Source organism: Photobacterium piscicola (genome assembly GCF_900166965.1).
GTDB lineage: Bacteria > Pseudomonadota > Gammaproteobacteria > Enterobacterales > Vibrionaceae > Photobacterium > Photobacterium piscicola.
The window spans coordinates 346,027-403,697 of sequence record NZ_FUZI01000002.1; the positions used below are offsets into that span (position 1 = coordinate 346,027).

Consider the following 57,671-nt stretch of genomic DNA (forward strand, 5'->3'; position numbering starts at 1 on the left):
TGCAAATATTCAACGCTCAGCACGTGGCTGGGGAGAACAAGATGCGCAATGGAGCCAAACAAACTTAGGAACGGGGGGTAATACAAATCCTGAAGATCGTTTTGTTCATGCCACATACTTTTCAAAGCACTTAAAACAACCAACCAGCATTATAAATGGCATTCTTAAGCTAGATTCTACTGTATTCCGTATTCCTCACGATGCACCAAACCGCCCAGTTAATGGCAAAATGGCAGGCTATGCCACGGAATATACAATCAATACCCATTTACAATCAGGCCAAACATTTATTCGTTATCAATGGGGAAATATTTACGCCCAATTTAACTACGACGTTAAAGCGATTCAGCAATCACAAAAGCTGATAAAATTTAATATTGTTAATAATGAATTAGCCGGCGACATTACTCAAAATATCATTGCCTCAAGTAAATAATTGACACCCTAACGACATAAAAAAAGCGCCTATTCCATTACTGAAATAGGCGCTTTTTAGCAAACATTAACGACTAATTAGTCACCAATTTTTGCCCAAGTATCACGTAGACCTACAGTACGGTTAAATACTAGGTGATCTGCACTTGAATCTTTGTTATCAGCACAGAAATAGCCCATACGCTCAAACTGGTATGCTTTTTCAGCTTCTGCTGCAACCAATACTGGCTCAACAAAACCATGCAATACCGTTAGCGATTCAGGGTTAATCACTGATACGAAATCTTCTGCAGCACCTGGATTTGGCACAGTAAATAGACGATCGTATAAACGAATTTCTGCTGGAATACCTGCTTGTGCAGATACCCAGTGAATAACACCTTTCACTTTACGACCGTCAGCTGGGTTTTTACCTAGCGTGTCTTTATCGTAAGTACAGTAAATAGTCGTGATATTACCTTCAGCGTCTTTTTCAATACGCTCAGCTTGAATCACGTATGCACCACGTAGACGTACTTCTTTACCTAATACTAAACGCTTATACTTCTTGTTCGCTTCTTCGCGGAAGTCTTCACGCTCAATGTAAAGTTCACGGCTAAATGGCACTTCACGCGTACCCATTTCTGGTTTATTCGGGTGATTAGCAACCATTAATGTTTCAGACTCACCATCAAAGTTTTCAATCACAACTTTAACGGGATCTAGAACCGCCATTGCACGAGGTGCATTTTCATTTAGATCATCACGAATACAAGATTCTAGTGAGCTAATTTCAATGGTATTGTCTTGCTTAGTCACACCAATACGCTTACAGAATTCACGCATAGAGCCCGGTGTAAAGCCGCGACGACGTAAACCAGAAATTGTTGGCATACGTGGATCATCCCAACCGTTAACAAGTTTATCGGTCACAAGTTGGTTTAGTTTACGCTTAGACATCACAGTATATTCAAGGTTTAGACGACTAAACTCATACTGATGTGGTGTGCAATCAATAGTGATATTTTCAAGAACCCAATCGTATAAACGACGGTTATCCATGAACTCAAGCGTACAAATAGAATGCGTAATGCCTTCTAACGCATCAGAAATACAATGCGTAAAGTCGTACATTGGGTAAATGCACCACTTATCACCCGTCTGGTGGTGATTTGCAAAACGAACGCGGTAAATAACCGGATCACGCATAACCATAAACGGTGATGCCATGTCGATTTTCGCACGTAGACACATTTTGCCTTCTTCAACTTCGCCGTTCTTCATTTTTTCAAATAAGGCTAAGTTTTCTTCGACACTACGATCGCGGTAAGGACTATGTTTACCCGCTTGCGTTAACGTACCGCGATATTCGCGCATTTGCTCAGGACTTAGCTCATCAACATATGCTAAGCCTTTATTAATTAATTCAATGGCAAACCCGTGAAGCTGATCAAAGTAGTTTGATGAATAACAAATCTCACCACTCCACTCAAAGCCTAACCAGTTAACATCGTTTTTAATAGACTCAACATATTCGATGTCTTCTTTCTCAGGGTTGGTGTCATCGAAACGTAAGTTACATTGACCCTGATAGTCCTGAGCAATACCGAAGTTCAAACAAATAGATTTCGCATGACCGATATGCAGATAACCATTTGGTTCTGGCGGGAATCGGGTATGTATGCTTGTATGTTTGCCACTTGCTAAATCCGTATCAATGATTTGACGGATAAAGTTAGTTGGACGAGCTTCAGATTCACTCATCTATTACACCTCGTGTACTTACAGGATTGAGAATTATGTACAGTTCATCAATATGAACTATGACTTTACACTATACCTCAATGCCGCTATGCAAAAAATCAAAAACGCAGTTATAACAAACAATAGTTGTGATTTTAATTAATAACGCGCAATAAAAAGCCGACGATGGTCATCCCATCGTCGGCAATAAAGCGATCATATAATGATCAGAGCTTACATTGTTATTAGTCGATTACAGTGTTGTTACACGACTGAAACGTTTACCATTACCACTTACAGCGCGGATTTCAACTTTGCCAGTCACACTTGGTTGTGCTTTCGCATCATAAGTGTTCCATGTTTTACCTGCATCCGTTGAGTACTGTAGTGTCAGACCTGGCATGCTTACGTTCATCGCAAGTTTACCGTTTTCAATCTTAGCGCCAGGTACTGGTACGCGGTATTGAATACCCGCAGCATCAAGTTTCGCAAGTTCACGTTGACCTAATACGTTAGCAAAACGCTGCCATTCATTATGAAGTGCTTTCTTGTTTACATGGTTAGAATCTTGAGAATATTCAACACCTACTTGGTATTCATTTTCCCACTCACCTTTATGCCATGCTCGTTCAGCAGCAGCTAATACACGAGGGAACACCATGTATTCATACTGCTTATCGTTACCTACTGTCTCACTCCAAAGCTGAGCAGAAAGACCATGGAAACCTTTTGATTTCACAGTACCTTTACTTGTAAAGCCATTGCCATCACGGTCAAGTGATGTTTCAGCATTTTGTGGTAAGTTCTCTGGCGCAAAACCAAACATCTTACGAGTATCTGTTGCACGTGTTGCCCAGTAGTAGCCACGCTCTGATGGATCTACTTCATATGGCATATCCATGTAAACATAATCAGGGTTTGATACTACAACATCGTAGCCTTTATCAGCCCACTCATAAGCTGATGCACCGCCGCCCCAGTACAGAACGTCCCAGAAGTTTACACGTACATTATCAGTACCAAATGCTTTTGAATCTTTTGAATACTTCAAGCCATCTTGCCATGCTTGGAAGTTTTCAATGCCCTTACCATTAACGACTTCACTGATTTTCTCAGCAAAATGACTTGGTAGGTGATCATAATCAGCCACAACACCTTCTGCGATCAATTTCTGACAGATTGGTGATTTCTGGTATGGCTTATTTTGCTTAGATTGGTCAATAGAACCCGTCCAAGCTGTTTGCTCTGCAGCATTAATATCTTGGAAGCCTGCGTTTAACTTAATGTTTTTCGCTTCATCGCCACCGAAGTGCCATGTATTTAGCGGCATACCCGCTTCTTTATGCATAGCTTGAAGTTCAGAAATAACTTTATCTACAAACTTTACAGAAGAATCCATACATGGGTTGATGAAACTACGCTTATCGTAGAACTGTACGGTGGTTACGTTTGACGTATCTTGTGGATCCATCAAACGGTATTCGTTCGCTTCATCCATCTTGCCTTCAGCAGCAAGACGTTTATAACGCGCTTCCATCGCAACCACGGCTGCACGTGCGTGTGCTGGCATATCGATTTCAGGGATCACTTCGATACCACGTGCTTTCGCGTATTTTAGAATATCTAAGTAGTCTTGCTTACTGTAGTAACCAGAGCCATCGGTATCTGACGTTGGGCCTGAACCTAATTGAGGTAACAGACATGTTGTTTCAGATAGATCATGACAACGCTTACTACCAATGTCAGTCAGTTCTGGTAAACCAGGAATCTCTACACGCCAACCTTCATCATCAGATAGGTGGAAGTGGAATTTGTTCATCTTGTACGCAGCCATTTGGTCTAACGTACGCAGAATAACGTCTTTTGAGTGGAAGTTACGACCCACATCAACCATCACGCCACGGTAATCAAAACGTGGAGCATCAGTAACTTCTAATGTAGGAATACTATTTTTAGCACCTGTGCTCATTAGAGAGATCAGTGACTGTACGCCATAGAATGCACCTTGGTCATCAAAACCAATAATAGTTGCACCTGTAGGAGTTACATCCAATGTGTAAGCGCCAGCGATTTGCTGATCTTTAGCAAATGAACCCGGTAGACGACTTACTTTTACTGGGTATTGACCTTTAGTATTAACACCCAGTACGTCAAGACGCTCATTCACCGCAGCCATCATGTCAGCTGGCAATGTGAAGTTAGCAATTTTAATACCGTTTGCTAATGAAACAGTGTTGCCTGTTAGCTTGGTACTTAATGGCGTGGGAACAATGGTTGCAGCCACTTCTGTCGTAGCTAACACATTGATATCTTGGTTTTTATTAAAACGTGTTTCAGCGGTTGCAAGCACGTTATTATCGGCTTTAACACGCTTGAATTGGTCACCTTTAAGTGGCACCAAGTAATCACCTGGATCTGCTGAATCTGTACTCTTAATTGTTTGTGGCGCAGCATCACCTGATGTTACGTATGCACGAGGCATGTAGTCATTTTCGAAAAGTGTCCAGTATTCGCCAATGTAAGGAATAACAACCTTCTCACCTTCAGCAAAACCATCAAACTTGTCTGTTGGCTCTAACGTATGAAGGTCACCTGTTACGTGTGTAACTTTAAATTGGTCGTTTTGAACTTCAAGAATTTGGCGAATGCTGCTGAAATAAATTTTCCAGTCAGTCCCCGTTACTGCTGGGCCATTATTTTCCAGCGTTAAATTAATTAGATCACAAGATGCCCATTCTGCGCCTAGCGTCTTACACTGTAGGCCTTCTTCTGCACCGTGTTGAGTAACAATTTCATAAGTAACATCAAGGTTATTAGCTAAATTTTTAACAACCTTCTCATCATCATTTCCTTGAGTTGCACAACCAGTTACTGCTAGTGCAATGAAAGATGCTAACGCTGTAAGTTTAATAGTCATGAAATATTCCTTTCTCCCGATATCCCTTAAAATGAAGGGAAAATCTATATAGAGCCCAAAAGTTGGGTACTCAAAATGCCGATCTTGATATCTTACAATTAAAATATCAGGACCGGTCTAATTAAAAGTGTTGCGGTATTTCGTGTGTCGCCTAATTACTTAAGAATTTAAATAATTATGGAAGTTTTACTGCTGATAGATCTTCTGATGCTGGAATCTTTTTCATTTCGCCAGCAACGATTTCAGCTAGAGGGCCAAGGATAACTTGTAGGTTGTTTGAACCTAGTTTAACCACACCCATTGCACCTAGTGCTTTTAATGTTTTTTCATCAGCTAGGCTACTGTCTTTTAGTGTAAGACGTAGACGAGTGATACAAGCATCAATGTTTTCTAGGTTACCGTGACCACCAAGCGCTTTTAAGTATTGCTTAGCTAACTCACCAGTTTCAGTTGAACCTTTTACTGATGATTTGTCATCTGCTTCGTCATCTTCACGGCCTGGCGTTTTAAGATTAAACTTAATAATCGCAAAGCGGAAGATTCCATAGTAAATACCGAAGAATGCAATACCTTGAAGAATCAACATGTACCAGTTAACTGCTAATGGGTTACGTGCTGACAATACCATGTCGACAAGACCTGCAGAGAAACCGAAACCAGACATCCAGTGCATTGATGCTGCAATATATACAGAGATACCTGCTAATGCTGCGTGGATAACATAAAGTGGTGGTGCAAGGAACATGAATGCAAATTCTAGTGGCTCAGTAACACCAGTGAAGAATGATGCAAAACCAGCAGCAATTAATAATGAAGCTGTACGCTCTTTATTCTTAAGCTTCGCTGTGTGGTACATCGCTAATGCTGCACCAGGTAGACCAAACATCATTACTGGGTAGAAACCCGCTTGATACATACCAGTTACACCTGGAACACCTTGACCACTTAAGAAGTTAGGAATGTCGTTAATACCAGCAACATCAAACCAGAATACTGAGTTCAGTGCGTGGTGAAGACCAACAGGAATCAATAGACGGTTAAAGAATGCATAGATACCAGCACCTGCTGCACCCATACCTTGGATACTTTCACCAAAGCTAACAAGACCGTTGTAAACTAGTGGCCATACGAACAGTAATACTGCTGCGATAGCGATACCAGCAACGGATGTTAGAATTGGAATTAAACGCTTACCACTGAAGAATGATAATGTTTTATGCAATTCAACGTTAGAGTAACGGTTATAGATTTCTGCAGAAACGATACCAACCAAGATACCAACAAATTGGTTATTAATCTTAGCAAAAGCGGCTGGAACAGCACTTGCGTCGATACCTTGGATCATTGCAACTGATCCTGGTGATAGCAACGTAGTTACAACAGTGTAACCAACGAAACCAGCTAGTGCAGCTGCACCGTCTTTATCTTTTGACATGCCGTATGCAACACCAATTGCAAACAATACTGACATGTTATCGATAATTGAAGAGCCCGCTTTAATTAGGAACGCAGCAATTGCTGAGTTTGCACCCCAACCAGATGGATCAACCCAATAGCCAATACCCATTAAAATTGCCGCTGCAGGAAGTACTGCAACTGGCACCATTAGTGCTTTACCTACTTTTTGAAAATATCCAAGAATATTCACCCTTAGTTCCCCCTATGGTTTTCTTAGATGCGATAGTGATAGCTTTTTTTTGCCATCTCTTTTTTGTCCTTTGCAGTTTATGAATTTTATTTCGCTCCGCAAATTAAAACATCATCATTTGTGATCTTAATCACCGACCGAAGACAGAACTGAGTGATTTTGCTAGCTCGATCATAAAACTTATTTTATCATTCGAAACAAAGGCGCTATGCCGCTAAGATTTTTCCTGTTTTAACTATCTTCAACGAGGTGTCAACGTGAGACTAATCCCGCTTAATAACGCTAAAGATGTTGGTTTATGGTCTGCTCGCTACATTGCAGATCGCATTAATAAGTTCCAACCAACAGCTGAGCGTCCATTTGTGCTAGGTCTACCTACAGGTGGTACACCACTTCCGACATACCAGCGTTTGATTGAATTATACCAAGCTGGCGAAGTAAGCTTTAAAAACGTCGTGACATTCAACATGGATGAATATGTTGGTATGGCGGCTGATCACCCTGAATCATACCGTAACTTCATGTATAACAACTTCTTTAGCCATGTTGATATGCAAGAGCAAAACATCAACTTACTTGATGGTAATGCCGCAGATCACGAAGCTGAATGTCAACGTTACGAAGACAAAATCAAAACTTACGGCCGCATCAATTTATTCATGGGTGGCGTGGGTAACGACGGTCATATCGCATTCAACGAACCTGCATCATCACTCGCTTCTCGTACTCGTATCAAAACGCTTACGCACGAAACTCGTATTGCAAACTCTCGTTTCTTTGATGGTGATATCAACCAAGTTCCTAAATATTCATTAACTATTGGTGTGGGTACACTACTAGATTCTGAAGAAGTAATGATTCTGATCACAGGTCACAACAAGGCACAAGCACTTGAAGCCGCTGTTGAAGGTTGTGTAAACCACCTATGGACTGTATCTGCACTACAGCTTCACCCTAAATCAATGATCATTTGTGATGAGCCATCAACTCAAGAACTTAAAGTGAAAACAGTTAAGTACTTCCAAGAGTTAGAAGCTGAAAACCTGACACACATCTAATCTAGAACCGTGTCATTTTTAGGTACGAAATAATATTTATTGTTTATCGTCACCGAACATTGAATAAACGCCGCCACCCTGACGGCGTTTTACTTTCCTCATTGAAATTAAACACAAAAAAGAATAATTGTGACTATTAACAATACAGTTATGGTTTACAATTCGCTTGTTAGCGATATATCCCTTCTCTATAGCTCGTTTTTCGTATTTTAGTGACCAATGCCACAGCCCAAGCAAGCATCAACAACGATTTCTTTATTTTTACTCATAAGAAAGTATATTAGTGTGTTAATTAATGTATTGAAAAATGCAATACATCAAACAATTCGACACTAATAATCATCAAAATTAATTAAATCCGTGTCGAATAATAGGTAGCGCTTTGATAAAGACGATAACGATAACTCATCATCATAATCATCTTCAGGCGATAATTATTAACGCTAATTACGAGCAGAACTAAATTATGACAGGCGGACAAATTGGTAATGTTGATCTGGTCAAGCAGCTAAATAGTGCTGCGGTATACCGACTTATCGACTTGCAGGGCCCCATATCTCGCATTCAGGTCGCTGATATTAGTCACCTCGCGCCTGCAAGTGTCACTAAAATCACCCGTCAGTTACTGGAGCGTGGCTTAATAAAAGAAGTCGCTCAACAGGCTTCAACGGGAGGTAGAAGAGCTATCTCACTGACAACTGAATCAGTGAACTTTCACTCTATCGCTGTACGCATTGGCCGCAACAATATTGAAATAACCCTTTATGACCTCAGCGGTAAACATATTACTGGTGCGGCCTACCCATTTTTATATTCAGACCAAGATGTATTAGCCGAAGGCCTCATCAAATATATTCAAGAATTTATTGATAATAATCAGAATGTAATGAAAGAATTAGTGGCATTTGGCATTATTCTTCCAGGGCTTGTGAACCCAGAAACCGGCACAGTTACTTACATGCCAAATATTAACGTTCACGACTTTGAACTTGCACATATTCTACAAAAAACATTCAATATTATTACCTTTGTCGGTAATGATGTTAGAGGCTTAGCACTGGCAGAGCATTTCTTTGGTGCCAGCCGTGATTGTAAAGACTCCATCTTAGTTAGCATGCATAACGGTACAGGGGCTGGCATTATCGTTAATGGCCAAGTCTTCCTCGGCCAAAACCGTAATGTCGGTGAAATTGGTCACATTCAAATTGATCCTTTAGGTGATAAATGCCAATGCGGTAATTTTGGCTGCTTAGAAACGGTAGCCTCTGATCCTGCGGTCATTATGCATGTCAAAAACCTACTCAGCCAAGGCTACCCAAGTAGTTTACAAGACTTGGAAGAGGTCACTATGCCTGCCATTTGTGACGCGGCTAACAATGGTGATGAACTGGCCATTCAAGCATTACTGAAAGTCGGTCACCATCTTGGTAAAGCTTTAGCAATGACGATTAATTTATTCAACCCGCAAAAGATTATTCTGGCGGGTAATATTACTCAAGCCCAAGCTATTGTATTACCTGCAATACGTCGTTGTGTGGAAAACCAATCATTATCTGCTTTTAATCATGATTTGCCGATTGTCGCGTCAGAGTTATATAACCAACCGACCATAGGTGCTTTCTCTATGATTAAACGCGCCATGCTTAATGGTGTACTGCTACAACGCTTACTCGAAGATTAAGTCACCACGATCTCCATTCATAAGAGCGAATAACTATCGTTCTTATCAAACCACCATTACAAAAAAGGGGGATTAATCTCAAATGATTAATCCCCCTAATGCTATTATTGTTACCAATTATATTTCCGCACACTACTTGCAAGGATGTAGTCTAAGATATGGAGCTACTGTATATTAGCGCGGCTTTTCTAGCCGGTTTTATTGCCCTTCGTTGTAAATTACCCCCTTTAGTTGGCTTTTTAGTCGCTGGCTTTACGCTTAATAGTTTTGGTTTTCAACCGACACCAGCACTGACAACGTTAGCCGATCTTGGCGTGACATTATTGTTATTTACCATTGGCTTAAAACTTGACATAAAAACTTTACTTAACAAAGAAGTATGGGGCGGCGCAACCATACACAATCTATTATCTACCGCCTTGTTTACGCTATTTCTGTTAGTGCTAAAACAATTAGGACTAACAATGTTTGCCGAAATGGCACTCAGTCAATTAGTACTGATTGGCTTTGCATTATCATTTTCTAGTACTGTTTTTGCCGTCAAACTGCTACAAGACAAAGGAGAATTAAACGCTAAATATGGTACCGTCGCGATTGGTATCCTGGTTATGCAGGATATTTTTGCAGTACTCTTTCTCACTATATCCAGCGGTAAAATCCCAGATATTACTGCACTTGGTTTGTTTGCCCTGCCTTTACTACGTCCATTGTTATATCGCATCCTCGATAAAGCTGGACACGGTGAAATATTAGTCTTGTATGCGGTTATACTTGCACTGGTTGCAGGTGCAGGTTTATTTGAAATTGTCGGGATGAAACCAGACTTAGGTGCCTTGATATTAGGCATGCTAATGGCTGGTCATCCTAAAGCATCAGAGATGGCTAAATCATTGTTTAATTTTAAAGAACTCCTCTTGGTATGCTTCTTTTTAAACATTGGTCTCGCAGAATCCCCTACCGTCAATGGTATGTTAATGGCACTGGTACTAATGCTGCTATTACCACTAAAAGGCATTCTTTATTACGCCGTATTCCATTTATGTCGCTATCGTGTACGAACCTCAATGTTAGCCACGTTAACCTTATTTAATTACAGTGAATTTGGCCTTATTGTGGGTGGTGTCGCCTATAAAATGGGGTTATTACCGGGTACATTTTTAGTGGCCATGGCTATCGCCGTCTCCTTATCATTTCTACTCGCTGCACCACTGAACAGTATGAGTCATAAACTCTATACTGAAGCGGCTAAGCGACTAAAAGAATTTGATCCTGATCGATTAAATTGTAATGACAAACTGATTGATTTAGGAAATGCCAGTATTCTTATTCTAGGCATGGGACGTATCGGTTCAGGCGCCTATGACGAGTTAGAAAGTCGGTATGGTCAACAGATTATTGGGGTTGAGACTCGTCAAGAATCAGTAGAGTTACATCGCCAGCAACAGCGTAATGTCATTCATGGTGATGCCACCGACCCTGATTTTTGGGAACGGGTTATCAAAAATCATCACATTGAGCTTATTTTATTAGCGATGCCAAATGGCACCGCCAACATTTACGCTTTAGATCAGCTTAAAAGCCGCCATTTCCAAGGGAAAATAGCTGCTATAGCTAAATACAGTGATGAAGAGACCCAATTACATCAGCAAGGTATTGATGCAGCCTTTAATATTTACAGCGAAGCAGGTAGCGGTTTTGCGCGTGATGTCTGTGACCACCTTCAACCTCAGATATCCCCTCTCAAAACGTCCTAAGTTGCGCTTCAAAAGTTAGATATTTCGCAATGAAAAATAAACAATGGCGCCACCATTGTTTATTTTTTTAATTAAAAAACTACCGTTAAATAGATAATATTCAGAAAAAGCCATTTTAAATAGATAATATTCACCACCAGCGCTTTAATTAAATATAATTACAATAATTGGTTGTAATTTATTAACGAATACGTGATTTTAACAATCAACGAGAAAAGAGATGTGGCATCAACATCAATTATCATAATGATAACTTATTAGCTACATGATACATTTCCATTAATTATGGATAATAAAAATAAAACGTTTGGAGTAGTATTATTATGTGTTCAGTATTCGGTATCCTTGACATAAAGAGCGACTCATCAGTACTTCGTACAACAGCTCTTGAGCTATCAAAAAAAATGCGCCACCGCGGCCCTGATTGGTCAGGTATTTATGCCTCAGACAATGCTATTCTAGTTCATGAGCGTTTAGCAATCGTTGACCTTAATAGTGGCGAACAACCGCTGTACAACACAGATAAAAGTCATGTACTTGCAGTAAATGGTGAAATCTATAACCATAAAGAACTACGTGCTGAATTTGCACCTGATTACCCTTTCCAAACAGAATCTGATTGTGAAATTATTTTAGCGCTTTATAAAGAAAAAGGCCCAGAGCTGTTAGATTACCTCAACGGTATCTTTGCCTTTATTCTTTATGATGAGCAAGAAGATGCTTACCTTATTGGCCGTGACCACATTGGCATCATTCCACTTTATCAAGGCTATGATGAGCATGGTAACTTCTATGTTGCATCAGAAATGAAAGCACTAGTCCCTGTGTGTAAAACAATCAGTGAATTTCCTCCAGGTACTTATCTTTGGAGTAAAAAAGGCGAACCTGTTCGTTACTACAAACGTGACTGGATGGAATTTGATGCCGTTAAAGACGCTAAAACAGATAAAGTAGCATTAACCGATGCGCTTGAAAGTGCCGTTAAACGCCAATTAATGACAGATGTACCTTATGGGGTATTACTGTCAGGTGGTTTAGATTCATCCGTTATTTCTGCTATCACGAAAAAATTTGCAGCTAAACGTATTGAAGATGATGAGCAGTCACAAGCATGGTGGCCAACACTGCACTCCTTTGCTATCGGCCTTGAAGGTGCTCCCGATTTAAAAGCAGCGAAAATTGTAGCAGATGCAATTGGTACGGTTCACCATGAATTAACCTATACCGTTCAAGAAGGGTTAGATGCTATTCGTGATGTGATTTACCACATTGAAACCTATGATGTCACCACGATTCGTGCATCAACCCCTATGTATTTGATGTCACGTAAGATCCGTGCAATGGGTATTAAAATGGTACTTTCAGGAGAAGGTGCTGATGAAATCTTTGGTGGCTATTTATATTTCCATAAAGCGCCTAACGCAAAAGAATTTCATGAAGAGACAGTGCGTAAATTGTTAGCGCTTAATATGTTTGACTGTGCACGCGCGAACAAATCAATGGCGGCATGGGGCATCGAAGCACGAGTACCGTTCTTGGATAAAGAATTCCTTGATGTTGCAATGCGCATTAACCCTCAAGATAAAATGTGTGGCAACGGCAAAATGGAAAAACACATTGTTCGCGAGTGTTTTGAACACTACCTTCCAGAGTCTGTTGCATGGCGCCAAAAAGAGCAGTTTTCAGACGGTGTCGGCTATGGCTGGATTGATAGCCTTAAAGAAGTCGCGGCAGCTAAAGTCACCGATCAGCAATTAGCTACTGCTGCGTTCCGTTTCCCGTATAACACGCCAACAACAAAAGAAGGTTATGTTTACCGTGAAATTTTTGAAGAACTATTCCCATTAGAAAGCGCAGCTAAATGTGTTCCTGGTGGTCCATCTATTGCTTGTTCTAGTGCCAAAGCAATTGAGTGGGATGAGAGCTTTAAAAATGCCGCCGATCCATCAGGTCGTGCGATTGCCGCGGTTCATAACCAAGCTTACAAAAAATAAATAAATTTACCGCATAAAAAAACCGCCATCAAAAATGGCGGTTTTTTTTAATTAATAACAATGTGTTATTAACGTTCCCAATAAGCTTCTTCTAGGCTATCTTCACGCTCAGGTAAGCCACGAGAAAGACGAGGTGAATACTGGGCTAATACTTCATAACTTACACGGTTTGCGTACAAACAAACTTGTGAAAATGATGAGTAAGTTAGGAAAGAATACTGGTGCTTACTTGAATTTGGCACGTTTTCTTTATGGTAACGGTTAGCAGACATATCATGTAATAACGCAGATAATGCACCATCACCAGCACCGTTAGTATTTTTAATACGCTCTGGGCCACCCATATATGGAGCGATATGTGAATAAACCTTAGTTGGGTTTTCACACGTTGCTTTAATCATTGGACGACTAAATTCGTAACGGTTAAATTCAGCAATATCACCTGGTAATAGTGGCAACGCAGTTTCACGTTTTGCTGACTCTTCAGTATAACCCGCAGTGTATAACCCAACAGGGCCCGCAGTACATAGTACAAGATCAACCCACTCAAGAGTTTTATCTGCTGCAACAAGAGGATCTGACTCGCCAGTTAATGCTTCGCCTTCGTCTTCGTTCATTGCAACCACAGTAACATGATCACGTAAGAAATCACGCCACCACTGTGGATCATCTTGAATAACGAATTTAGTACCCAATGTTAATACAACAGGCACATCATATTTTTTCGCGTACTCAATTGCTTGCATTGTTGCAGCTGGCATTGGGTCGCCTGGCTTACAACGAACAAGATAAGCGGTCAGTACTAAAGCTGATGCGTTTTCAAATACGCACTCAGGAATACTATCAGGCTTCAGTTGGTTCATTCGACCTTCGTTAATTGCGAAGGTACGCTCACCATCTTTAGAAATCAGCGCAAAACAACGGCCAATAGGACCATCTACAGGTTGTAAATAGTTCATATCCATACGGCTTGAGGTATTACAAAGATAACGGTACGCATAGCTACCAATTTCAATGTCTTTACTCATCACGCCTAATAATACAGATTTATCATCGGCTAATACTGAATAGTTATGTAAAGTATTACCGATTGTGCCGCCAGCAAACTCATGAGTCACAAGATTATTTTCTTTTAGCTCATGGTAAAGCGCTTCAGCTTTTTCATCAGTAATAACTAATGAATGCCCTTTACTTAGCTCATAACGTTCCAGAAACTCATCATCAACGTAGGCTTCAATATCAACCAATGTTTGATCGATACCCACAACATGAGTACGTGTTAAACGCTTCTCTATCTTCGTTTGACTTAGAAGTGGATCGCGAGCATGTACGGGAAAATAATGCTTAGATTTTCGTTGGCCTGGAAATTTCATGTCAATGGGCTGTCAAGTTGTAAATTTTGCGAATTCTATCACAGAATTTGGTACATAAAAGCAAAAGCTATCATAGGTTTTGCGAATAATAGCCATAAACAATAACGCAAACGTTATCGTCAAGGGAATAATTTTCCTGTCGCTATCGGCATTACCATCCTTGTGTATGCTGCTTAACCAAGCTTTCCATCATTGCTATATGAGCAGAATCATCATTTAAGCATGGGATCAAATTAAACTCTTTGCCACCTGCCTCAATAAATACCTCTTTACATTGTTCAGCAATCTCTTCTAAGGTTTCTAAGCAATCAACCGAAAAAGCCGGGCACATTACATCCAACCGTTTTATGCCTTTTTCTGCTAACGAGCGAATCGTCGCTTCAGTATACGGTTTTAACCATTCTTCACGCCCAAAAATAGATTGATAACTCATGCTCATTTTTTCTCGCGCCATATCAAGCGACTGAGCAAGTAACACGGTTGTTTGATGACAATGATCTGGATAGGGATCGCCATTATCTGCATAACGTTGGGGAATGCCATGATAAGAACATAATAAATAATCTGGTTGTCCTTTCTCTGCCCAAACTTTTTCAACAGATTGAGCTAACGCAGCAATATAATCAGGGTGATCATAATAATGGTTCACAAACCGTAATTCGGGTAATTCAGGCACTGTTTTCAACTCTTTAGCAATACGATCAAAAACCGCAGCTGTTGTCGTCGCTGAATATTGAGGGTATAGCGGCAACACAAGTATTTGTTTGCACCCTTGTTGCTTTAATTGCTGCAAGCCTGATTGAATACTCGGCTCACCATAAGTCATTCCTAATGCAACAGGAACATTAAGCTTTTGTTGTAGGGCTTGTTGCTGACGACGTGAATACACCATTAACGGTGATCCATCATCCATCCATACTGATTGATATAATTTAGCCACTTTAGGTGAACGTATTGGTAAAATAATGCCATGCAAAATAGGACACCATAACCAACGCGTCATATCCACGACTCGCTTATCATGCAAAAATTCAGCTAAAAACTGTTTCACGCCAGCAGTTGTTGGTGCATCAGGAGTACCAAGATTAACCAGTAATACCCCATAGTTATTATTTATTGTCATCGGTATTTATCCTTTATCTTTACTCTATTTATTCCCGTCGCTGAAAATACGTTATTCCCAGCCTCAAACGAATACATTTCAGCAACAAAAAATACTCAATCTTGTTATAACATCTTATAACACCCGTATATTAAAACCAAAAAAAACGAGCATTACCAATTGGTAAGCCCGTTTATTTACATCGTTATTAGCTATTATAAATATTAGCTAATCAACAATGTTATTTATGCTAGTGCTTTCTCAAGCTGTGCGCTTACTTCAGCAACAGGTAAAGTACCATCGAATTTAAGGTACTTAGTGTTACCAGCCGCTGCTTCTTTACCGTAGTACTCGATAAGTGGTGCAGTTTGGTTATGGTATACCGTTAGACGTGCACGAACAGTTTCTTCTTTATCATCTTCACGGATAACAAGATCTTCACCTGTTACGTCATCTTTACCTTCAACCTTTGGTGGGTTGTAAACAGCATGGTAAGTACGACCTGAAGCAAGGTGAGCACGACGACCCGCCATACGCTCAACAATCACATCATCAGCAACATCAAATTCAATAACGTAATCTACAACAACGCCATTTTCTTTAAGACCATCAGCTTGAGGAATTGTGCGAGGGAAACCATCAAGTAGGAAACCTTTTGCACAATCTTCTGCAGTGATACGCTCTTTAACAAGACCAAGGATGATATCGTCAGATACAAGTTGACCTGCATCGATCACTGATTTTGCTTGCTTACCTAGTTCAGTGCCCGCTTTGATTGCTGCACGTAACATATCACCAGTAGAAATTTGAGGAATACCAAATTTTTCCATGATGAATTGAGCTTGAGTACCTTTACCTGCACCTGGAGCACCCAGAAGGATAATGCGCATTGTGTTCCCCTTTAAAATAGAGTGGAGATTTGCAAAAAACTGAAAATACACTGATTAGCGCTCAGTCGCAAGCTTGGTACTGTGACCAAGCTGCGATTGAATGATTTATCAGAATAGTCTGTGATTTTGATTGGTTAATTGATTATTTAACCAACAATTTGTTTACGGCAGCTAAGAACTGTGAAGGATCGTCCATTGTGCCACGCTCAGCAAGCATTGCTTCACCAAACAAGAACTCAACCCAACGGCCAAAGACTTCTTCGTCAGCTTCATCCGCCATTTGCTTCACTAAGCTATGCTCTGGATTTAACTCAAAGATGTACTGCACTTCTGGTGCTTCATGACCTGCTGCTGCAAGCAATTTCGCCATTTGCGTGCCCATTTCATTTTCATCTGTCACCATTACCGCTGGCGTATCATGCAGTTTAAATGTTGGACGTACTTCTTTAACCCGCTCACCAAGGTATGTTTTGGTACGCTCAGTTACTGATGTGAATTCTTTTTCTGTTTCTTTTTGCTTTTCTTTTTCTTCTGCATTATCAAATGAAGATAGATCAAGATCAGATTTTGTGATCGCTTGGAATTTCTTACCTTCAAACTCAGGTAAGTGACCCATTAGGTATTCATCAATACGATCGTACATCAAAATAACTTCTAAGCCTTTCGCACGGAACTGCTCAAGGTGTGGGCTGTGTTTCGCCGCATTGAAGTTATCTGCAGTTAAGTAATAAATTTTATCCTGACCGTCTTTCATGCGGCCAAGATAATCAGCTAATGAAACCGTCTGCTCTGCTGTATCATTCTCTGTTGATGAGAAACGTAGCAACGTTGCAATCTTATCGCGGTTGCTAAAATCTTCAGCTAAGCCTTCTTTTAGCACCTGACCAAATTCTTTCCAGAATGACTGGTATTGCTCTGGCTCATTTTTCGCCATGCGCTCAAGCATTTGTAACACACGTTTAGTACACGCTTTACGTAGTGCTTGAGTTACTTTGTTGTCTTGTAGAATTTCACGAGATACGTTTAGAGGTAAATCATTTGAATCAATTAAGCCGCGCACAAAACGTAAGTACGTTGGCATGAACTGCTGAGCATCATCCATAACGAACACTCGTTGCACATACAATTTAAGACCATGTTGGCCATCGCGGTTATTAAGATCCCACGGTGCTTTTGATGGAATGTATAATAAGCTAGTGTAATCTTGCTTACCTTCAACACGGTTATGGCTCCATGCTAATGGTTCGGCATAATCATGAGCGACGTGGTTGTAAAACTCTTTGTACTCTTCATCGCTGATATCAGACTTATTACGCGTCCACAGTGCCTGCGCTTTGTTAATTTGATCCCATTTTGTTCCAGTAACCTTGCCTTCTTCATCTTGTTCTTCTGTTTGAATAAAGACAGGAATACCAATGTGATCAGAATATTTACCAACGATCTCACGTAAGCGGTGCTCTTCTAAGAACTCTTGTTCATCAGCACGCAAATGTAAAATGATATCAGTACCACGGGTCGTTTTAGTGATGGTTTCAATGCTGTAATCACCTTCACCTGCTGATGTCCAGCTTACGCCTTCTTCGGCATTCACTTCAGCACTACGAGTATTGACTGTAACATTATCAGCAACAATAAATGCTGAATAGAAACCAACACCAAACTGACCAATCAGTTGTGAATCTTTGGTTTCATCTTCATTTAGTTGAGCAAAAAATTCTTTAGTACCTGATTTAGCAATAGTCCCTAAATGCTCAATCGCTTGTTCACGCGTCATACCAATACCATTATCACTAATGGTTAATGTACCCGCATCTTTATTAACTGATAGCTTTACACATAAATCAGCATCGTTACCGTAAAGCGCTGTTTGAGACAAGGCCTTAAAACGTAATTTATCAGCAGCATCAGATGCATTGGAAATCAATTCACGTAAAAAAATCTCTTTATTAGAGTAAAGAGAATGAATCATTAAATGCAGTAGTTGTTTTACTTCCGACTGGAAGCCACGTGTTTCCTTTTGATTATCAACTGTTTGCTCGCTCATTTCGACTCCAAAAAATTTATGAGTAGTATATAAAGATAAATATGGTCAAACTGTATGATTTCAACCTAAAATAACATGTTTTTTATTTTTATATTTTTTGAGTAACGGTTTTATATTTTTAGATTCAGATAGTATTCAGAAAAAACATATAAAATACTATTTATATAAAACCCTTGGCAAGGCTAAACCAATGACGGCAAATGCAACTAAGTATTTGATTGGAAATCGTTTTATTTTCGATCCTAATGATAACAGCTTAATAGATAAATGTGATAATAATGAATTAACTCGACTTGGTAGCAATGAAAGTCGAGCTTTAAGTTTGCTCATTGAAGATCCTAGCCTAATTATTACTCGCCAACGAATTCATGATTATGTATGGCGTGAACAAGGGTTTGAAGTCGATGATTCGAGCCTAACGCAAGCGATTTCGACCTTACGTAAGGCATTAAAAGACTCAACAAAATCACCTGAATTTGTAAAAACAGTGCCTAAACGTGGCTATCAAATGATTGCTTCTGTGGAGGGTTACATCTGTCAAAAACAGTTATTAGAACCCGAAACAAAGACTGATGAACCAGCGGTACTTTCTACACCACCAGAATTTGAACCGATACTTTCTTCACCACGTAAAGAAGCGTATAGCTATACACCTACAACTGCACATTATCCTCAGGATAAAGTATCAGAGGAAAATAAGTCGACATTGATCTCGTGGAAAGGTTGGTTAGCATTAGCGATTGCGTTTGTATTGCCAATTATTGTTAACCTCAGCATGCCACCAAAATCTGTTGCTTTTACACCTTTATTTGATGTTGATGGGGTAACTATTTATGCGTCTAAAAATAACACTGAAATCAAACAGTGGCAGGATTTAATCCGAACTTGTGTAAACAGTTACATTCAATATCACAATAATCCAGAGATGAAACCGTCGGAAGTTATTGTGACTGGCGGTCAAAATAACCAATTGTATTTAAACTATTTACATAGTAGTAAGCAGCCTGCAGAAAATGTCACACTGCGTTTACTCACGAGCGGTAAGGATAACTCAAATTTATGTCGCTAACGGCCTCTAACCAAATAACCCGTCTTTTACACAAATACTGGCCTTTTTTGATTTTAATTAGCTCAATTACTCTGTGTTCATGGGTTTATTATTCAACAGACTACAAGCAACAACAGTTGTTGATGTCGCGTGAATGGCAAAGCACGACGATTAGTCAAATAGAATCATTACCACAATCGTCACTGCAAGAATTACGCAAAGTAAAACAAAGCAGTAATATGGTATTTTTACCTAACCATACTTATTCTCGAATCACGATTCTTGAGTTACACAGTGATGAACCACAACCCCTAACGATCCATATTTCAGAGTCAGGTCGATGGGATGTCAGTGGCGGCTATTTATTAACAGAACCATTAGAATTTAAAGATATCACATCAGGTTCAAACCATGATTTTGATAGTAAACAGCTAAATATTATTAGAGATATCTTTAGGATGAATGCTCAAGAAAGTCGGCGCATTGACACTATCAACGAGCATACCTTATTACTGACTAGTCTCACTCATGGCTCTAAGGTTTTGTATTCAACAAAATAATCCCTTAACGCTTAAGACTATATAAATAGCAGTAAATAAAAAACCGCGCTCAAAGAACGCGGTTTTTTTATTGCAATAATAACCATGGCTACAATCGCTGCCGTCCAGCAAGAGAGTGTGATAGCGTGGTGCCATCAACCAATTCTAACTCGCCACCAACGGGTACACCGTGAGCAATTCGGCTCGCAGGTACATTATATTCATGACAAAGTTCAGCAATATAATGGGCAGTTGCCTCGCCTTCAACCGTTGGGTTGGTAGCTAAAATTAATTCATTAATTGCTTCTTTTTGTAAACGAAACTCTAGCGTATCAAGACCAATATCAGCAGGACCAATACCATCAAGTGGTGATAAATGGCCCATTAATACAAAATAACGTCCTGAAAATTGACCGGTTGCTTCTACTGCTACAATATCTGCAGGGCTTTCGACCACACAAATAATACCGTTCTCTTTACGCCGAGGGTTATCACAAATTGCACAAACATCATCTTCGGTAAACGTACGACAATCACGACAATGACCAATCTCAGTCATGGCTTGATTTAACGCATCAGCGAGTTGTAAGCCACCTTGACGATTTCGTTGTAGCAAATTAAAAGCCATCCGTTGTGCTGACTTAGGGCCAACCCCAGGCAAACAACGTAAGGCTTCCATCAAATGCTCCAGTAAATGACTGGTTCGCATTGATTAAAACGGTAGCTTAAAGCCAGCAGGTAAATTCATACCGCCGGTAACACCTGCCATTTTTTCTTTTTGTGTTTCTTCGATACGACGTGCTGCATCATTGAATGCCGCAGCAATCAAATCTTCAAGCATGTCTTTATCATCTTCCATTAGACTTTCATCAATTTCAACACGACGAACGCTGTGGCTGCCTGTGATAGTTACTTTAACAAGGCCAGCACCAGATTCACCAGTAACTTCCATGTTAGCAACTTCTTCTTGCATCTTTTGCATGCGCTCTTGCATTTGCTGCGCTTGCTTCATCATGTTGCCCATACCGCCTTTACCAAACATATCTCTTCTCTCTCTATCGGGTCTGGTTAAAAATTTTAAACAGGTCTAATACTTTCTTCATCCAGTTGTGCAGCAAAACGCTGACAAATGAAATTAACATTAGGATCGTTAGCTAAACTGTCTCGCGCTTGTAGCAATTTTTGTTGGTACAAACTTTCGCGTAATTCAAGCGGTGTCTGACCTTGCTCGCCTAAAACAATCGACAATTGTACAGGTACTTGTAACACCTCACTCAAGGCACTGTTTAATTGTGCCGTCGCTCGATCAGCTTGCAAATGTTTCTGAGCCGAACGTAAATACAATGTAATGTGATCATCCACACGTTCAAAAGCCGAATTCAATGCTAATTGCTGAATTAATTTTGGCACATCAAGCTGAGTGACTAACTGTGACCAACTATCCTGATTTGCAGCTTCATTGACAAGTAATTTCGCCATCTCAGGCGTTTTTTCATGTTCTAAAGCGCGCTTCAATACTCGTGGGGTTAACTCAGGCTTAACATCGGCCTCTAACGCTGGCTTTGCCATCGGTTTCCAACGATATTCATCGTCTTCAGTCGCATTATTCGCCACTGTCGACGCCGGCATCGCATGGGATTTCATTGTTGGCATCGAGGTTTGCTTACTCGCAATCCGATCCATCACTGAAGTTGCGACTTTTTTAGCTGGCGTCGTTAGATCCTTTTTTGGCGACGTGCTCGTTGTTTGTCCGTCTTGGCCACGTTTGGTCTGACTACGTAATTGATTACGCGCGGCTAATAACCCTGATGCTGCCGATGGTCGAACAGGCGCAGCATCTATTGGTGGTTGCGTCACCGGTTGTGGTGGCTGTGGCACTGATGATTGTTCCTGTGGCGCAGGCGCAACAATAACGTCAGGCATTGATGCTGGAGCCATCGGTGCTGCCGACTGAGGTGCGACAACAGGTGCTACCGTTGATTGAATATTATTCGTTGCCGGTGTTTGCATTTGTGCTTTTAATGCTTGTACTCGCGAGACACCGCTGGTCGCGGGTGCCACTAACGGTGCAGGCTGACTACTCGGCACCACAATCGCCTGAGGCGTAATACTGCCACCACTAACAGGACGGAAAGCAAGCATACGCAATAACACCATTTCTAAGCCAGTACGGCCATCGGGTGCAAACGACAGATCTTGACGCCCTTGTAAGCAAATTTGATAACACAATTGTACATCTTGTGGTGTCATCAATTGGCTCAATAAATTAATTCGCTCAGCATCAGGTAAGCTATCATCTAAACTTGCTGGTAATGCTTGGAACATTGCCACTCGGTGCAATTGTGCCGATAATTCACGTAATAAACTATCCCACTCAATACCGATCGAGGCTAACTGCTGCAAACTTGCCATTGCAGTATTAGCATCAGCTGTTGCCACCGCTTCAAGTAATGACAACGCTTGATCGGTATCTAATGTACCTAGCATTGTCGCAACAGTTTCAGCACTAACATTGCCATTACCCAATGCAATCGCTTGGTCTGTTAAACTTAATGCATCACGCATACTGCCTTCAGCTGCACGAGCTAGCAACGCTAATGCACGCGCTTCATACTCGACTTTCTCTTCCGTTAGGACTTTATCGAGTTGGGCATGGATTTGTTGATGATCAAGATGTTTTAAATGAAACTGTAAGCAACGCGATAAAATCGTTACTGGTAATTTTTGCGGATCAGTCGTCGCCAGAATGAATTTCACATATTCTGGTGGCTCTTCTAATGTTTTCAATAATGCATTAAAACTATGACGTGAAAGCATGTGCACTTCGTCAATCAGATAAACTTTAAAGCGGCCACGTGCAGGTTTATACTGCACGTTATCCAACAATTCACGTGTATCTTCAACTTTAGTGCGTGATGCAGCATCAATTTCTAGCAGATCAACAAACCGTCCTTCATCAATTTCACGACAGGTTGTACATTTACCACAAGGCGTAGCTGTGATGCCTTGCTCACAATTTAACCCTTTAGCAAAAATACGTGCAATCGTCGTTTTACCTACTCCACGCGTACCACTAAAAAGATAAGCATGGTGAAGCCGATTTTGCTCTAAGGCATTACCTAGTGCAGTTAATACGTGTGATTGTCCAACCACATCAGCAAACTGGTAGGGACGCCATTTTCGGGCCAGAACCTGATAACTCATTTATAAATAACCTTAATCAATCTGGACTGCATCTGGTGTAACGAAACTCGCCACTCTTTCTTTTATTCTCGCCATCATAGCTATAATGATAGTAACCGATATCGATCATTATAAAACAAAGAAAATAAACGAAATAGTAATGAGGTATGTAAAACATTGAAATCAGCATCAATGCTAGCATAGTGCTGTTTAGTGAGCGAGAGGGCGCTAGAGTAAGCGCCCAATGATTAGCCAACTATCACCTTAATAGGAAATATGCTTAAGCTATAGCGTATTAATTAGTGACCAGGAAAATCACAAATAGAGTAAACGTCAAGACCCAAGCCTTGTAGACGCGCTTCACCACCGATATCAGGTAAGTTGATAACAAATGCCGCATCCTTAACATCACCGCCTAAACGGCGTACTAAGTTAGTGGTTGCTTCAATTGTGCCGCCCGTCGCCAATAAATCATCAACAAGTAGCACTTTGTCACCCGCAACAATCGCATCTTTATGAATTTCTAGCGTGTCTTTGCCATACTCAAGTTCATAACTTTCAGCGATCACTTCACGCGGTAATTTACCCGGCTTACGTACAGGTACAAATGCAACCCCAAGTGCTAGAGCTAAAGGTGCACCAAATAAGAAACCACGAGCTTCTGTACCAATAATCTTAGTGATGCCTTGATCTTGATACTTTTCAGCTAAAATCGCAATCGTAGCGCGATACGCTTCAGGTACTTCCATTAGGCTTGTTACGTCACGAAAAAGAATACCTGGCTTAGGATAATCTTGAATTGATTTAATGCTATTGGTAATTAAATTTAATGTTTCTTGATTCATCATTCTTTCCGTACTTACTCTGACGGCAAACAGAGTAATCTTAAGTTAAAGCCTGCTAGTTGCAGACAAAGCATAAAAATAGAGCCGTTAATAACAGCCGTATTTTTATGTGACAATCGAGCATTTTATGAGTTTTCGTCGAGTTCGGCAACTGACACAGAATCAGGTTGAATATCAACAATGGGTAAGCGATTAAAACAGTACAATAAAACCGCACATCCCGTCAGTAACATCCCCTTATGCCACCATAATGGCACCATAATAATAGAGAAAGTAAAACTGAGCACGATCATGATCAATCCCCGCCGTTTCACAACCGATGTCACGGCTCCATGCTGATGCCAATTAACTAAAATAGGTCCCAGTTGTGGGTGTTGATGAAGCCAATGATTTAACTTAGGCGAGCCCCGCATAAAACATGCGCTAGCTAACAATAAAAACGGCGTTGTAGGTAATAAGGGTAAAAAAATCCCCATGACACCTAAGACGACGGCAATCCAGCCAATAGCGACTAAAATATAGCGTACCACTCGACTATTCACCTTTTTTCCTTCGTTCAAGCTTTTATTACCTCAATCAACCTATTAAACAACCCTAATATTTTTCCTATTAGGTAATTTACTGCGTGTAACGATAATTAGTTTTAATTGTTAATATACCGCATCATTCATTAGTAAGCGTTATATCTCGCAGTAAATTAAACAATATTTATTAAATTCGTTTAAAGAATTGATTCAAATCACAACAGTATATTGAATCTCGATTAGACTAATAAACATAGAGATACTGCATTAGATACTTATTTAATCGCAGTATAACAACACCCAATCAAAGCATAGCTAATATTATTAATCACTAGCTTTCCTATTGAATATCATCACTATGGCTATCACCGATATGAATTATAAAAATTTTCAGTATCCGTTAGAAACTGAATACTCATCGCTAGCAGAAAAATTAAAAAATGAAATGCTAATCAATCATTTAAATAATAATGCCGACACAATAGATAATACCGATCTCAATGATCTTATCGTAATGGCTAAATCGTCCTTTATTCCTAATCTTTTTGATATGGCAATACGATTAGAAAAAGTAGATGCTGCAGTATGCTCATTTAAATTAGGAATGTATGGCTTATGTGCTGATTGTGAAGAAGAGATTGAATACAGCGATCTCGAACAAGATCCAGCCCAGCCTCGATGCAAATCATGCCGTGAACATAGTCGCTATCATCACGATTAACTATCACTAAAAGTCATATTGTTATTACGAATAAGTAAAAGGCAACATAAGCTGCCTTTTACTTTTAAATCACAAAATCATTACATCACTACACTGTAATTTCTGCGTAACGACTAATTAAAATCTTTTTCAGCCATCCAAATTTTAAACGCTTTTTTATCTTCTTTAGACGCTTTGGTGTACCACATCTTAAGCTGTATTAATGCATCGCCTGTGATTTCAACTTTCCCCGTTTCATTATCAACATTCACTGAAACTTGTTGTAAATCAACAGCATTACCCTGCTCAATCACAATGCCATTATCGCGATTATAAGCAGCAATAACCGCTTCAATATCACTGTATGCGGCAAAACCATCACCTTGCAACTCAACCCCAACCAATGGCTTTGTTACACCATTTTCAAGGGCTAATTGCCATGTTGCACCACGTTCAAAAAAAGCTTTTGCTTGTGATTCAGTTGTTAGTCGAGGCAATGTTATCTCAGCATTCCTATCAACTAAATCAATATCAAACAAATACGGACGAGTGGTATAAATAGTTGTCTTTGAACCACGCTTAACCTCACCATCAAAACGTACCACAATTTGATGCTTACCGTCGGTTAATTCAACGCTCTCAACCTCACTCCAGCCTTGACCTTTCACTTCTTTACCATCAACGGCTAATAACTTCACTTTATCCGCCACCGTCAATGTTGCAGCTTGTGCCGTTACTGAAAACAATGCCATTAATAGCCATAGATTTTTTTTCATGTATTAATCCTTAATATTTTTATTGGCTGATTATTGTTATCACTACTATCTGTTGTCAGCGCGATAACAATAACCACCCTCTGCTTAACAAAACAAAAAGTAGCAAAAAGCCGCCAAGGAGGCGGCTTCATCTATCATTACATCGCAGCCAAATTAGAATTTAACTTCTAGACCAGCAACGTAACCGAAATCTTCTAGCTCATCTTTCTTATCGTCAGAGTAACCTAGTTCAAGGTATGCACGTACATTGCTGTGCAATTGTTGAGTTACGTTTGCGTACACATTGTTGATTACGTTACCGTTATCAACTTTATCTTCGCCACGAACATAGCCAAGTGCCAATGTTGTTTTGTCGATAGTGTAAGAACCGTTGATTTCGTATAGATCAATATTCTTATTTGTTACTTTAGTATCAGCAGCTTGGTACTTAACTTGACCAAAAGATGCAGCTAGGTTAATTGCACCCATTGCGTATTCAGCTTCAAGGTTGTAGCCGCTGATATCTTCACCCGCTTCACCAGGAATGATGATTGGATTGCCATTCTTGTCATTAAACTCAGTTAAGCCTTTAAGACCAATGCGCTTACCGTCGTATCCATACACACGAACATCTAGACCACCAGTACGGAAACCAATACGACCATCGGTAATTGTAGTGCTGTGGTCAGTGTCCATTTCATGAGAAACCGCAGTGTAGAAAGTACCGTTGTCGTAAACGTACTTAGCAACACGGTCGCCTTCAGTTTGTGCGAAATCAACTTGGCCAGCACCTAACTCGTAGTCTTTACCGATACCTGAATCATCCGAAACTAGAAGTTGACGACCAATAGTTATTGTTCCGAATTCACCAGAGAAACCAGTCCATAGCTCGTAGTTCTGTAGATCGCGGCTTTCGTATTTGAATGCAGTACCGGAAACAACATTCAGATTGTCAGAAACAGCAACTGTTGCATGAAGAACTAAATCACCATCATCAATACGAATAGTTGAATCGCCATGCTTTTCAAAACCATCGTAAAGTTGTACTTCAGCTGCGCCAGAAAGATCAACTTTAACGCCATTTGCATCGTAAAGGTTGATGCCAGCATTCGCAGAACCAGCTGCAGTTAGAACTGCTAGCGCTAATAGAGTTTTTTTCATGATATGTCCACTGCCTTTCTTATTGTTGTAAATCTCAGTCCTGAGATTCCCTGTCCTTATATTCCCCTGTCATGAGTTCTATTTTTAAAACAAAACACTAAAACACAAAGGAAGTAATTTATGGCTCACATCCTGACAGAAGTTCAATATTTTTGTCAAATAATCTAAATTAAATATAAAAAAACATAAAACACATCACAAAAACAAATAGTTACGTAAAATAGATTCGATATTAATCACAAAAAAATAAGTAAAAAAATGCAATTAACATTAAATTAATACCTATGAACAGCGGTGATTTACATAACTAATCAACCTAAAAACACAAAAAAAACAGCATAAAACACTGTGCTAAATTCAAATGAGCAGCATTTAAATTTACTAGCAGAAAGTGCCTATAACGCAAATGTAATAGAAATAAAAAATCGTGAGCGATCCCTCACTTTAAAATATAAATAGCGTAATTTTTGTTACCGCTCACATTTAGTGCTTCATGCTATAATGCTTTTCCCGGCCCTTATGAAGTTTCAACCATGCTGCACAACACCATAAAAAGCGACATCAAACAGTGTTACATCAACCTTGGTCATCAACTCGATAACTTTATTCCTCGTCGTGCACAAAACTATTTAGTTGCAGAAATAGCGAAAACACTCGCAGGTGAATACCATAAAAAGAATCGAGTTCTCGTTGCAGAAGCAGGGACGGGTATTGGTAAATCTCTGGCCTATTTAATTGGCGGGATCCCTTTTGCATTGTTCAATAATAAAAAACTGTTGATTTCAACGGCAACCGTCGCCCTTCAAGAGCAATTAATTACCAAAGATTTACCGTTGTTTAATCAAATTTTCCCACGAGAATTTAGCTTTATTCTTGCCAAAGGACGTCAACGCTATTGTTGTAACCACAAATTAGAAGCAAGTTGTTCAACCGATAGCGAATTACAACTGGGAATGTGGGAAGAAAAACCAAAAAAATCCGATCTTGATTTACTTAAACGGATGCTAAAAGCTACTGAACAAAACAAATGGGATGGTGATCGTGATAGCTGGCCGACAACGATTCCAGACAAAGTATGGCAACAAATTATGGCGGATAAACACAGCTGCCATGCAGGAATGCCTAAACACCGTAGCTGCCCTTTTGCTAAAGCACGAGAACATCTAGATAAAGCAGATGTTATTGTGGCAAACCATGCCTTATTAATGGCTGATATTGAATTAGGCGGTGGTGTGATTTTACCTGAGCCGGAACAGACCATTTATGTGATTGATGAAGCACACCATTTACCACAAGTCGCGCGTGACTTTTCATCTGCCGCATCCAGCCTCAAAGGGGCTGCTACATGGCTTGAAAAACTCAATCAAATTGTGGCTAAATTTGCTGAGCTGGCCGACTACCAAAAAGCAAACCGATTCCAAAACGCAATTCAAGACAGCGTGCAGCATTTAGTACCGACTTTAAATCAAATCGCCAACACTATTGATTCAAGCAAATTCAATAAAGATGGTGTCTATCGCTTTGAGCATGGTGAATTACCCGCATGGCTCGAAGAAGAAGCGAAAGGTTGTAAAGATGCCAGTAAGAAAGCATTACAATCATTAGGTAAAATTCAAGATCTTATCGCTGAACGTACCAAGGAAAATGTCATTATTCCACGTTTAGGTGAGCAAGCACTTACTGAGATCGGTTTTTACCTTCAACGCCTTGAAAATTTAGAAAAAGTTTGGTCTTTAATGGCACAACCCAACCATAAAAAAGGCGCACCACTTGCACGTTGGATAGAAAAAAGTCCTGAACGTGAGAATGATTACATCATTGAAGTATCACCATTAGAAGTCGGCTATCGTCTTGATCAACTGTTATGGAGCCGTGCTGCGGGCGCTATTTTGGTGTCGGCAACATTACGTGCATTAAATCAATTTAGCTTCTTTTGTCGTCAAGCGGGAATCTCTGATGCAGAAGCAGAAGGCACGCGTTTTCTTGCACTTGCATCACCGTTTGATTATCAAAACAACGCTCGGTTAGTTATTCCAGCGCTAAAACTTGAGCCACAAGCAGAACAATTTACCGATCTACTGATAGAAGTATTGCCTGAATACCTTGAAGGTGAAACCGCAAGCTTAGTATTATTTTCATCTTACTGGCAAATGAACAAAGTCGCCGATGCCTTGCGACCATTAGCCAAGAAAAACAAATGGCAATTACTGGTTCAAGGTGAAGAATCACGCAATGAAACGCTAAAAAAACATAAAGAAAATTGTAAAAATGGCATCCCTAGCATTTTATTTGGCACTGGAAGCTTCTCAGAAGGCCTTGATTTACCCGGGGATTTATTAGAAAACCTAATTATAACTAAAATTCCATTTGCCGTACCAACATCACCAGTAGAAGAAGCACATGCAGAATATATTGAAAGTAAAGGCGGTAACCCTTTCTTACAAATTTCTGTTCCAGAAGCGAGTAAAAAGTTAATTCAATCAGTAGGTCGTCTGCTGCGAAAAGAACGCGATTCTGGTAGAGTGGTTATTTTAGATCGTCGTATTATTAATCGTCGTTATGGAAAGGCATTACTTGATTCTTTGCCTCCATTTAAACGCGTAATTGAATACAACTAATCATCTTAGCCATAATAAAAAGCATTTAAATGATTGATATGATTGAACCAGGTACATTAGCGATACTTGGCGTTGTTGCATTAGCAGCAGGATTTATTGATGCAGTAGCAGGCGGTGGCGGCATGCTTACCGTTCCTGCTTTATTGTCCCTTGGTCTTCCCCCCCATATCGCACTTGGCACCAATAAACTAGCAGCAAGCTTTGCTTCCTCAACGGCGGCATGGACGTATTACAAGAAACAATTATTTAATCCACAATTTTGGAAGGCATCCTTTGTTGCAACTTTTATCGGCGCAATTATTGGTACGCTGACAGTGAATCTCATCAGTGGTACATGGCTAGAAAAAATCCTACCTTTAGTGATTTTTGCGGTCGCTATTTACAGCTTATGGCATCCACACCCAAATCCTGATCAAACACAATTACCAGAGGTAACCAAAACCTTTAAACGTAAACAGTGGCTACAAGGATCGAGCTTAGGTTTTTATGATGGTTTAGCAGGCCCCGGAACTGGCGCATTTTGGACGGTATCAAGTTTGGTCTTATATCGATTAGATATGCTACGCGCTTGTGGACTCGCAAAAGCCATGAATGTCACCAGTAATATAACTTCACTTATTACGTTCATTATCTTGGGTCATGTGAATATTGCGCTAGGTTTAATTATGGGCGTATGTTTAATGATAGGTGCATATTTAGGGGCTCATTCGGCCATTCATTTTGGCGCTAAATTTATTCGTCCCGTTTTTATTACGGTCGTGTTTATTCTTGCTGCTAAATTAGCGTGGCAAGCGTGGTTTTAAACATACCCGTTTATAGGTATAACAATGATTGATCTTTCTCGATTACAAACGCTTATTGAACAACTACAACATCAAGCAGAAGAAGCCGATCGTCTTCGCGGTGAAGCGCAGCGGCCATTATTTGATCAACAATTATTTCGTCATCGAAGTAAATTACTCACACCTTGCGTTGTTGAAATTACACAAGAACTGACAACACTACAAAAAGAACAACAAGCGGGTAAATTATTACCTGAACGTACCCAGCATATGTGTGAGAAACTTATCGCTCAAATAAATGCCATTCAACGTGAACTCGCAACCCAACATATTCGTAAAAATGAACCACAGCAAGCCGCTAAATGGCAACGTTCGATCAATGACGTATACCAAGATCTTAATAAGCATAGAGATTGGGAACGCCGTTTAAAAGCTATGCTTCGAGATAAAGAATCGTTACTCAACCGTTGTGGTTCTCAGTTTGAACAGCAACAAGCTCAAAAAGAGATCCTTGCCTTAGAAGGCCGTATAAGCCGTTGCCAAGCAGCATTAATAACACTCGAAAATGAGATTAATCGCCGTGAGAGAAAAGGCTAATCTTCTCTATTCTCAACACCAAACCAAAGAGATCCATTAATGAGTAATGCACCAACATCATTAGACAATGCACCAGCAGAAATTAAACTTGCAGTTGATTTAATCTGCCTATTAGAAGATAACGATATAGATCCACAAATCGTTTTATCCGCACTTGATATTGTGCGTCATGATTTTGAGAAAAAACTGCAATCACCATCATCAAAATAATAATCAACAGCCATAAAAAAAGGCTGAATTAATCAGCCCTTTATAATATCTATTTTATCTTAAAAATAAATTAGTTAATGCCCGCACGCTTTAGCAAACCAGCCATCAATGCTGAACTTGATTTTACTTGCTTTGATTTATTTTTCAGATCCTTAGCAAGCGCTGTATCATTAACATCATTAGCAATGAAGATCATTGATTGGTACATATCACGTGGCGTTTTAATACGCTCTTTATCGTTCAATGGCTTAAGCAATGTGACGACATCAGAGCCTTTCTTTTTATTTTCAGTTGTGTAACGTAAAATTGAATCAAGTAAACGATCCATATCAACCATAAATTCAGAGTTTTCAGTACCCTGTTTTTTCATTTCTTTAAGGTTTTTCTTACGAACCTGATTAATAACAAATGCTGGTTGATTAATTTTACGATAAGCGAAGATACCCGCTAGCACCAATAACGCTACACTACCAGCTGCAACATAACCCCAGATAGAACCTGAAGATTCAGCAACAGGCTGAGCGACAGCGGCAACGTTTGCAACAGACTCTGGTACATCAGACATATTTGTAACCTTTTACTTTAAGAATTCGGAATGCGGTGAGACCTTACCACCTACTCGATAAACTGCTATATATTTTATCAAAAATTAGTTCAAATAGGAGACAGAGCTCAAATGTATGCTCATTCTGCCGTTTTCAACAACAAAAATAAAGCACTGCTAGATTGATTTTCAATCAGCAGATTGTAACTATTTGTCTAGCAATATAAAAACGTTAATTTGCATCAACATCTATTTTTTCACCAAGCATTAAACCGTCATTAACACCACACATTTGCCCGTTACGTCGTATTGGCTAATCACGATGAACAAATTAACTAACAACACACATATTTATGCTTAAAGTTTAGTTGGTTTTTCACACAATGATAGTATTAACATTTGTACCAATAGTAACAATAAAGCCGCGTTCATCACGACAAATAATCTGTCGTGATAATAATAAGCGAGTTACTTCGTTATGACGGTTGACGGTATCGGTTTGGAACGTTTTAATTTTTGCACCATGACATACATACTTGGCACTACAAATAAAGGATCGACAATACCGAGTGCCATACCTGCGATAATAATTATTCCTAACGATCCCATTGCATTTGCTCCTGGCCCAGCTTCGCATAACAGCGGCAATGTGCCCAAAATCATAGTTAATGAGGTCATTAATATCGGCCTTAAGCGCGTTTTGGTTGCTTCTAAAATTGCAGCGCGAGGCAAATAACCTTGAGCTTGTAATTCATTAGCAAACTCAGTGATCAAAATACCGTGCTTACAAATCAATCCAATTAAAGTAATTAAACCAATTTGTGAATACACATTTAAGCTGTAATCACTAAAATATAAAGCCCACAAAGCGACAGATATAGTGATAGGTAATGACAACATCACCACTAATGCATCTACCACACTTTCAAACTGTGCACTTAATACCATGTAAATAAACACTAATGCTGCAATAAAGACGAATAGCATTTGTTGATTGGCATCTAAATATTGTTTGGCGCTATCAACATAGCTATAACGCGCATTGGTCGGCAGAAGCGTTGGTAACATTTTATTTAACGCATTGATCCCCTGCCCCATGCTGACACCATCAGCCAATCGAATCGATAATGACGCCGATGTCGCACGATCATATTGATTAAGTGCGTGTGGCCCTAATTGATTGTTAATACTAATCAACTCAGATAATGGCACTAAGGTACCATTATTATTACTGATCCTAAGTTGTAAGAGTGCATTCGGTGTTAAAGTATAAGCCGACGCTAATTGTAAATGGAGAGGATAATTAGCACCTTGATAGCTCATATCATTATTGAATGTCTTACCACTCATGGCTAATTTTAACACTTGCTGAATATTATACAGCGACACACCATATTGAGATGCCAGCACACGGTTGATCTGGATCTTAAACTGATTTTGATCGAATTTTAATCCACTTCTTGCATGAACAAATAACGGCGACTGCTGAATCTTATGAGCAAGCACTGTCATCTGTTGGGATAACGTTTTTTCATCAGCACTGCTGCTAACATTAATATCAATGCCATTACTATTACCATGTCGCCCACCTCCCGTTTCAATGGCGGGGATCACACCAGTAAACACCGTATTACCACCTACTTTTAAACGCGCATCGATCTTTTCACTGATCGCCTGTGCTGATAGCTGACGTTGATCCCATGGTATTAACGTTACAAAACCACGAATAAAATCACTACTGGTCAAAATAGCTACATGCGCAATATCAGGGATCTGACGCAACTGCTTATTCATATTGTTGATCATTCGTTGCTCAGTAGCATCGTCACTGCTGCCCACTAAAGGCTGAAACAAAAAGATTTGCCCGGAATCTTCTGCAGGTAACATTTCTGATGGTGTCTGCATAAATGGCCAATAACTGCTGACTAAAATAATCACCATCAATACTAATGTCATTTTACGATAATCGATAGTTGAGGCTAATACGCGCTGATAAACCATCGCTAAATGAGTTAACTTATTATTAATCCACGTTTCAAACCGACCCGCGGGGTGATGATTCATCATTTTACTGCACATCATCGGCGATAACGTTAATGCCACCACACCAGAAATAATCACAGTCCCCGCTAAGGTAAACGCAAACTGCTGGAACAACTGACCAGTAATACCATCGACAAGTCCAACAGGAATATAAACCGCCGCTAATGTTAAGGTGGTCGCTATAATAGCAAATCCAATTTGACGACAAGCAACCACGGTCGCTTTACGCACAGATGAGTGATGCCGTAACTGACGATGAACATTCTCAACCACGACTATCGCATCATCAACCACCAGCCCAACCGCTAATAACATCGCCAATAAGGTTAATGAATTAATACTAAACCCTGCGAGCTTTAAAATAATAAACGAACAAGATAAGCACACCGGAATGGTCACAATAGGAATCAAAGCAATACGTAAGTTACCTAAAAATAACCAAATCACGCCAGCAACTAACAATACAGCTAATCCAATCGCAAAATAAACATCATTGAGAGAAGTAATAATAAAGGTCGATTTATCTAACAATACCGTCGCTTTCATACCACTTGGTAGAGTAGTCGAATTAAGTAATTGGTGTACTTGTTGTGATAACACTAACGGATTAGCCGTCGCAGTATATTGCGGATTAAGCACAAACAGCATCGCATTCTTCTTTGAAAAATCCACTAAAGGCTGCAATTCAAGTTGGCTACTGGGTGTACCGATGGTTACCGTGGCAATTTGTGATAAGCGAATCGGTTGTTGGCCATATACCGCCACAATGGTATTACTAATCGCCGTTAAATTTGAAATAGCCCCTGTTGATACTAATTGGTATTGACTTTGTGTTCCCGATGTTTGACCACTTAATGCGGTAATACTGTCAATATCAGCTAATTTGTTGATAACCTTATTTAGCGTCAAGCCATAGTGCTGCACTTTATCTGGATTGATCGTAATTAACACTGATTGTGCAGAGCTAGGAGCAACACTTACCGCTCCTGCTGCGGGCAACTGTTCAAGCTGTGGTAATAACGAATTAATACCATATTGATGAAATTCATATTGTTGTTGATGTGGTCCAGGCGTTAAACCAATCAGCATTGCAGGCATACCCTGATCATCAGATTTAAAAACATCAGGTGTTATATCATCCGGTAACTGACTTTCAATATTACCGATATCATTATGGATCTCACTTACCAAGGTATCTATTCCATGTTCATCAATACTGGTAGCTACATCAATAATTATACTGCCTCGACCTTGGTGAGCCGTTGCTGTTAAATGACGGATCCCTTCCGTACCCGCGATAGCGTTTTGAATCGGAATCAGTACTTCCGTCATCATATTTTGCGCAGCAATAGCATTGTCATACACAACAATTTGAATTTTTGACTGACTAATTTGAGGTGTATAACGCCAAGGTAACTTTTGACTAAACAACAACCCTATAAATACGGGTATTAACCATAATACGGTGCACAATACTGGGCGACGAAGACAAAGTTCAGTTAATTTCATGCTTGAATTGCTTGTGGTTGAGTATTGGTATTGGTATTGGTATGTACATGTTGAGGATGAACAATCTCTACTTTTTGATCGGTACGTAAATAATTTTGACCATTCACAACAAGCTGCTCACCAACGTTTAAGCCCGATAAAATTTGTACATAGCCATCATAATAATCACCTACTTTTACATTGCGTAACCGCGCTATATTATCAACCACAACAAAAGCTTGAGCCCCTTGAATATTGGTCATCAAAGCGGATGTCGGTATCGTTATTTGATGAGGTAATCGTTGTGTTTGTTGAACAACCTTGAGGTATTGTCCAGCAGAAAAGGGAGCGAATGGCGGTAACAGCGCTTGTAATGTTACTAACCCCGTAGCGGTATTGGGTGCAATATAAATCACACGTCCAGTCTCTTGAATCGATGGTATTAGCTCTGATTGCACCAAGACATGCTGTCCTAGTTTATAATCCTGGCGATGTAATGCAGGTAGTTGATATTCAATCTTTAATTGATGTGGCGTGTATAGCGTTGCTAGGATATTACCCACGGTAACAATATCCCCAACATGGTAGTCGGTTGAGCTAATTACGCCCGTAAACGGCGCTTTAATTGTCAACTGAGCTAATAAACTTTTATCTTGATCAAATTGTGCTAACGCCTGTTTGTAACTACTTTCACTGTCATCATAAACACTACGTGAAATTAGACCTTTGGCACTTAACTGCGCTTGACGTTGCCATGCCTGCTGCGTCGCCACTAACAATGCTTGATCATGAGCGACTTTAGCTTCCGCTACTTGTGGATCCAATTGTACTAATACCTGCCCTTTAGTGACAGTTTGACCTGCATTAAACAAAATGGCCGTGATCTTATTGGTCTGTAAACATTTTAATGCCACGACATTATGGCTTTTTACCACACCATAGCCCGTCACTTGCTGAATAATAGTACGTGATTTAATTGGCTGCGTTTCAACTTGAATCACAGGAGCCACTGGCGCTATAGCGATAGTATTTGAACCACCATCACAACCTACCAACGTAAATGCCATGGCAGTAATAACCAACATTGAAACTGCTGTTCGTTTTAACATGATCTATTTCCTAGAACATAAAACAATATGAGCTAGGATAAACCAGCACAATATACCTATAAGGAATACAATATTATCAAGGCTGATTGTTTAATACATCATTACCTGTGAACTTTACGCTGTTTTACATTAACTAAGACAAAAAGAGCAGCAGCACGACTAGCAATAATACAGCGCTGATAAGTTGCCACAATAATAACGGATCACGTTCAATTAATGGTCGTGACAGTAACGGGGAGGAAGACGACGGTGTTTTAAGCCCATTGATGAGCTCTGAAAGAGCTTGATAACGGTATTGCGCATGAGGATGACACATTTTCTTAACGTTCATCTCTAACCATCGCGGTAAATCTTGTCGATAGGAGGATATCGCAGTGTAATTCATTTTCATTGCAACAGGCGCTTGTGAGTGGGAACTTAGACGTTGATACGGTAGTGATCCCGTCAGCATTTCATATATCATCACCCCTAATGAAAATTGCTCACTCAATATTGAAGGTCGTCCACCAGCATGACATTCTGGTGCCAAATAATTTAAATCTCCGTATGGATGCTTCATTTTTATTGATGAGTATAACTCTTGATACCCATTGACCCACGCACTGCCAAAATCAATCAAGGTCACACTTAAATCTGAGTGTAAGATAATATTTTCTGGTTTTATATCCGCATGATAAATCCCCTGCCGCTGCAAAGTACGTATCACCGTCACAATGTCTGCCACAATCATTCGTACCGTTGTTAATGATGGCTGCGGATTATCCATGATCCATTGGCGCAAAGTTATTCCCTCAACAAACTCACACACATGATAAAGAAACACAGATTGCGCATTATGGTTAAATATTTTCATGACCCCTGCATGCTGACATTGTTGCCCAAGCCAGCCTTCGCGCACAAAGCAGTGTAAATAGTCACTATCATCCACTCGGTTCGGTGAAGGCATTTTTAGCACATAATACTGTTTATCATCATTAGATTGCGCCAAATAAAGATAGCTTCGACACCCGGCATCAAGCACTCGACAAATCACAAATTGATCAATACGTTGCCCAACTTTGAGCGCTAGCGGAATGGTCTTATTAGCTGACTCAAGCAACGCTTCATCAAACGCTAACCTTGGTAGGGCTTCAATATCTAATATCACACAACTGGTATTATCTTGTGACCCAAGCTGCTGCGCATTACTCACAAGCTGATATGCTTGCCGTTCTAAGTACTGACACCCATGTTGGGTCGATAATAATGGTGGCATGTTATCTACGTGGAAAATCTTATCGAGATACTGCACGACATCACTCTCATCATGGATACCATCCGTCGTCATCACTAACTTATCACCCACGTTCAGGGGTGCTGACTGATAATCGACTTGCAGTTGGGCGTCGATGCCTAATGCTCGCGTAAGATAATGCTGCCCATCATAGTGAGCACGACGATGATCTTGGGTTAAACAGCGACAATTATTATCACCCCATAAATAAACACGACAATCTCCAATATGGAACACATGGGCAGTATTCGATTTAATGATCACTACCGACAATGACGTCACCGGCGCATCTTGTGGTAAATCGGCTTGCTGTCCATGATGGAATAACCATAAATTAAGAGTATTTAATACTGAGGATGCTGCTTCTTTGACGGATAAGGTGGTTGCTGTCGCTAAATAATCTTCAATAAAATGAGTCACACTCAATTGACTAGCAATATAACTGCGATTACTACAACTGACGCCATCAGCAATACAAGCAACGACTCCTTTGTGCTGTAACTCTATTGCTTTTGATGGTGATAACACCGCAAAGGCATCCTGATTATGTTGCTTTTTCCCCGCATCAGAATAACCACCATAACGTACAATCAGATTAGCTACCGTCATGATCTTCCTTATTCATTTACACCATTCACTGATACTAGTAATCCATACCATTACCTACATGATAAACCGACATGATTTATTGGTATGATCAACCGACATCAATTAACTAACATCAATTAACCAACATCAATTAAAGTCACACTGCCATCATCATTAATTTCTGCCATTTTACCTGAAGGCTCTTTAAGCGCTAATAACGTCACAAAACCGAGAACAGCGGTTAATGCGATAATGATAAAAAAAGTACTGTATTCAACCATGGACAAAATAGTCAAATAACACACTGCCCCAACATTGCCATACGCCCCTGTCATTCCAGCAATTTGACCCGTCATACGGCGTTTAATTAATGGCACAACAGCAAATACTGCCCCTTCACCAGATTGAACAAAGAACGAACAAATCATTGCCGCTAACACCGCACTCCATAGTGGCCAACCGACAGTAATATTCGCCATTAACACATACCCCATCGCTAAACCCGCAGTTAAAATCAATAACGTTGCTTTACGACCAAATCTATCCGACAACCAACCACCACCGGGGCGCGAGATTAAATTCATAAATGCATACGAAGAGGCCACTATCCCCGCCATCACTGGTGTTAATGTAAAGATGTCAGCAAAAAATAACGGTAACATTGATACCACCGCTAATTCAGATCCAAAAGTAGTAAAATAAAGCACATTAAGCACTGCAACCTGACGAAAAGAATACCGATGAAGTGCTGGCACTGGTTGCGATAACATCTTACGGTTAGCTCGCCACAACTGATTAATATCAAACAAATAAAGCCCAATTAACCCCACATAAATAACGTAACTTATCTTGGTATCTAATAGTCCAATCATTGCTGATGAGAGCTTCCACACTAATAACCCCATTGCCGCATACATCGGAATTTTCATTATGATTAATAACAATAAATCACTGCGTGAGGTCACTTCCATCGCCCCGATATGCTTGGATTTATAATACGTTGCGCCCTTGGGGGTATCTGTAACAGTGAAATAGAAGATGACAGCAAAAATAACACTTAACCCGCCAGTCACCGCCATTGCATAACGCCAACCATCATCACCACCAAACCACAATGCTAATGACGGCAATGTAAACGCAGCAGCAGCAGAGCCAAAATTACCCCAACCACCATAAATACCTTCAGCAGTACCGAGTTCATGATGTGGAAACCATTCCGACACCAACCGAATCCCGATCACAAACCCTGCCCCAATAAAACCGAGGGCAAAACGGGCCATCGCGGCTTGCATAAACGTAGTTGAAAATGCAAACACAAAACAGGGAATGGCACATAGTGCTAATAACAAGCTATACACTATTCGTGGACCATATCTATCCGTCAGCATGCCAACCACAACCCGCGCTGGGATCGTTAACGCCACATTTAATATTAATAAGGTTTTAATTTGCTCGGTGGTTAATCCTAATGACGTTTTTACCGCTTGCAACAAAGGTGCAAAATTAAACCACACCATAAAAGTAATAAAAAACGCCAACCAACTTATATGGAGTATTTTCATCTTGCCGCGAAAAGAGAACAAATTAAACTTAATATAATTAGACATCATTGCTCCCTGTTAGCGTATTAAAGAAACGATAAGTTGTACCTGAACACTACCGTTAAAGCGCCGCACAGGATAAGTTGGCACTAACATTTCTGCCGATTCTAAACACTGACCACTTTCAAGACAAAAATGCTGTTTATAAAGCGGTGAAGCCACCACCACAGTTCCATTTAATGAGCCGACGATGCCACGAGAAAGAACATTCGCCTTACCGATTGGATCATAATTATTAATCGCATAAAGGGTATTATTATGACTACACAAAAACAGCGCTATCTGATGACCATTCACCAATGCACACGCACCAGCATCAAGATATAAATCATCTTCATCACAAACAGTAATCCATTGATTAATCATAATTTATCCTTGATCGGTAATGTTAACAACCGCAATAGTCTCACCACTTTCAGGCCACACTCTCGGCGTACGTTGTTCACGAACAGTTTGATAAGCCAATCCCAAATCAGGTTGATGGCTATTAATAAAATGTTGAAACCGACGCAGCTTTTGCGGTGATTCAAGCGTGGTTTTCCATTCACATTGATAAAGGCTCAGACTTTGTGCCATTTCTTGCTCAAGCTCCGAGGCAATATTGAGTGCATCCTCAATCACTACTTGGCGTAAATAATCAATGCCACCATCAAGATTTTCAAGCCATACGGAAGTACGCTGTAATCGGTCTGCGGTACGAATATAAAACATCAATATTCTATCGATATATTGAATCAGAGTGTCATTATCGAGATCAGCAGCAAACAAATCCCCATGACGAGGACGCATACCACCATTACCTGCAATATATAAATTCCAGCCTTGTTCAGTTGCAATTACACCAATATCTTTTGACTGCGCCTCAGCACATTCACGAGTACAACCAGAAACAGCAAATTTGAGTTTATGAGGGGAACGCAAGCCTTTGTAACGATTTTCAAGATCAATCGCAAATGCCATACTGTCAGCCATTCCATAACGACACCACGTCGAGCCCACACATGATTTTACAGTACGAACGGATTTACCATACGCATGCCCAGTCTCAAATCCCGCATCAACAAGTAAGCGCCAGATCTGAGGTAACTGATGCAATTGCGCGCCAAATAAATCAATCCGTTGCCCACCCGTAATTTTGGTATAGAGCTTAAATTGTTGTGCTACCTGCCCTAAGATAATCAATTTTTCAGGGGTGATCTCTCCGGCTGGAATACGAGGCACCACTGAATACGTACCGTCTTTTTGCATATTACCGAGATAAACATCATTTGTATCTTGTAAGCCAATATGTTGTGGTTCAAGAATATAGTCATTCCAAAATGATGCGAGGATTGAACTGATGGTAGGTTTACAAATATCACACCCTAGTCCTGAGCCGTATTCAGTTAATAATGCACTAAAGGTTTTGATCTTCTTAACACGAATAATATCGGCTAATTGTTGGCGACTATAACTAAAATGTTCACATAGAGAATGATTGATCTCATGTCCTCTTGCTGCTAATGCTACTTCCATGATTTGTTTTGCAAAAGAAGCACACCCGCCGCATCCCGTACTGGCTTTAGTCATTGTTTTAAGCTGTGTCATATCAACACACCCCTCAGCAACAGCTTGGCAAATCTGTCCCTTATTAACATCAAAACATGAACACACTTGCGCGGTATCACTCAAGCTATCTTCTGTTGTTGGTGTCATCGCCGCTAAGGCTTGAGGCATTAATAATAGCGATGGTGGGCTAGGTAATGGTGATTGATTCAGTGTGAGTTGCAATAGTTGAGAATATTGCTCAACATTGCCAACTAACACTGCCCCAAGTAATTTATCACCTCGCTCTGAAACAATAATCCGTTGATAACTTTGCTCAACATCATTGGATAAAGTGAACACTTGCGCAGCATCGATCGTAGTATGAACATCACCAATACTGGCGACATCTACCCCTAAAAGCTTTAACTTAGTACTCATATCAGCACCAGTAAACACCGCATCAATACCACAAACTATCGATGCTGCAACTCGTGCCATTTTATAACCCGGTGCCACTAAACCAAAAATACGATTATTCCATAGTGCGCACTCACCAATAGCGTAAATATCACGGTCACTGGTTTGACAATGATCGTTAACCACGATTCCACCACGCTCACCAATAGCTAAACCAGCTTGTTTCGCTAAGGCATCTTGAGGACGAATGCCAGCAGAAAATACCACCATATCCGTTTCTAATTCTGTGCCATCAGCAAAAATTAATTTATAACGACACTGATCACCCGCTACAATTTTTTCAGTGACTTTGCTGGTATGAACATTGACCCCTAGGGCTGTTATTTTTTGACGTAATAGCTCACCACCGCCCTCATCAAGTTGAACCGCCATTAACTGAGGGGCAAACTCAACCACATGGGTTTCTAACGCCATATTTTGCAATGCATTTGCAGCTTCAAGTCCAAGTAATCCGCCACCAATCACAACCCCAACTTGGCTTTGTTTACCAGATGCCGCAATGGCTTTTAAATCATTAATAGTTCGATAAACATGACAATGTTCAGCATCATTACCCATAATAGGAGGCACAAAAGGATATGATCCAGTAGCTAAAATCAAACGATCATAAGCTACCTCTTCACCATCATCCGTTATGATCATTTTATGTGCACAATCAATCTTCATCACTCGCTGATTAATATGATAACTGACCCCCGCTTGTTGGTAATCACACTCATGAGCAAGCGCTAAATCTGCAGCCGTTTTGCCTTTAAAATAATGACTCAATTGAACCCGATCATAGGCTAAACGATCTTCTTCTGAAAACGTGATTAACGCTATATTTTGCTCACTATCTCGCGCTAAAACTTGTTCAATAAAATGATGCCCAACCATGCCATTGCCAACAATAACCACCCGTGTTCTGTTCATTTTGATCTCCTTATCTATGCCCATTTTTGAGGTTTATTGTACGAGGTTAAACTTTCTATTTTTAATGAATGCCAAGCTAAGCTCTCACTTAACTTCACCACCTCACCAATAATAATTAACGCTGGCGATACAATGTGTTGTTGTTTAACCTGTTGAGGGAGTGTTGCCAATGTAGCGTTAATAACACGTTGCTCATCAGTACAGCCTTTTTCAATTATTGCCGCCGGTGTTGTTGCTATTAATCCGGCATTGATCAATTGCCGACAAATCAAATCAACTTTGGATAACCCCATATAAAACACTAAGGTATGTTTAAGCTCAGCCAAAGCTTGCCATGCAATTACAGCCTCTTTTTCAGTATGAACGGTGACGAAAGTACACCCTTGAGAGACGCCTCGATGGGTTAATGGAATACCAGCATAAGCACTGCAACCGCTAGCGGCAGTAATCCCTGGCACTAAATCAACCTTAATTCCGCGTTGGCGCAAAAACTGAATTTCTTCACCGCCGCGACCAAAGATAAATGCATCACCACCTTTTAAACGGCACACTTGCTTTCCTTGGTGTGCTAAATGCACTAATAATTGATTAATCGCCATTTGAGGCAAGCTTTGCAGCCCCTTTGCTTTACCAACAAAAATGGTTTGGCAGTTCGATTGTACTAACGCCATAATCGCATCACTGACTAAACGGTCATAAACCACAACATCAGCGCTCTCTAATGTTTTTAATGCTTTCAAGGTCAACAAATCGGGATCACCAGGACCCGCTCCGACTAATGTCACGCTGCCTTGGTTATTATTAGCATCGACGGCTTGTGTTATCTGGCACCATCGAGTATTAATGTCATCAGTAAGAGACGAATATTGTTGCGGCTTCAATGGCTTCATGGTTTACCTCGATATTATATGGATGAAGATTGACTTATTTGGCTTTATATTTATGTCTTATTTCCTAAAGCAAACTTAATGCCAGTCACTAATAAAACTATATTTATCCTTGCCAATTCGTTGAATTTAAATAACTTAAAAATAAAACCAATAAATAGATCTCTTACAATAAAAATATTAAGACTAATAATAAACACCTTTATAGTGCATTGCTCATTATTATTGCACCAAAATAATCAAACCTTGGCATTGTTAATTAATTAATAATTATAAACAAAGCACACAAACAAACCTAACCTATTAATAAAAAACAAATAATCAACAATAACAAACAAAAACTAACGCAACTACAGCTCTGGTATATATATTGCTATTTATTAAGTATATATTTTTAATCTTATTATTTATAAAGGAACTTCAACCAATGGATAATGAAAAAACATCATGGGTAAAATCCACTTGTGCTTATTGTGGTGTCGGTTGTGGAATAGAAGCCAGAATAAATAATAATGGAAAACTTGAAATAAAAGGAGATTCACACCATCCAGCTAATAAAGGGCTGTTATGTTCAAAAGCATTAAATTTAGTAGAAACACTGGTTAGCGATAATAAAATGTTAACCCCTCAAATATTAAATCAACCCGTAAGTTGGAATGAAGCATTAAATCAAACCACTTTGCAGTTACAAGAAACAATTACAAAATATGGTGCTGATTCGGTCGCTTTTTATGTGTCAGGACAATTACTCACAGAAGATTATTATGTCATTAATAAATTAGCAAAAGGCTTCATTGGAACAGCAAATATTGATACCAATTCACGTTTATGTATGTCATCAGCAGTTGCAGGACATCAACGGGCTTTTGGTGAAGATTGTGTCGCAGGCTGTTATGATGATTTAGACGCTGCAGCAGTGGTAATACTAACCGGTTCTAACCTTGCTTGGTGCCACCCAGTCCTTTTTCAACGCTTAAAACTAGCACAAAAAAAACATCACACTAAAATCGTGGTCATCGATCCTCGTCATACCGCAAGCTGCGATATTGCAGACTTACACCTTGCGATTACACCTGACAGTGATGTGGCATTATTTACGGGTTTATTAAATTATTTAAACAATAATAACGGTTTTGATCATGATTATATTAATGCTCATACTCATAATATTCAGTCCGCTTTAGCAACCGCAACAGCTTTAGAACAAACGGCTGACATCAGTCAATTAACAGGTATTAGCAAACAACAACTAAATGAATTTTATCAACTCTTTACTGATAATCCACGCACTGTCACCGTCTATTCTCAAGGTGTGAATCAATCGCTATCAGGTACAGATAAAGTCAATGCTATCATTAACTGTCATTTAGCTACTGGACGTATAGGAAAACCAGGAGCAACCCCTTTTTCTATTACTGGCCAACCTAATGCAATGGGGGGACGAGAAGTTGGAGGATTAGCAACAACCTTAGCCGCTCACCTTGATTTTCAGCATCCAGAACATTGGCAACTCTTACGTAATTTTTGGCAAACAGATAACCTTGTCACCCACCCCGGTTTAAAAGCCGTGGATATGTTTGATGCAGTTGCCCGAGGGAAAATAAAAGCTATTTGGATCATCGCGACCAACCCTGCAGCCAGCTTGCCCAATAGCCATAAAGTTCATCAAGCGTTAGCGCAATGTCCATGTGTTATCGTGTCAGATTGTGTCGATAATAATGATACTTTACGCCATGCAACGATCAAGCTCCCGGCTCAAGGTTGGAGTGAAAAATCAGGCACAGTTACCAATTCAGAACGTTGCATTTCTCGTCAACGTCGCTTAATGCCAACTCAAGGTGAAGCTAAACCTGATTGGTGGATCATTACTCAAGTCGCTCAACGAATGGGATTTAAAGAAAGTTTTCATTACACCAATGAAGCTGAAATATTTGCTGAGCATGTCGCTTTAACAGCCCAAAATAATCACCCACACCAAACACCACGTTTGCTTAATTTAAGTGGGTTAAGTGATCTTACTGCACACGAATACGATACTTTATTACCGCAGCAATGGCCGTTAAATAATGATGCTCTACACCAGCCACGCTTATTCAGTGATGGCATTTTCCCCACTCAAGATGGTCGTGCTCGTTTTGTTAAAACAGACTATAAGCCACTGATTAAAAATATATCAACCACATATCCATTACTATTAAATACAGGTCGAGTGCGTGATCAATGGCACACCATGACACGAACGGGGCTTTCGGCCACCCTTGCTCATCACACCCAAGAACCACTGATCGCAATCCATCCCTCAAATGCTAAACAATATCAGATCAAGAATAACCATCTTGTCAGTGTAAAGAGTCAACATGGCCATGCTATTTTTCGAGCACATATAAGTAATGATGTTCAACCTAACAATGCGTTTATTGCGATTCATTGGACACAGCAAACATCATCATCAGGCAGTGTCTGTTCATTAATTGGAGAGCAACAAGATCCTATTTCAGGGCAACCGCAGTATAAAGCGACCCCAATTCAATTAACGCCAATTCCTTTCACCACTGAAGCTATATTAACCACCACCACAGCACTAACATTAGCAAACTTACCATCACAGACAACACTTTATTGGGTATCTAAAAAAGTCACAGCAGGCTATCAATATCATATTAATTCAGCCTTAAACCTCAACGTATTAGAACAAATATTGGTTCGCTATTTTATGCCAACATCGGCTACCCATTTAAGAGCAATTAGCGCTCAACATCGCCGAATTATCATGCTGAATAATGACCGATGTGTCCGTTCACTACTGATTCAAGAAAATAACAATAAGCCGATGATTAACCCACCAGCAAACATTCTTACCTGTCGCAGTGATGAATTAGCATTGCATCAATTTCTCAATGGCAAAGACAATATTGCAGCACCTAAAATTATTTGCGCTTGTAAGCAAATAACCAAACAACAATTAGTATCAACTATCACTGAAAAACACATACAAAATGTAGAAGCATTAAGTCAAGCCACAACCGCTGGTACAGGGTGTGGTGGTTGCTGGGCTGAATTAGAAGCATTACTCAATCAACAATAGATCACGACGGTTAAATAAACATACTCCATGCTCTTGCTTACTAAGCGTATTTAACACCCGTTCTAAAATGACCATAAAACAAACAATAAGAAGCTTGTTTTTTATTCGATCTTATAAAATCCACCAGTTTGATTAAAAATATTTATCGTCACAATAAATATTTTACATTTAAAGCGTTGAAAATATCCATTGAGAGCCTTAGAAAACGAAAACAAACATTAACTACCTAATAAATAACAATAGTTTTAAATGTAACAAAAAAGTAAACGCTAACATTAGAACACAATAATATTTTGTCACATTCAAATACAAATGATAATAACTCTCAATTACGTAAATAATAGTTTACAGTTATTTTTTTGCTCGCTGCGTATATATTTGCATGTAATTTAAATAATCTTTAGCATCTATTTCCAATGCAGACACCCATTAAATAAATACATTTCAACATATATTATTATTTAATGAACATATATGAATCTATTATTATCCAATATAACAGGATCTATCATGAAAAAATCAATTCTAATTACATTATTATTATCAAGCACAGTACTCGCAGGTTGTAATTCAATTAAAGAGGCTGCAGGTAATATGGTATTAGGCGAAGACTTAGTTCAAGCCGCTGAAAAACTTGATCATTGTGATATGTCTGGCCTAAATACATTAGAGCATATCGCAAAGACGGATCATGATATGAGAGGTTCGGCAGCGCTTATTGCACTGGGTGCAAACTATGCGGCGGCAGGTAATACAGCCAAAATTAATACTATTGCAAAACAACTTCATGCTCAAACACCAAATAAAACGCTTGAATATGTAAAACAAGAAATTATTAATTCAGGTAAAACTCAACAACAAAACCGCATTAATAATGGTTTATCTGGTAACTGCCAGTAATAAAAAAGGTGGTTATTTATTTAACCACCTGTAATTATATTTTTTAATTTAGATACGATACTATTTATATTAGTACTACTCTATTTAAACTAAATATAAAAATCTTTAATTCCTTGTAATAAATTGTTCACCGCAACTGCGGCTAAAATCAATCCCATTACACGGCTAATAATAGCGGCACCAATATTACCAATCCATTTTTGAATTGTTGTCGCACTCAGTAGTAATAGCAAACTGACAAATAAAACCGCCACCATCACCCCTGCGGTTATTGCTTGATCCACCACTGAATAACGATGGTTATCAGTTAACATCACCACCGCCATCATGGCACCAGGAGAGGCTATCGAGGGAATAGCTAAAGGATAAACAGCGAGATCCGCAAGTTCTGAATGACTAATATCTTGAGTTAATTTTTGTTCCTGTTCTGGCTTACTTTCACCAAAAATCATCGTTAACGCAAACAGTAATAGTACTAAACCACCAGCCGCCTGAAATGCAGGCAGTGGAATTTGCATTGCTTCAAGTAATAATTGCCCAGCGACTAAGAAAAAAATCAAAACGCCACTCGCAATCGCAACAGCTTTTAATGCCACTTTACGACGCTGTTTTAATGTTAAATGTTGAGTCTGTGATAAATAAACTGGCACCGACCCGATAGGATCAATAACAGCCCAAAGCACAACAAACTGAGTAATTATAATACCAAGCAAAAATCACCTCTCCGATAATGAATACAAATTCCATTTACTAATAAGATAGTTATCTTATTCTATTAAAGATTTTAGTTTTGGTTATAAACCTAGCCTGACAATGCTACAAATAAACGTCTAATTTCAATTTATTGATATCTTTTTGAAAGATATCAATAAAAAGATAATAACTCGATTTTACAATTTCTCAGCTGCCGCGGTAAATCCATTCGCAGAGAGATTAAATCCAGCAATATCGACATACTCTTTCTTTTGAAATAATGTCAGTACTTTGTCCATATTGCCTGAATTATTACCAGAATAAGCATATGCAGTACAATTATGTGTTGTAGGATCGTAGTGAGTATTTACGCGTAATACAATTTCATCCGCAACATTTAAATTACTGAAAGCAGGCACATATAACCAATTACGGCATGCTGTTGCTCGTGTTTCCATATGATCAAGAAAATCAATGCGAGATAAGCGTTGGCCGTTATTAGTAAAATGAAAAATATAAGCTTGATTACCGAAATCTGTTTTGGTCACGATTTCATTTTGCGCAGGGAGCGCTTGGTAACTATTGTGCTGTGTCGTACCAGCAAAGGCACTAGGAGCCATAAAACTTAATGAAAGCAAAAATGAAGAAATAACGGTAGTTCGGTTAAGCACTGCGTGCACTCCAATGGCTAAATGTCGCTAATAGTCATCTAATATGACTATTAGCGATAATAACGCAATAGCTTTTACCGTAATTTTATTTTCAGCTTTGGTATTTATACAGTTTTTTATACTGCAGTGTTAATCAATCAATACTAAAGAGTCTAAAATACCTTTACCACTATGAATGCCACCTTCATTTTCACTTGCAGGCTTACTACGAATTAAATATCCCGCGTAACCATCAAGGTCAGTAACGGGCTGGCCTTTAAAATAAGCGGTAAATAAACCTATTTCACTGACTAAATCATTCACAACCGTCGCTTTAGCATCACGAATAGCAACAGTAGGTACGTCTCGTTCATGAGGATATAAACGCTGCATTAACGCCCAAGCATCATATTCAGCAACCGTTAATTTCGCTAACGTTGCACTAATATCATCGCCAAAAACACAGTGGCCACCGCCCTCACCTTGATTCTTAAGTACCCATTCACTTTTTATCGCTTCAGTATTAAACCAATGAATCGTATCAGTATTAATCGGCTTCATTTCTGCTAACACACTTTTAATTAGCTGGGCTTCTTCAAGTGTAACTCCCCAACGGACATACTCTTGGGCTGGCATCATGGTTAATAACATTTGCATCGTTTTACTGGTTGCCAACTGCTGACCAACCGTAGCATTAAGAGCAACATGGTGCTGCTCAATAAAGACGCGCATTTGGCTTAAAGTATAACAACACACCGCTTCATTAAGCTCGGGAGCGCAATAATCTGAATATTGATAACCCGCACGTAAATACACCACATCTACCGCGCCAACCCCGTCTAAGATCAAGCGTTGATTTGGGCCAGTTATTAATTGGGCACTTAATTGTTCAAAGGTACGTCTTACGGTACGCACGCCTTGTTGCTGCAACGCTATTTCTAACAGATGCTGATCATAAACATTATCTTCATTTTTCTGCACCACCATTAAAAATACCGGTGAGCCTTGCTCATTAAAATCGGCTTTTATTTGGGTTGCAGCGGTCACAATGCCATTAGCTAATTGTGTTAAGCCTTCATTTTCAGCGGGTATGGCAGCGGCATCTTCTAACCATGATTGATAGGTTTCAGGCCATTGGCGTTGCATAAAGGCATGAAATTCAGTTGCACGTTGTCCAAATGGAGCCATCCCCGCAGCAATACCATTAAATTCAATGACTTTAGCGCCATATTGACGATCATCCATAAAATCCGTTCGCATTAACAGTAATGGCTGACGAGCAGGATCAAGTGGGTGAGTGGCTGTGCCATGAATTTGCTGATGAAGCGCCATTAAACGACCAAAGAAAGGATCCGCTTTTGCCATATCACTCAATGAGGATTGTAAAAAATCAGGATCTTCAGCCACATTACTGATCAATTTAGTAAGAAGCGGCACCACACGACGTAAATGCGCATAAACCTCTCGCTCTATCGTCATCGGAGCAATACTCAATGGACAGTGCTTGGCTGTATTATCCGCTTGACGAAAAGCCACACCATGCATAATTGCCCATTCACAAACATCTTCAATAATCTGTGGTGCAATCACTGTTTTTTTATTGATATTCATACTTTAATCGCTCTTTAATCTAGCCTAATTTGACACTGATGTTTATCTATAATGTCGACGACAGGGTTGCCGATGTGAGTCCAAAGGTTGTGGTTAATTGTTCATTTTGCTGCTGCTCTTGTTGTGCTAAATAGAGATCTCGATAATCTCCGTCTTGAGTAATTAAAGCATCATGTGTTCCACTTTGGACAATTTGACCTTGATTCATCACTAAGATTTGATCTGCATTTTGAACCGTCGATAGTCGATGAGCGACAATAATGACTGTTCTGCCATCTTGAATATTATCCAAGGCAATTTTGACCGCTTCTTCTGTTTCACTATCAATATTGGCGGTGGCCTCATCTAATAAAAACACCTGTGGGTTGTGAGATAACGCTCTCGCCAACGCTAATAATTGGCGCTCTCCAACCGATAACGATCCACCACCAATGCTTGGACGATGATGATAACCGCCATTTAAGCGTTGAATAAAATCATCCGCTCGCACCTGTTTAGCAGCATTAATCGCACGCTCTTCATTCAGTGTCGCATGCGACAATTCAATGTTATCAAGCACCGAGCCACTAAAAATGGTTGGATCTTGAGAAACTAAACCAAACATTTTGCGCAACTGAGCTTCAGGGATCGACACTAACGGCTGTCCACCAACCAATATTTGTCCTTGCTGATGTTGATAAAAACGCATCAACACATTGATAATAGAGCTTTTTCCACTGCCGGTGTGTCCAACTATCGCAGTAAATTTCCCACCTTTAGCGACAAAACTAACATCTTTTAAAACAGGCTGCCCCTCTTCATAACTCAAGTTAACATTGCGAAATTCGATATCACATTGTGGCGGCATCGCAACATTCATTGTTAATGAAGATTGAGGTTCAGGTTTATCATCAAACAGTTCAAAAATACGCTTTGATGATACTGTCGCAATCTGCAACTTTCGTAGCTCCATTGATAGCTGTCTAAAGGGGTCAAAAAAGCGTTCAATATAGTTTAAGAAAGCATATAACGTACCCACATCAATAACGGTAGTTAACGATCCGGTTGCAAACCATGCCACAATGCCCGCTGCAGTTAATGTAGACACTAGGCGGGTTAACGGAATCAACATTAAGCTATCAATACCGATAGATTTAGACCGAAATGCAAACCATCGTTGATTTTCCTGCTCAAACTTATTTCGAAAAGCATCTTGCTGTCTAAAGGCTTGAATTAATGCCATGCCTTGTAACGACTCATTTAATCGACCATTAATAGAGCTTATCTGCTCTCGAACCCCATTAAATACTGGCATTGAGATTTTTCGATATAAATGCATCGTAAACAACAAGGTTGGAATCAGCACTAAGCTCAATAACATCAAGCGCCAATCCAGCATTGCAATCGCAATAAAAATCGCGCTAATTCGTAATCCACCTTGAATAATCGTTGGAATGGTCGACACAAACATTTCACGCATTGATTCAGTATCATTAGTAATATATGACACCAAAGTACCCGCTGGTTGTTTATCAAAAACACGAATTGGGTAATTCAATATATGGCTAAACAAATTTCGACGTATATCATTGATAACCAATAATGCACTGTGACGAAATGTTACCGCTTGCCAATAAGAAAACAGTGCAGCAATTAAATAAGATCCCATTACCGCAACGATAAGCCAACCAAGGTGTTGCCATTCAAAGTGTTGCGGCACAATCACATCATCAACAATAATCTTCGCTAACCAAGGGATCGTCATCTCAGCAGCCACCGCGACAGCTAACAACATAAACGCCACCACGAATCGGGCTTTATGAGGCAATGAATAAGCCAGTAATCGCCAAAATAACGTTGTTTCCCCCGCCGTCGTTTTAAGCATGCGTCACCTCTGCTGACAATGTAGACTGTGTCTTCGTCGCTCCCGCTGAATTCAAATGTGTTTGACGTTGATAAACCGTTGCATACCACCCTTGTTGATGCATTAATTCAGCATGAGTGCCTCGTTCGGCTATCTGCCCTTGATCCAAAACCAAAATATGATCCGCATGAATCAAATTAGCTAAACGCTGCGTCACTAATACCATCGTTTTATGCCCGTAATGTAGCTTCATATTTTTACGAATGATCGCTTCCGTTTTCATATCTAAAGCGCTAAATGGGTCATCTAATAACAAGATATTGGCACCAGAAAGCAATGCGCGAGCAAGGGTTAATCGTTGTCGCTGCCCACCAGATAAGTTAGTCCCACCTTCACGAAGCATACTATCAAACCCCTGCGGCATTGCTTCAATTTCAGATTTAATCGCTACCATTTCAGCAACATGCATAATTTCTTCACGTGTTGCATTAGGTTGAGCAAAAGCAATATTTTCAGCAATTGAACCGGAGAATAACAACGGCTTTTGAGGTACCCAGGCTAAATGTTGACGTAAGCTATCAAACGTCAGTAAATCAGTACCATAGCCACCAATGTAAATTTCAGAGGGCTTTGTCAGTGGAAATTGGCGCATGATTAAATGCAACAATGTACTTTTGCCACTTCCCGTTGGGCCTGTAATACCAACCAATCCTGCCGCTGGTACCTTAACTTGAATATCTTGCAGCGCACATTGATTGGCATCTTGATAAGCAAATTCAACAATATTGATTTCTAAATTCGGTTCAGCATCTTCAGGTAATATTTCACTGCCTTGTTTTACATCCGGCTGCTCTGCAAATAATGCTTCTAAGCGTGACCATGATGTATTACCACGTTGAAACACATTAAATTGCCACCCAAACTGCATAAATGGCCCCATTAATTGCCCCAAATAAAGGGTAAATGTCGTAAATAAACCAATGGTTATATTGCCCTGTGAAATCAACCATGCGCCATAAGCCAATGACAAAACAAAAGAAAAGCCATAAATAACTTGAACCGTTGGTGCAAACGCCGCATCCACTTTAGCGACAGCAAGATTCGTCGTGAGCGTATTATCTAACGATTGTTCAAATCGCTGTTCTTGGCGCGCACGAATGCCATGTGAACGAACGGCTCGCACGCCAGCGACGGTTTCACGGGCTTCTTCATTTAAATCAGAAAAACTGGCTTGAGCGGCATCAAATGCTTGATGTAAACGCGAACCATATCGATGCGTACAATAAATTAATAACGGGAAAGGCAGCAGAGCAACCGCTGTTAGCTGACCACTAACAACAAAGATCATTCCAAAAATAACCGTAAAGCCCGCAATAAAAGAATCCACTAACGTCATAATCCCCATACCCGTAGATTCTTCTACTGCGCTTAGATCATTAGTTGCGTGTGCCATCAAATCACCAGTACTACGACGAGCATAAAATGACGGTGACAATAAAGATAATTGGTGAAACAAATCTTGTCGTAGCACGCGTGTTATGCCAATAGCAGCACCATATAATCGGCTTTGCCATATATAACGTAAGCCATACATTGCTAAAGCAGATCCAACAATTCCACTAATATCAATGAGTAAGGACGATAAATTCAATCTATCATGACTGATATCATCAACAATATGACCAATTAACCATGATGGAATCAAATTAAGTAAAGCAACCACTTGCAAGGCAACAATGGCAATCAAATATTGCTTAGCAAACATTCTAATGTAGTGGCGTAACTTCCAAATAATAGCCATAACTTACTTCGCCTTAACCTATCTTTTTATTGTTCGCAATCAGGTTGCAATGTATTTTTCTGTTGCAGATATACATCAAAATTCATCCCTTGTTGAAGCTCCATCTGTTGCTGTTTATTGTGTGACTCTTGTGCTAAAAATTGTAAAGTCATAATCTCATCAGCGGCTATATCTGCTTTTTTATATGTTGGCAGATGCTGCTGTGACAAAGAATGAACTAACGTGTTATATGACATATTTTCAGCTATCATTTGTGCCAACATCTGAGCAGATGGTGTTAATGATGGTTGATGTACTTTATGCAGTTCTTGTTGAAGAACGTCTTGATAAGCATGAGTGTCAAAAGCAATATCAAATTGTTTTGCAACCGTCAGTAACGCAGAAAACATATCCTCAGCAAGATCTTGTAATGATTGTTCACCAGTTAATGTCGGCAACATAACTCCAGGTTTACGCCCTTCAATTGCGACTAATTGCTGACGTTTATCAATAATCGAACGCTCTTGAGTTGTCATTTTAATACTGGGTGTTAAAGCACAGTAAGTCATGAAAATATCAAGGAACTGAGTTTGTGCTTCACTAATGCCAAAGGGAAGATAAGGGTTATTATCAACACTACGTAATTCAATATATTGCACACCATGATGACAAAGGGCATATAACGGTCGCAAATTATCACTGACTATTTTAGGTCTTACTGTACCGTATAATTCGTTTTCTAATTGCAAAACTGAGCTATTAATCTGTTGATTGTCACGCAAATGAATATAACGTTCACTTGGTTGGTTTAATATCTTATACAGATCATCTAAATACCCTTGTTTAGAATTAAAACTCACCGAATAAAGTGACTGTTCATTACTGCTATATCCCAAATTACTTAACCGCAATGAGGTTGCCCATGGCAAATAATATGTCTCCTCATCCAAGCGTTGAAGATCGTGAGCTTTATTGACCAAATAACTTTTATCAACCGCAGGTGATGCGCCAAATAAATAAGCAATAATCCAGCCATGGCGTAATACATTACGTATCAAATCAAAATACCGCTCAGAAATAAACTCATCTAACGGTAAATCACTTTGAGTGTATAAATGCAGCGCTGTCCAAAACGATTCTGGCAATGAAAAATTATAATGAATACCTGAAATCAACTGCATGCGTTTACCGTAACGGTTTGCTAACCCTTGACGGTAAAGTGCCTTTAACTGCCCAGCATTTGACGTTCCATAATCAGCAATCTTAATTTGATCATCATTAGGTAAAATAGGAGGCATACTCGCTCCCCATAATATTTCATCGTCAGGTAAATGCGAGGCTACAAAATGATGTAATGTGGCTAAAAAATGAAACGTATCATGACGATCACTCATTGCTGGCGTGACTAATTCTATCTGAGCTTCACCAAAGTCAGTGGTTATTGATGGATGTGTTAACGCCGCACCTAAAGCCATAGGATGCGCTAATGGAGAAATACGCTTTTGAGCTGTGCTACGAATTGTCTCTCTTTCAATACCACGACGAATACCCTTTAGTGAATACAACGCCTGATATTGGCTAAAAAAAGACGTGATCGCATTGGTGGTATTTTTATTATGTTTATCTTTCATTTTTATTTCGCAAAAAGTATTAACTCTTATAAGACGAACAAACATGAAAAAAGACGCAAAAAAAAGAGAAAAAGATTAAATTAAAATAATATTAAATAAAAACAATAACTAACAGCAACCTTCTGACGTTGGTGTTATTTTTCGTTCATAGACAATCTGCCCGTTTTGATTAAATTCAAAATCACAACATGCCACTAATTGCTCACGAAATTTAATGCGAGCTCGCTGAATTCGGCTTTTAGCACCAGACAATGATAATCCTAATTGATTAGCGACTTCTTGTTGCGGCATGCCTTTAAGTTCAGCTAAACGTAACGGCTCTGCGTATTTCTTTGGTAATGAATCAATTAATGGATATAAGCACAATGCTAATTGCTCATATTCATCTGATATCAAATCATCATCATTGGCAGCTAAATCTTCTGGTAACTCAATAAAATATTGATGCTCACGATAATGATCAATCATGCGATTTTGAGCAATACGGTAAATCCAGCTTTTAAATTTTGTGGAAGAAGTCAGTTGGTGTAGATTATTACTTGCTTTAATATAGACGTCTTGAACAATATCATCCGCTAAATCAGCATCACCGAGTTGCTTCGCCACATAGCGTCGAAGCTGATCTTGATGTAACAACCATTGTTCTAACATAACCCCTTGACCTCAATATTTATGATAAACAATTCCATATTACTAGAATAGTGGTTCGCATGAATGCGTTATCTTAACAGAAGTATTGTAAATAGCGACACAAAAAGACCTAATCAAATAAAGACAAAAACAAACAACAACTTAAATAAAAACACCCTCTAATATATTAATGATACCCCTTGCATAACTACATAATATTTTACTGAAAATCATAGCGTATTTAAGATAGACTCTTTATGGTTGTGCTTGTTTCTTATCGCGATAACTTACGACACAGAAGAAAATGTCATGCCAATCAAAAACCAAAATATGCTCGGGGCGGTGTTAATTCTCATTGCGACGTTTTCCTTAACACTGAAAGACAGTGCAGATAAATATCTTATTCAACACGATTACCACCCTATTCAAATGGTTTTTTTTCGATTTGCGATCCCTTTTTTATGCATGGCTATTTTTATGCCCAAACAAACCAAGGTCGCTATTTTCGCCACCAATGGTAAGTTGATATTACGCGCCTTATTATTCTTAGTGTGTGCAGTCACATCGGTCATTGCGTTAAAATATATTCCGTTAGAAATGTATATCATCATTGTGCAGATGGGCAGTATTGCTTATATGCTTGGTGGCACTTTGTTTTTTAAAGAAACCCTGACACCAATAAAAATTATCGCTACATTATTAGGCTTTGTGGGCGTAATTATTGTTATAAACCCAACCAATATCGATGGTCTGCAATGGGTTTATTTATTACCTTTACTGATTGCTGTTGCTAATTCAGGTTATAATCTTATTACCAAA

General features: G+C 39.6%; 44 protein-coding genes (2 of these 44 only partly in view). 15 read left to right on the top strand and 29 right to left on the bottom strand.

The annotated features are described in order from the left end of the window. Window positions 1-436 carry the 3' portion of a linear amide C-N hydrolase gene (locus CZ809_RS07820; RefSeq protein WP_144396172.1) on the top strand. It extends 605 nt beyond the left edge of the window, so the window shows 436 of its 1,041 coding nt (coding positions 606-1,041); its start codon lies beyond the left edge, outside the window; the stop codon is at window positions 434-436. 77 nt (window positions 437-513) lie between these two features. On the opposite strand, the gene glnS is transcribed toward CZ809_RS07820, so the two are convergent. The 3 genes from glnS to nagE all read right to left on the bottom strand — a co-directional run bounded on the left by glnS (window position 514) and on the right by nagE (window position 6,722). Further along, window positions 514-2,178: a glutamine--tRNA ligase gene (glnS, locus tag CZ809_RS07825; protein WP_080156861.1), complete on the bottom strand. Its 1,665-nt coding sequence runs from the start codon at window positions 2,176-2,178 to the stop codon at window positions 514-516. A gap of 232 nt (window positions 2,179-2,410) precedes the next feature. Next, complete coding sequence (locus tag CZ809_RS07830; protein WP_080156862.1) at window positions 2,411-5,074, bottom strand: beta-N-acetylhexosaminidase; 2,664 nt, start codon at window positions 5,072-5,074, stop codon at window positions 2,411-2,413. Window positions 5,075-5,249: 175 nt separating this feature from the next. Next, window positions 5,250-6,722, bottom strand: coding sequence for an N-acetylglucosamine-specific PTS transporter subunit IIBC (gene nagE / locus CZ809_RS07835; RefSeq protein WP_080156863.1), 1,473 nt, complete (start codon window positions 6,720-6,722; stop codon window positions 5,250-5,252). Window positions 6,723-6,979: 257 nt separating this feature from the next. On the opposite strand from nagE, the gene nagB reads away from it, so the two are divergent. The 4 genes from nagB to asnB all read left to right on the top strand — a co-directional run bounded on the left by nagB (window position 6,980) and on the right by asnB (window position 13,209). Beyond that, the gene (gene nagB, locus CZ809_RS07840; RefSeq protein ID WP_080156864.1) at window positions 6,980-7,780 is read left to right on the top strand and encodes a glucosamine-6-phosphate deaminase; all 801 of its coding nucleotides are present in this window, start codon (window positions 6,980-6,982) and stop codon (window positions 7,778-7,780) included. A 466-nt stretch (window positions 7,781-8,246) separates the two neighbouring features. After that, window positions 8,247-9,461, top strand: a complete 1,215-nt coding sequence (gene nagC / locus CZ809_RS07845; RefSeq protein ID WP_080156865.1) for a DNA-binding transcriptional regulator NagC — start codon at window positions 8,247-8,249, stop codon at window positions 9,459-9,461. Window positions 9,462-9,619: 158 nt separating this feature from the next. Beyond that, on the top strand, window positions 9,620-11,215 hold the full coding sequence (locus tag CZ809_RS07850) for a cation:proton antiporter domain-containing protein (protein ID WP_080156866.1): 1,596 nt from the start codon (window positions 9,620-9,622) through the stop codon (window positions 11,213-11,215). 323 nt (window positions 11,216-11,538) lie between these two features. After that, a complete protein-coding gene (gene asnB / locus CZ809_RS07855; RefSeq protein WP_080156867.1) occupies window positions 11,539-13,209 on the top strand; it encodes an asparagine synthase B in 1,671 nt (556 codons plus the stop codon). A 68-nt stretch (window positions 13,210-13,277) separates the two neighbouring features. On the opposite strand, the gene CZ809_RS07860 is transcribed toward asnB, so the two are convergent. From CZ809_RS07860 to htpG, 4 genes are all read right to left on the bottom strand, one after another. Then, window positions 13,278-14,582 carry an inosine/guanosine kinase gene (locus CZ809_RS07860; RefSeq protein ID WP_080156868.1) on the bottom strand — a complete coding sequence of 435 codons (1,305 nt, stop codon included), beginning with the start codon at window positions 14,580-14,582 and terminating at the stop codon, window positions 13,278-13,280. Between the two features lie 151 nt (window positions 14,583-14,733). After that, window positions 14,734-15,705 (bottom strand): ferrochelatase, encoded by a 972-nt coding sequence (hemH, locus tag CZ809_RS07865; RefSeq protein WP_080156869.1) that lies wholly within the window; start codon window positions 15,703-15,705, stop codon window positions 14,734-14,736. Window positions 15,706-15,929: 224 nt separating this feature from the next. Continuing rightward, window positions 15,930-16,574 carry an adenylate kinase gene (gene adk, locus CZ809_RS07870; RefSeq protein ID WP_036795529.1) on the bottom strand — a complete coding sequence of 215 codons (645 nt, stop codon included), beginning with the start codon at window positions 16,572-16,574 and terminating at the stop codon, window positions 15,930-15,932. 142 nt (window positions 16,575-16,716) lie between these two features. Beyond that, on the bottom strand, window positions 16,717-18,618 hold the full coding sequence (gene htpG / locus CZ809_RS07875) for a molecular chaperone HtpG (RefSeq protein WP_080156870.1): 1,902 nt from the start codon (window positions 18,616-18,618) through the stop codon (window positions 16,717-16,719). Window positions 18,619-18,808: 190 nt separating this feature from the next. On the opposite strand from htpG, the gene CZ809_RS07880 reads away from it, so the two are divergent. Then, window positions 18,809-19,687, top strand: coding sequence for a transcriptional regulator (locus CZ809_RS07880; RefSeq protein WP_080156871.1), 879 nt, complete (start codon window positions 18,809-18,811; stop codon window positions 19,685-19,687). Next, window positions 19,678-20,226, top strand: coding sequence for a regulatory protein ToxS (locus CZ809_RS07885; protein WP_080156872.1), 549 nt, complete (start codon window positions 19,678-19,680; stop codon window positions 20,224-20,226). Before CZ809_RS07880 ends, CZ809_RS07885 begins: the two co-directional genes overlap by 10 nt. An 88-nt stretch (window positions 20,227-20,314) precedes the next feature. Here the strand turns inward: CZ809_RS07885 and recR are convergent, their stop codons facing one another. The 5 genes from recR to CZ809_RS07910 form a co-directional block, all read right to left on the bottom strand. Further along, window positions 20,315-20,914, bottom strand: a complete 600-nt coding sequence (recR, locus tag CZ809_RS07890) for a recombination mediator RecR (RefSeq protein WP_080156873.1) — start codon at window positions 20,912-20,914, stop codon at window positions 20,315-20,317. Window positions 20,915-20,917: 3 nt separating this feature from the next. Continuing rightward, a complete protein-coding gene (locus CZ809_RS07895; RefSeq protein ID WP_045041700.1) occupies window positions 20,918-21,247 on the bottom strand; it encodes a YbaB/EbfC family nucleoid-associated protein in 330 nt (109 codons plus the stop codon). Window positions 21,248-21,282: 35 nt separating this feature from the next. Then, on the bottom strand, window positions 21,283-23,409 hold the full coding sequence (dnaX, locus tag CZ809_RS07900) for a DNA polymerase III subunit gamma/tau (protein WP_080156874.1): 2,127 nt from the start codon (window positions 23,407-23,409) through the stop codon (window positions 21,283-21,285). A gap of 278 nt (window positions 23,410-23,687) precedes the next feature. Beyond that, window positions 23,688-24,233 (bottom strand): adenine phosphoribosyltransferase, encoded by a 546-nt coding sequence (gene apt, locus CZ809_RS07905; RefSeq protein WP_080156875.1) that lies wholly within the window; start codon window positions 24,231-24,233, stop codon window positions 23,688-23,690. Window positions 24,234-24,358: 125 nt separating this feature from the next. Then, window positions 24,359-24,775, bottom strand: coding sequence for a YbaN family protein (locus CZ809_RS07910; RefSeq protein ID WP_268877582.1), 417 nt, complete (start codon window positions 24,773-24,775; stop codon window positions 24,359-24,361). 355 nt (window positions 24,776-25,130) lie between these two features. On the opposite strand from CZ809_RS07910, the gene CZ809_RS07915 reads away from it, so the two are divergent. Next, window positions 25,131-25,478, top strand: coding sequence for a conjugal transfer protein TraR (locus tag CZ809_RS07915; RefSeq protein ID WP_080157183.1), 348 nt, complete (start codon window positions 25,131-25,133; stop codon window positions 25,476-25,478). 113 nt (window positions 25,479-25,591) lie between these two features. Here CZ809_RS07915 and CZ809_RS07920 read toward each other — a convergent pair whose 3' ends face one another. Both CZ809_RS07920 and CZ809_RS07925 read right to left on the bottom strand, forming a co-directional pair. Then, the gene (locus CZ809_RS07920; RefSeq protein ID WP_080156876.1) at window positions 25,592-26,233 is read right to left on the bottom strand and encodes a YccT family protein; all 642 of its coding nucleotides are present in this window, start codon (window positions 26,231-26,233) and stop codon (window positions 25,592-25,594) included. A 153-nt stretch (window positions 26,234-26,386) separates the two neighbouring features. Beyond that, complete coding sequence (locus CZ809_RS07925; protein ID WP_080156877.1) at window positions 26,387-27,373, bottom strand: porin; 987 nt, start codon at window positions 27,371-27,373, stop codon at window positions 26,387-26,389. A gap of 533 nt (window positions 27,374-27,906) precedes the next feature. Between CZ809_RS07925 and dinG the strand changes: the two genes are divergently transcribed. From dinG to rsmS, 4 genes are read left to right on the top strand one after another with little or no spacing between them, the layout of a single operon-like run. Continuing rightward, on the top strand, window positions 27,907-29,991 hold the full coding sequence (gene dinG / locus CZ809_RS07930) for an ATP-dependent DNA helicase DinG (RefSeq protein ID WP_080157184.1): 2,085 nt from the start codon (window positions 27,907-27,909) through the stop codon (window positions 29,989-29,991). A gap of 29 nt (window positions 29,992-30,020) precedes the next feature. After that, window positions 30,021-30,794 carry a sulfite exporter TauE/SafE family protein gene (locus CZ809_RS07935; RefSeq protein WP_080156878.1) on the top strand — a complete coding sequence of 258 codons (774 nt, stop codon included), beginning with the start codon at window positions 30,021-30,023 and terminating at the stop codon, window positions 30,792-30,794. A gap of 24 nt (window positions 30,795-30,818) precedes the next feature. Then, complete coding sequence (gene priC / locus CZ809_RS07940; RefSeq protein ID WP_080156879.1) at window positions 30,819-31,370, top strand: primosomal replication protein PriC; 552 nt, start codon at window positions 30,819-30,821, stop codon at window positions 31,368-31,370. A 39-nt stretch (window positions 31,371-31,409) separates the two neighbouring features. Beyond that, window positions 31,410-31,580: a pleiotropic regulatory protein RsmS gene (rsmS, locus tag CZ809_RS07945; protein ID WP_080156880.1), complete on the top strand. Its 171-nt coding sequence runs from the start codon at window positions 31,410-31,412 to the stop codon at window positions 31,578-31,580. Window positions 31,581-31,650: 70 nt separating this feature from the next. On the opposite strand, the gene CZ809_RS07950 is transcribed toward rsmS, so the two are convergent. The 8 genes from CZ809_RS07950 to cobA form a co-directional block, all read right to left on the bottom strand. Beyond that, a complete protein-coding gene (locus CZ809_RS07950; protein WP_080156881.1) occupies window positions 31,651-32,145 on the bottom strand; it encodes a hypothetical protein in 495 nt (164 codons plus the stop codon). Between the two features lie 447 nt (window positions 32,146-32,592). Then, window positions 32,593-35,676: an efflux RND transporter permease subunit gene (locus tag CZ809_RS07955; protein ID WP_080156882.1), complete on the bottom strand. Its 3,084-nt coding sequence runs from the start codon at window positions 35,674-35,676 to the stop codon at window positions 32,593-32,595. After that, entirely contained in the window at window positions 35,673-36,764 is a 1,092-nt protein-coding gene (locus tag CZ809_RS07960) for an efflux RND transporter periplasmic adaptor subunit (RefSeq protein ID WP_235865858.1), read from the bottom strand. Before CZ809_RS07960 ends, CZ809_RS07955 begins: the two co-directional genes overlap by 4 nt. Before the next feature lie 133 nt (window positions 36,765-36,897). Continuing rightward, window positions 36,898-38,646, bottom strand: coding sequence for a bifunctional protein-serine/threonine kinase/phosphatase (locus CZ809_RS07965; protein WP_080156883.1), 1,749 nt, complete (start codon window positions 38,644-38,646; stop codon window positions 36,898-36,900). A 116-nt stretch (window positions 38,647-38,762) separates the two neighbouring features. Continuing rightward, the gene (locus CZ809_RS07970; protein WP_080156884.1) at window positions 38,763-40,232 is read right to left on the bottom strand and encodes a NarK family nitrate/nitrite MFS transporter; all 1,470 of its coding nucleotides are present in this window, start codon (window positions 40,230-40,232) and stop codon (window positions 38,763-38,765) included. Window positions 40,233-40,244: 12 nt separating this feature from the next. Further along, window positions 40,245-40,589, bottom strand: coding sequence for a nitrite reductase small subunit NirD (gene nirD / locus CZ809_RS07975; protein WP_045027153.1), 345 nt, complete (start codon window positions 40,587-40,589; stop codon window positions 40,245-40,247). Window positions 40,590-40,595: 6 nt separating this feature from the next. Continuing rightward, window positions 40,596-43,142 carry a nitrite reductase large subunit NirB gene (gene nirB / locus CZ809_RS07980; protein ID WP_080156885.1) on the bottom strand — a complete coding sequence of 849 codons (2,547 nt, stop codon included), beginning with the start codon at window positions 43,140-43,142 and terminating at the stop codon, window positions 40,596-40,598. A gap of 14 nt (window positions 43,143-43,156) precedes the next feature. Continuing rightward, window positions 43,157-44,032 carry a uroporphyrinogen-III C-methyltransferase gene (gene cobA / locus CZ809_RS07985; protein WP_080156886.1) on the bottom strand — a complete coding sequence of 292 codons (876 nt, stop codon included), beginning with the start codon at window positions 44,030-44,032 and terminating at the stop codon, window positions 43,157-43,159. Window positions 44,033-44,456: 424 nt separating this feature from the next. Between cobA and CZ809_RS07990 the strand changes: the two genes are divergently transcribed. Together CZ809_RS07990 and CZ809_RS07995 are read left to right on the top strand one after the other, a co-directional pair. Further along, the gene (locus tag CZ809_RS07990) at window positions 44,457-47,114 is read left to right on the top strand and encodes a nitrate reductase (protein WP_080156887.1); all 2,658 of its coding nucleotides are present in this window, start codon (window positions 44,457-44,459) and stop codon (window positions 47,112-47,114) included. A 510-nt stretch (window positions 47,115-47,624) separates the two neighbouring features. Next, window positions 47,625-48,014, top strand: coding sequence for a hypothetical protein (locus CZ809_RS07995; RefSeq protein WP_235865860.1), 390 nt, complete (start codon window positions 47,625-47,627; stop codon window positions 48,012-48,014). A gap of 89 nt (window positions 48,015-48,103) precedes the next feature. Here the strand turns inward: CZ809_RS07995 and CZ809_RS08000 are convergent, their stop codons facing one another. From CZ809_RS08000 to sigZ, 7 genes are all read right to left on the bottom strand, one after another. Further along, on the bottom strand, window positions 48,104-48,727 hold the full coding sequence (locus CZ809_RS08000) for a MarC family protein (protein ID WP_080156888.1): 624 nt from the start codon (window positions 48,725-48,727) through the stop codon (window positions 48,104-48,106). A 177-nt stretch (window positions 48,728-48,904) separates the two neighbouring features. Next, complete coding sequence (locus CZ809_RS08005) at window positions 48,905-49,378, bottom strand: hypothetical protein (protein WP_235865862.1); 474 nt, start codon at window positions 49,376-49,378, stop codon at window positions 48,905-48,907. 129 nt (window positions 49,379-49,507) lie between these two features. Further along, window positions 49,508-50,968: a glutathione synthase gene (locus tag CZ809_RS08010; RefSeq protein WP_080156889.1), complete on the bottom strand. Its 1,461-nt coding sequence runs from the start codon at window positions 50,966-50,968 to the stop codon at window positions 49,508-49,510. 46 nt (window positions 50,969-51,014) lie between these two features. Beyond that, the gene (locus CZ809_RS08015) at window positions 51,015-52,832 is read right to left on the bottom strand and encodes an ABC transporter ATP-binding protein (protein WP_080156890.1); all 1,818 of its coding nucleotides are present in this window, start codon (window positions 52,830-52,832) and stop codon (window positions 51,015-51,017) included. Then, a complete protein-coding gene (locus CZ809_RS08020) occupies window positions 52,825-54,612 on the bottom strand; it encodes an ABC transporter ATP-binding protein (protein ID WP_080156891.1) in 1,788 nt (595 codons plus the stop codon). Before CZ809_RS08020 ends, CZ809_RS08015 begins: the two co-directional genes overlap by 8 nt. A 26-nt stretch (window positions 54,613-54,638) precedes the next feature. Beyond that, window positions 54,639-56,222: a glutamate--cysteine ligase gene (gene gshA, locus CZ809_RS08025; protein WP_080156892.1), complete on the bottom strand. Its 1,584-nt coding sequence runs from the start codon at window positions 56,220-56,222 to the stop codon at window positions 54,639-54,641. 108 nt (window positions 56,223-56,330) lie between these two features. Then, complete coding sequence (sigZ, locus tag CZ809_RS08030) at window positions 56,331-56,873, bottom strand: RNA polymerase sigma factor SigZ (protein WP_080156893.1); 543 nt, start codon at window positions 56,871-56,873, stop codon at window positions 56,331-56,333. Between the two features lie 288 nt (window positions 56,874-57,161). Between sigZ and CZ809_RS08035 the strand changes: the two genes are divergently transcribed. Further along, on the top strand, window positions 57,162-57,671 hold the 5' portion of the coding sequence (locus tag CZ809_RS08035) for a DMT family transporter (protein ID WP_080156894.1). The gene runs 378 nt beyond the window's last position; 510 of the gene's 888 nt are visible here — the first part of the coding sequence; its start codon is at window positions 57,162-57,164; the stop codon falls past the right edge of the window.

What these genes read in the sequence shown, in the direction of transcription:
- glnS (WP_080156861.1), bottom strand. Translation starts at nt 2,178, where the DNA reads ATGAGTGAATCTGAAGCTCGTCCAACTAACTTTATCCGTCAAATCATT.
- CZ809_RS07970 (WP_080156884.1), bottom strand. Translation starts at nt 40,232, where the DNA reads ATGTCTAATTATATTAAGTTTAATTTGTTCTCTTTTCGCGGCAAGATG.
- CZ809_RS07850 (WP_080156866.1), top strand. Translation starts at nt 9,620, where the DNA reads ATGGAGCTACTGTATATTAGCGCGGCTTTTCTAGCCGGTTTTATTGCC.
- CZ809_RS07915 (WP_080157183.1), top strand. Translation starts at nt 25,131, where the DNA reads ATGAATTATAAAAATTTTCAGTATCCGTTAGAAACTGAATACTCATCG.
- CZ809_RS07925 (WP_080156877.1), bottom strand. Translation starts at nt 27,373, where the DNA reads ATGAAAAAAACTCTATTAGCGCTAGCAGTTCTAACTGCAGCTGGTTCT.
- gshA (WP_080156892.1), bottom strand. Translation starts at nt 56,222, where the DNA reads ATGAAAGATAAACATAATAAAAATACCACCAATGCGATCACGTCTTTT.
- dinG (WP_080157184.1), top strand. Translation starts at nt 27,907, where the DNA reads ATGCTGCACAACACCATAAAAAGCGACATCAAACAGTGTTACATCAAC.
- nirB (WP_080156885.1), bottom strand. Translation starts at nt 43,142, where the DNA reads ATGAACAGAACACGGGTGGTTATTGTTGGCAATGGCATGGTTGGGCAT.
- CZ809_RS07950 (WP_080156881.1), bottom strand. Translation starts at nt 32,145, where the DNA reads ATGTCTGATGTACCAGAGTCTGTTGCAAACGTTGCCGCTGTCGCTCAG.
- CZ809_RS07860 (WP_080156868.1), bottom strand. Translation starts at nt 14,582, where the DNA reads ATGAAATTTCCAGGCCAACGAAAATCTAAGCATTATTTTCCCGTACAT.
- nagC (WP_080156865.1), top strand. Translation starts at nt 8,247, where the DNA reads ATGACAGGCGGACAAATTGGTAATGTTGATCTGGTCAAGCAGCTAAAT.
- dnaX (WP_080156874.1), bottom strand. Translation starts at nt 23,409, where the DNA reads ATGAGTTATCAGGTTCTGGCCCGAAAATGGCGTCCCTACCAGTTTGCT.
- htpG (WP_080156870.1), bottom strand. Translation starts at nt 18,618, where the DNA reads ATGAGCGAGCAAACAGTTGATAATCAAAAGGAAACACGTGGCTTCCAG.
- priC (WP_080156879.1), top strand. Translation starts at nt 30,819, where the DNA reads ATGATTGATCTTTCTCGATTACAAACGCTTATTGAACAACTACAACAT.
- CZ809_RS07895 (WP_045041700.1), bottom strand. Translation starts at nt 21,247, where the DNA reads ATGTTTGGTAAAGGCGGTATGGGCAACATGATGAAGCAAGCGCAGCAA.
- CZ809_RS07955 (WP_080156882.1), bottom strand. Translation starts at nt 35,676, where the DNA reads ATGAAATTAACTGAACTTTGTCTTCGTCGCCCAGTATTGTGCACCGTA.
- CZ809_RS07935 (WP_080156878.1), top strand. Translation starts at nt 30,021, where the DNA reads ATGATTGATATGATTGAACCAGGTACATTAGCGATACTTGGCGTTGTT.
- CZ809_RS07990 (WP_080156887.1), top strand. Translation starts at nt 44,457, where the DNA reads ATGGATAATGAAAAAACATCATGGGTAAAATCCACTTGTGCTTATTGT.
- rsmS (WP_080156880.1), top strand. Translation starts at nt 31,410, where the DNA reads ATGAGTAATGCACCAACATCATTAGACAATGCACCAGCAGAAATTAAA.
- CZ809_RS07960 (WP_235865858.1), bottom strand. Translation starts at nt 36,764, where the DNA reads ATGTTAAAACGAACAGCAGTTTCAATGTTGGTTATTACTGCCATGGCA.
- CZ809_RS07880 (WP_080156871.1), top strand. Translation starts at nt 18,809, where the DNA reads ATGACGGCAAATGCAACTAAGTATTTGATTGGAAATCGTTTTATTTTC.
- asnB (WP_080156867.1), top strand. Translation starts at nt 11,539, where the DNA reads ATGTGTTCAGTATTCGGTATCCTTGACATAAAGAGCGACTCATCAGTA.
- CZ809_RS07830 (WP_080156862.1), bottom strand. Translation starts at nt 5,074, where the DNA reads ATGACTATTAAACTTACAGCGTTAGCATCTTTCATTGCACTAGCAGTA.
- CZ809_RS08010 (WP_080156889.1), bottom strand. Translation starts at nt 50,968, where the DNA reads ATGAATATCAATAAAAAAACAGTGATTGCACCACAGATTATTGAAGAT.
- apt (WP_080156875.1), bottom strand. Translation starts at nt 24,233, where the DNA reads ATGAATCAAGAAACATTAAATTTAATTACCAATAGCATTAAATCAATT.
- CZ809_RS08020 (WP_080156891.1), bottom strand. Translation starts at nt 54,612, where the DNA reads ATGGCTATTATTTGGAAGTTACGCCACTACATTAGAATGTTTGCTAAG.
- CZ809_RS07965 (WP_080156883.1), bottom strand. Translation starts at nt 38,646, where the DNA reads ATGACGGTAGCTAATCTGATTGTACGTTATGGTGGTTATTCTGATGCG.
- adk (WP_036795529.1), bottom strand. Translation starts at nt 16,574, where the DNA reads ATGCGCATTATCCTTCTGGGTGCTCCAGGTGCAGGTAAAGGTACTCAA.
- CZ809_RS07885 (WP_080156872.1), top strand. Translation starts at nt 19,678, where the DNA reads ATGTCGCTAACGGCCTCTAACCAAATAACCCGTCTTTTACACAAATAC.
- sigZ (WP_080156893.1), bottom strand. Translation starts at nt 56,873, where the DNA reads ATGTTAGAACAATGGTTGTTACATCAAGATCAGCTTCGACGCTATGTG.
- CZ809_RS08015 (WP_080156890.1), bottom strand. Translation starts at nt 52,832, where the DNA reads ATGCTTAAAACGACGGCGGGGGAAACAACGTTATTTTGGCGATTACTG.
- CZ809_RS07920 (WP_080156876.1), bottom strand. Translation starts at nt 26,233, where the DNA reads ATGAAAAAAAATCTATGGCTATTAATGGCATTGTTTTCAGTAACGGCA.
- hemH (WP_080156869.1), bottom strand. Translation starts at nt 15,705, where the DNA reads ATGACAATAAATAATAACTATGGGGTATTACTGGTTAATCTTGGTACT.
- CZ809_RS07995 (WP_235865860.1), top strand. Translation starts at nt 47,625, where the DNA reads ATGAAAAAATCAATTCTAATTACATTATTATTATCAAGCACAGTACTC.
- cobA (WP_080156886.1), bottom strand. Translation starts at nt 44,032, where the DNA reads ATGAAGCCATTGAAGCCGCAACAATATTCGTCTCTTACTGATGACATT.
- recR (WP_080156873.1), bottom strand. Translation starts at nt 20,914, where the DNA reads ATGCGAACCAGTCATTTACTGGAGCATTTGATGGAAGCCTTACGTTGT.